The following is a 55,167-nucleotide window of genomic DNA, read 5'->3' as shown; positions in this document are numbered from 1 at the left end:
TTCCTCGACATGAGCCCCAGAAAAGGCGTTGCCCGGCTTAAGCGCCCCGCCGCTGGTGTTCGATGATTGCCCGCTTGTCGGGTTGGGTGTCTTTTCCGCCATCTGGGCCGTTTCCGGCGAAGCCTCGCCCTGTGTCGAAGGCTGTCTGCGCAACCCATCCGGAGCGATGGCGTTCCAGACGGAAAGGCCGATCACGGAAACAGTAAAGATGCCGACAACGGAATAGCTGAGCAGGCGGCGACGGTTGCGCTTTGGCGCGGTCTTTTCCCGGCGGTTCTGGCCAAGGGGGGCATTGAGATCTGTTCCCAAACGGAGCCTCGGTCGACCTGAAGGAGAGTTGCCGGTGAGGGATGCGCCGTCTTTATGAGAATCAGCGGTTTCCGGCAGCACCTGCTGCCCACATAGTATAAAGGCGCCGGGTTGACCAGCCCGGCGCCTTTAAAGGCTTACTTCTTGAGTTCGGCCTGTTCCGGGCTTGCCGGGAAGGCCGGATCGGTCTTCTTGCCGCGCAAGAGGTCAAGCGCGTAGTTGAGCTGCAGGTCGTCCTTCGGCTCCGGCGGCACATAGGCGACCGAGCCGGAACCTTCGTCGGTTTCGCTCTGTCCCTGGATGTGGCCGCGCAGATCGGATTCGCCCTGGGCCTCGACCCTGCCGAGCAGTTCCGGCGGCAGCGGCTGTTCGACCTTGATGTCGGGCGTAATGCCCGTCCCCTGGATCGATTTGCCCGACGGCGTGTAGTAGAGCGCCGTCGTCAGGCGCAGAGCGCCTGCTTCGCCGAGCGGAATGATCGTCTGGACCGAGCCCTTGCCGAAGGAACGCGTGCCGAGCACGGTCGCGCGTTTCAGGTCCTGCAGGGCGCCGGCAACGATTTCCGATGCGGAGGCCGAGCCGCCATTGACGAGAACGACCACCGGCTTGCCGTCGCTCAGGTCGCCCGGCGTCGCGTTGAAGCGACGGGTCTCGTCCGGATTGCGGCCACGGGTCGAAACGACCTCGCCGCGCTCCAGGAAGGCGTCCGAAACGTTGATCGCCTGGTCGAGCAGACCGCCCGGGTTGAGGCGCAGGTCGAGAACATAGCCCTTCAGCTTGTCGGCCGGCACTTCCGCCTTGATCTTCTCGATGCCCTTCTTCAGGTCGTCGTAAGTCTTCTCGGTGAAGGAGATCACACGGAGATAGCCGACGTCGCCCTCGGTGCGGAACTTGACGGCGCGAACGGCGATCACGTCACGCACGATCGACAGTTCGATCGGCTTGTCTGCGCCCTTGCGCAGGATCGTCAGCTTGATCGGGGTGCCGACGGCGCCACGCATCTTCTCGACCGCATCCTCGAGCTTCAGGCCACGAACATCCTGGCCATCGATCTTGGAAATGAAGTCACCGGCGAGAACGCCGGCGCGGGCCGCTGGCGTGTCGTCGATCGGGCTCGTCACCTTGACGAGGTCGTCTTCCATCGTCACTTCGATGCCGAGGCCGCCGAATTCGCCACGGGTCTGGGTGCGCATGTCCTCGGCATCGGTCGAGTTCATGTAGCTCGAATGCGGATCAAGCGAAGAGAGCATGCCGTTGATGGCATTCTCGATCAGCTTGTCATCCTGCGGAGGGGTGACGTACTGCGCGCGCACGCGCTCGAAAACGTCACCGAAAATCGCCAGCTCGCGATAGGTCGAGGTATTGGCCGCGACGGCTGGAACGACAGCCGAATAAATGACGCCCATAGCGGTCGCACCCATCAGCGCCCCGACCAGAACAAGTGAAGCCCTACGTATCATTTCGCGCCTTTCCAACCTCTGCTGCGGTCCACCACGGTCGGGAATCAACCGGTTTTCCGTCTTTTCGGAATTCAATGTAAAGCGTCGGCCGGTCGGTTTCCAGCGCCAAGGCCGCAGCGCTTGCGACTCTTTTTGCACCCATCGTCGCAAGCGGTTCACCCGCCACGACAAATTGTCCGGTCTGTACGCTCACCTTCTCCATGCCCGACAGCACCACATGGTAGCCGTCGCCCGGATTGAGAATGATCATCTGCCCATAACTGCGGAAATTGCCTGCATAGACGATCCAGCCATCTGACGGCGCAGTCACCAGCGCACCGGGATTGGTTTCCAACATGATCCCTTGCAGGGAGTGCCCCGTACCATCGGCATCGCCGAACTTTCGCAAAAGCGATCCCGCGGCCGGATAGGCAAGCTTACTCCTCAGCTCCGAAAACACGTATGCTGGCGCAATGCGGTTTTTGTCGGGCACGGCGCTGCGGGCAAGCTCCCGCGCGGCTTCGCGCTCGGCCTCGCTCATGCGCAAGCGCTCTTCCTCCTGGGCGCGGGCGGCGGCGGCGGCGTCGCGCACCGAGGCGATTTCGTTTTCCAGCGAACCGATGAGGCCTTCGAGATTGGTCGCCTGGGAGGCGAGTTCCTGCGCCTTGCGCTGCTCGGCGGCGAGCTCGGCCGCACTTTTCTGGCGCAGCTTTTCCTTCTCGGCCACGAGCATCGACATGCGGCGCTCTTCCTCGGCATTGGCCGTCATCGCCGCGGTCAGCTCCTCGCGCTGCTTGCCGATGCCGGCGCGGATATCGGCGAGCGCCTTGAGGTCGGCGACGAGGTTATCCGTTTCCTCGCGAATCCCGGGCACGACAGCACCGAGCAGAATGGCGCTGCGAACGGAGCCGAGCGCATCCTCGGGCGTCACCAGGATCGCCGGCGGCGGGTTGCGGCCCATGCGCTGCAGGGCTGCCAGTACCTCCGCCAGCACGCCGCGGCGGGCGCGCAGGGACCGGCGTACCGTATCCTCCTTGGTGCGCAACTCGCTCAGCTTCTTCTCGCCGTCGACGATCTGCTGCTCCAGATCCTGCCGTTTCTTGGCGGATTCGACAATGGCGACGCGCAGCGCCTCGTTGCTCTTGTCGATCTCGGCTATGGTCGCTGCCAGCTCGTCGGCGCGCTCCTGCGACAGCGTAATGGTTTTCGACAGCGCATCGAGTTCGCTGCGGGTGCTATCGCGACGAAGCGTCAGGTTTGCGGCCGGGTCGGGCGGCCCCTGTTGCTGATCCGCGCCCGATGCAGCAGGCGTTGCCGGGGCATCCTGGGCCGCAGCGGGAAGCGCGACGGCAAGCCCAAGCGCCAGCAGCGCCGCACTGCGGCTGGGCCGCCATGCATCGCCACCGATCTTTTCGAAAGCGCTCATCATGCTTCGGCGCGTCATTCGTCCTTAGGCGTCCAACTGGAAATACCGCCGCATATGTTCGCTAACCGGAAACGATTTCCGGAAAGCGTCATGCGCAGTTTCAACGTTTGTGAGTGTTCGCTGCGCTTCCTTGCCGGGCGCGCGACGCCCTCTTCAACAAAAAAGCCTAATCTGATTTGGGGGATGCGACCAACACATATTCTCGTTATCGCCGGTGCGTCGTGCGTCTCAGACACGGTGGTAGGGATGTCCGGAGAGGATGGTCACGGCGCGATAGAGCTGTTCGGCGATCAGAATCCGCACCAGCTGATGCGGCCAGGTCATCTTGCCGAGATTGAGCACGGCGTCGGCGCGGGCATGAAGGTTCGGGTCGAGCCCGTCGGCGCCGCCGATCGCGATCATCAGATCGCGTTTGCCGCCGTCGCGAAAGGTGCCGAGCAGCGATGCGAAGCCCTCGGAATCAAGCGCCTTGCCACGTTCGTCGAGCAGCACCAGCAGGCTGCCTTCGGCGAGCGCCTTTTCGAGCTGCGATGCCTCGTCGCGCTTGCGGGTGTCGGAATTGGACGCGCGGCTTTCGTTGACTTCGACCACGCGGGAAAGTTCAAGACCGATTGCCGGACCGGCCTTGGCAAAACGATCGAGATAGCGGGCCGCAAGGTCTTTTTCCGGCCCCGCCTTCAGGCGGCCGACTGCGAAAAGTCCGATACGCATGACACATCCGTCTCCGCCTGCGCTGGACCGCGCACCTGCATAACTCCTGAAACCGGGATCGATTCAAGGAGAAGATCCTGCAGCGCGCTAATGCCCAACAGCGACCTTTACGCGTCATACCAGACGCGACAGCGCTGCAAGCTACGGTCAGTCGCAACAATCATCTTCGCTGTGATACGCCGCTTCGGCGATGACAGCCACATTCCCAACATGCATGACCGCAACTCGGCTCGCGTGACGGCTCAGACGTCCGACGAACCCGGCGGTCTCAATGCAGCGTGCCGTCCTCGATTTCCGGTGTCGCCCACATCTTTTCGATGTTGTAGAACTCCCGGATTTCCGGCCTGAAGATGTGAATGATCACATCGCCGGTATCGATCAGCACCCAGTCACCTGTTTCCAGACCTTCGACGCGGGCGTTGCCGAAACCCTCGTCCTTCAGATCCGTGGTCAGATGGTCGGCAATTGCCGCCACATGCCTGCTCGATCGCCCGGAGACAACGACCATGAAGTCTCCCAGCGCCGACTTGCCGGCAATGTTGATGGTGACGATATCTTCTGCCTTCGAGTCCTCTAGGCTCTCGAGGACCAGTTGAAGCGCACGGACAGCGGCTTCGTCGCTAGATCCCGTGCTGCGTGGGAACGCGGAGGCCGCATATCCCTTGGCGTGTGCTGTTGTCAGGGTTTTTCCTTTCCAAGTGAACAGAACAGGCACTTCCGATTCGACCGTTTCGCCCGAACCGTCAGTAAATGTAGGCATCAAACCAGAACGGTTTCAAGACACGAGAAATGAATCATTCGATTTCACGCCGTCCTGGCGGACCGCAGCGCCGTCGAACTCATCGAGGAACGCGGCCCGTGGACGAAGGTCCAGGCGGGTGCCCGGTGAAAAGCAAGGCGCCGGGCATCGTCCTCGTCGATGCGGGCATAGTCGAAGGTCTTGGCCATGCGCGAAGAGAGATAGGCAAGCGTCGAGCCCGGCCGATCGATGACCGCGATCGGGAAGGTGCGGGCGATCTTCTGCCAGTTCTGCCAGCGGTGAAAGCTCTTCAGGTTGTCGGCGCCCATGATCCAGACGAAGCGGATATCGCGGTTGCGGGCCTTTACGATCTCCAGCGTGCGGGCGGTATAGCTCTGCCCCAGTGCCTTTTCGAAGGCGGTCACCTTGATGCGCGGATCCGGAGCGAGCTTTTCGCTGAGCGCGATGCGGTCGGCGAGCGGCGCCAGATTGTCGTGGTTCTTCAAGGGGTTTCCGGGGGTGACCATCCACCAGAGCTGGCTGAGGCCAAGGCGCTGGATCGCCGTTTCGGCGACCAGCACATGCCCCTCGTGCGGCGGGTTGAACGAGCCGCCGAACAGGCCGACCACCATGCCGCTTTCAACATGGGGCATGCGCAGATAGCGGCCGTTCACTTCGCAGGATGTCACGTCAGGGCCTGACCTGTCCGGCACCGCGCACGCGATACTTGAACGATGTCAGCTGCTCGACGCCGACAGGGCCGCGGGCGTGCATCTTGCCGGTGGCAATTCCGATCTCGCCACCCATGCCGAACTCGCCGCCATCGGCAAACTGGGTCGAGGCATTGTGCAGGAGGATGGCGGAATCGATCTCGGCGAAGAAACGCTCGACGACATCAGCATTTTCGGCGATCACGGCCTCGGTATGCGCCGACGACCAGGTGTTGATGTGCTCGATCGCGCCGGAGATGCCGTCCACCAGCCGGACCGAGATGATCGCGTCGAGATATTCCGTCGACCAATCCGCGTCGGTCGCCGGCTTCAGGCCATCGACGCTACCGGCAAGCTCCCCGGACACCCGCACTTCGCAGCCGGCCGCGAGCAGCGCCTGAAGCAGCGGCTTTGCCAGCGTGCCCGCGGCATTGCTGTCGATCAGCAGCGTTTCGGCGGCACCGCAGATGCCGGTGCGGCGCATCTTGGCGTTGACGACGATCTTTTCGGCCATGGCGAGATCGGCGGATGCGTCGACATAGATGTGGCAGAGGCCTTCGAGATGGGCGAACACCGGCACGCGCGCCTCGTTCTGGACCCGCGCGACGAGGCTTTTCCCTCCGCGCGGAACGATCACGTCGATCGTGCCGCCGAGGCCGGACAGCATGGCACCGACGGCGGCGCGGTCGGCGACCGGCACCATCTGGATCGCATGTTCGGGCAGGCCGGCGGCTTTCAGGCCCTCGACGAGGCAGGCATGGATGGCGCGCGAGGAATGGAAGCTGTCGGAGCCGCCGCGCAGGATAACGGCATTGCCGGCCTTCAGACACAGCGCGCCGGCGTCAGCCGTCACGTTCGGGCGGCTCTCGTAGATCACGCCGATGACGCCGAGCGGCGTGCGAACGCGCTCGATATGCAGGCCATTGGGGCGATCCCACTCGGCGATGACGTCGCCGACCGGATCCCTGAATTCGGCAATCGCGCGAATGCCGTTCGCCATGTCGCGGATACGGCTTTCCGTCAGCGTCAGGCGGTCGATGAAGGAGGCGGCGACGCCAGACTGGCGGGCGTTTTCAAGATCGATCGCATTGGCGGCAAGAATCTCGTCCCGGCGATTGACGACCGTCTCGGCCATGGCGACGAGGGCTGCGTGCTTGCGCTCGGCAGTGGCAACGGCAAGCGGGCGGCTTGCGGCCTTCGCCTGGCGGCCGATCTCCAGCATGACGCTCTCGACGTCTTCCTTCTTCACTTCGTCAAGCATGGACTTCATCCCTCCGGCCGTCCTTCTCGTCGGCGCGTTTGCCGGTCATCACCAGATCGTCGCGATGCACCATGGCGGCGCGGCCGGCGTAGCCGAGGATCGCCGCGATCTCGGCGGATTTCTTGCCGGCGATCTGGCGCGCCTCGTCGGCATCATAGCCGGCAAGCCCGCGGGCGATCTCGCGGCCCGATGCGCCGAGAATGGCAATGGTGTCGCCGCGGCTGAAGGTGCCCTTCACCTCGCGCACGCCGGCGGGCAGCAGGCTCTTGCCGGAACGCAGGGCATCCTCGGCGCCGGCATCGATTGCGAGCGTGCCGGCGGGCAGCAGCTGTCCGGCAATCCAGGTCTTGCGTGCGGTCACCGGCGATCCCGAAGGCGCGAACCAAGACGAGCGAGCGCCGTCCTCGATGGCCGCCAGAGGATGGTTGGGTTTGCCCGAGGCGATGATCATGGCGCAGCCGGCGGTGGTTGCGATCTTGCCGGCGTCGATCTTGGTGCGCATGCCGCCGCGCGACAACTCGGAGGCGGCACCCCCTGCCATCGCTTCGATTTCGGGCGTGATCTCCGCGATCGCGTCGAGGAAACGGGCGTTGGGGTCGAGATGCGGCGGCGCCGTGTAGAGACCGTCGATGTCGGAAAGCAGCACCAGCAGGTCTGCTCCGATCATGGTGGCGACGCGGGCGGCCAGGCGATCGTTGTCGCCGTAGCGGATCTCGGTGGTGGCGACCGTGTCGTTCTCGTTGATGATCGGCACGGCGCCGAGCTTCAGGAGCTGATTGATCGTGGCGCGGGCGTTCAAATAGCGGCGGCGCTCCTCGGTGTCGCCGAGCGTCAAAAGCACCTGGCCGGCGACGATCGCGTCGGCCGAAAGGCTTTCCGACCAGGCGCGCGCAAGCGCGATCTGGCCGACGGCCGCAGCCGCCTGGCTTTCTTCAAGCTTCAAGGCGCCCGCCGGCAGCTTCAATACGGTTCGGCCAAGCGCGATGGCGCCGGAGGAGACGACGAGAACGTCGGCACCCTTGGCTCTGAGGGCGGCGATGTCGGCGCACATGGCATCGAGCCAGGCCTTTTTCAGCCCGGTCGCGCGGTCGACCAACAGGGCCGACCCGATCTTGATGACGACCCGGCGATACTTTTGAAGCGGCTTGCGGGTCTTCGTCATGTCAGACGTTCTCTTCTCCGGACTTTGCCGCGACAATGACGGTGCGCAGCGCCCGCAGTGCTTCGGTCATGCCCTTGCTGGTGACGGCCGAAAGCAGAAGGGGCTGCTCGCCGCAGGCCTTTGCCAGGGCCTTGGATTTCACCTTCAGTTCGTCCTCGTCGAGCACGTCGATCTGCGCCAGCGCGACGATCTCGGGCTTGTCTTCGAGCCCGCCGCCATAGGCTTCGAGCTCGTGCTTCACGGTCTTGTAGGCCTTGGCGACGTCTTCTTCCTGGGCGGAGACGAGATGCAGCAGCACGCGCGTGCGCTCGACATGGCCGAGGAAACGGTCGCCGATGCCCACGCCTTCATGCGCGCCTTCGATCAGGCCAGGAATGTCGGCGATGATGAACTCGTTGCCGTCGATGGTGGCGACGCCGAGGTTCGGGTGCAGCGTGGTGAAGGGATAGTTGGCGATCTTCGGTCGCGCCCGGGTACAGGCGGCAAGGAAGGTCGATTTTCCGGCATTGGGCAGGCCGACGAGGCCGGCGTCGGCGATCAGCTTCAGCCGCAGCCAGATGGTCTTTTCTTCGCCTTCGAGGCCAGGATTGGCCCAGCTCGGCGCCTGGTTGGTGGCGGACTTGAAGTGGGCGTTGCCGAAGCCGCCATTGCCGCCGGCGGCAAGCCGGTAGCGCTGGCCCTCGGCGACCATGTCGACGATCAGCGTCTCGCTGTCTTCCTCGAAGATCTGGGTGCCGACCGGAACCTTCAGCGTCACATCGGCGCCGCCGGCGCCCGTGCGGTTGCGGCCCATGCCGTGCGTACCGGTCTTGGCCTTGAAGTGCTGCTGGTAGCGGAAATCGATCAGGGTGTTGAGGCCGTTGACCGCCTCGACCCAGACGTCGCCGCCGCGGCCGCCGTCACCGCCGTCCGGTCCACCGAATTCGATGAACTTTTCGCGACGGAACGACACGGCGCCTGCGCCGCCGTCGCCGGAGCGTATGTAGACTTTCGTTTCGTCGAGAAATTTCATTGGGCTGCCATATGTTCGGTGTATTCGCGCGGTCGTATTTTGCCGCCATCGATATAGGCGGTTCATCCGGAGGTCAAAGAATATCGTGCGGTTTGCCAGCTACAACATCCAATACGGCATCGGTCTTGACGGTCAGTTTGACCTCGAGCGCATCGCGGTAACGCTCGACGGCGCCGACGTCATCGCGCTGCAGGAAGTGACGCGCGGTTTTCACCGCAATGGCCACGTCGATCTGGTTGCCCGTTTCGAGGCGCATTTCCCCGGTCATTTCGTTGCCTTCCACGCGCCTTGCGACATCGATATCGGCTCGACGGTCGAAGACGGGCGCGCCGTCAGCCGGCGCTTCCAGTTCGGCAACATGATCCTGTCGCGCTGGCCGATCCTGTCGGCCCGGATGATTTCTCTTCCCCGCACCCGGACCATCAGCCCGATGAACCTGCAGCGCGGTGCGACGGAGGCACTGATCGCCACTCCGGACGGGCCGCTGCGCGTCTATTCCGTGCATCTCGACCATGTGCTTCCCGCCGAGCGCATCGCCCAGATCCGATTTCTCAAGGAGCGGCTGCTCGGCTATCCGCTCGAGGGCGGCGGCATCACCGGTGCTGCGGATTTCGGCTTTGCCGAGCCGCCGCATCCGGAGGATTTCGTCGTCATGGGCGATTTCAACATGGAGCCGGAAACGCCTGAATATTGCGAGATGACCGGCTCCCGCGACGCCTATTATGGACGCTCGCTGAGGCTTGAAAACCCGGTCGATGCGCTCGCCCATCTCGGTCGGCTGACGCCGGAAAGCTATAGCTGGGTTCATCCCGACGATCCTCAAAGGCGCATGCATCTCGACTATTGCTTCATCAGCGCCGGCCTGGTGCCGCGTCTGAAAGACGCCTGGACCGACTATGACGCCAAGGGGTCCGATCATCTTCCGATCGGCTTCGAACTCGAATGACAAAAGCCCCCCCCCCCGCGAAGGCATGCTTCGCGGGGGGAGTTTCTTTTTCAACCATGTCTTTATCGCAAAACCGCTTCACGCTTTTGCGAGACCTGCTTCAGTGCGGCCGACGCAAATCCGCCGCGGTCAACCGCGTTTCGATATGCGCGACCATGGCATTGCGGGCGAGCGCATAGATCTGGCTGCATCCGGTGATCTGGAAGCCGAGCTTTTCCTGGACCTTGAGCGATCCCGGATTGTCCGCGAAGACGCCGGAATGCAAGGTCGTTTCCGGCATCCGCCGGAAGAAGCGCTCGATCGCGGCATAGGCGGCTTCGCTTGCCAGGCCCTTGCTCCAGTAGAACCGGTTCAGCCAGTAACCGACATGCCATTGCCCGTGCCTGAGCTCGATGCCGATGCAGCCGATATGCACGTCGTCGCCGGTGGTGATCGCCAGCGTCCAGTCGGGGGTCAGCCCCGAGGTCTGGCTCGCCAGCCAATCGAGCGCGTCCTGCTGATCGTAGGGAGCGGGCACGCGCGAAAGCATGCGCGCCACCTGGAAATCGCCGAGCGACTGGGCGATCGCCTCGGCATCGCTGCGTCGATGGGGTCGCAGCACCAGACGCCTGGTCTCGATGACCGGGCAGGGCCCGGGGCCGGGTTGGACGACGGTGCGCAACCGTTCGGAAGCAAGCGCGTTCATCGCATGCCTCCCCAGCTTCTCAGCGAAACCCAGGTCTTGCGGTCGAGCCGGTACCATTCGACGGCGATCGATCCGCCGAGCGCCAGGCTGCCGACCATGCCGCTGCCCTGGAACTGGAAGCCGCACTTCTGGATGACCCGGCGTGATGCCAGGTTCATGACCCGGCAGCGCGCATCGATCTGGTCGATGTCGCGGGTGCGGAAGGCCATGTCGGTCAGGGCCTGGGCAGCCTCGGTGGCATAACCCTGGTTCCAATAGGGTTCGCCCAGCCAGTAGCCGAGTTCTGCCGTCTTGCCATCGGGATGCGGCTCGATACCGCAGCAACCGAGGAATGCGCCATTATCCGCTTTCGTAATCGCGTAGACGCACTTGCCAATCGTGCCGGCTTTGGCGCGTCGCACGAAATCGGCGGCATCGGCCGTCGTATACGGGTGCGGCATGCGCGAAACCATGGTGGCGACATTGGCATTGTTGGCAAGATGGGCAAGGGCGTCGATATCGTCTTCATGGGGGGCACGCAGGACGAGCCGGGGTGACAACAATATCGGGCAATCGGTCCTTGACCGTTGGGGCCTCAGCCTTTGTTCGGGAGACCGTGATTGGTCTTCCCTCAGTAGCTCGGTTTGCATGGTTCGTCCTCCAGAAACGAAAAAAAGGGGAGTTGGGTATTGCCCCATCTCCCCTTTTTAGGTCTGGCTTGGAACCGTTAGGTGCGTCAGCCGGGTCGATGAGACGCCGGCTGTTTTAGAGCGCTACCGGCTTATTCCGCTGCTTCCGCTTTCGGCATTACAGACACGTACACGCGGCCATTGGCCTTCGTACGGAAGTCCACGTTACCTGCCGTAAGCGCAAAAATCGTATGGTCCTTGCCGAGGCCGACATTGGCGCCCGGATGCCACTTGGTGCCGCGCTGACGCACGATGATGTTGCCGGCGATGACGTTCTCGCCGCCGAACTTCTTCACGCCAAGGCGCTTGGACTCAGAATCGCGACCGTTGCGCGACGAACCGCCAGCTTTTTTGTGTGCCATTGGTGTTCTCCTTTAAACCTTCGATCCCAAAACTCAGTTTGCAGCTTCAGCGGCGGCTTCAGACTTCTTGGAAGCCTTCTTTGCCTTGCCACCGGCAGCAGCGATGTCCAGGATGCGGACGGTCGTCTGGTGCTGGCGGTGACCGCGCGAGCGCTTGGAGTTCTGGCGGCGACGCTTCTTGAAGGCGATGACCTTCTTGGCGCGGCCCTGTTCAACGACTTCGGCGCTAACAACGGCACCTTCGACAAACGGAGCGCCGATGGTTGCATCGGCGCCGACGCCGACCATCAGGATCTCGGTGAATTCAATCTTGTCGCCTGCAACGCCTTCCAGCTTTTCGATGGTTACGACGTCGTTGGCTGCCACGCGGTACTGCTTACCGCCGGTCTTGATGACTGCGAACATTCTTTATCCTTTCATGTTCGGGCCGGCTCTTTGCCCGTGGGCAAGGCCGTCTTTTTGTCAGTCGACATTTTGAGCAGAATTCCGGGATCATTCCCGAGGCCCTGCCGGTGAATGGGCGCAAATCACACCCGCTGCGGTGAGGGCAAGCCACACCACTTCATTGCGCGAATTACGGGAAACGCTGCCGTCTGTCAAGAAGAAGGCATTCGCCACATTGGATATTCTTCAATGAGGCACTTGCCAGCACCCGAATCTGCCGCTATGAACCCGACCGCGCCGAACAAGCGCCGACCGACTATGCGGAGAGGTGGCAGAGTGGTCGAATGCACCGCACTCGAAATGCGGCATACCTGCAAGGGTATCGTGGGTTCAAATCCCACCCTCTCCGCCATTGGCTCTTTATTGCCTCGATAGTTGCAATCACATTGCAGTTCGTCAAACAGACCAAAGACAGCGTTGCGAATTTCGCAAGGACGGCAAAGGCCCGATTGACGGTGTGTCTTGTTCCAGCGGTGCGGCCGCTGCGCTAAGCGACTTTCAACGCCGCCGATATTTCCGACAGGGTTGCCTTCTCCGCCTCGCTCACCGCGACCCCGCCGAAACCCATGAAGCCACCTTCCTTGGCGGCTTCCGCGACACGCTGGCTGATCTGGTAAAGCCATGCGGTAAAGGCGCCGGCGTCGGTCGGCGCCTTGGTCTCGACGACCGTTCGGGCCTGCTGCAGTGTTTCGATGCATCTGGCCTTCATGTCCTCAGGCTTGGCGCCCTTGAGCTTTGCCTGCAGACCGTCGCGTGCGGCTGCGCGCCCTTCCGAGGTTTCGAAGTCGCCGACGAGCGCTTTGACAAGCGGATTTGCAGCGGCGTCGGTTTTTGCCTGCAGCAGCGCGCTGCTGTTGGCGAGGCCCTCCTTGAGCATGCCCCACAGGCCGCTCGGCTCCGCCGCGGTCACGGCAATGCCGGCCATCATCACGCTCTCCAGAAGCAACGTCCATTCTTCCGGGGTGAATGTTGATTTGTCAGCCATGGCCGACCCTCCTTCGTTCGATTTCTTGACCAAGACAGGTATTGCCGATCCCCCGAGGGGCGCGCCGGCTGCCAGCGATTGCTCGCAACGTCAGGCCGACAGGGCCGTCAGCTTCGTCTTCAACGCATCGATTGTGGGTTTCAGGATTTCGGAAACGCCGGGGATGGCCAAAGCCTTGTCGAACAACCCATTGAGCGTCGACATCATCGGCGTGATCAGGGCCGTGAGTGCTGCCTTTTGCCCGGCTGATAATTGCCCGGCGACACCGCTGACCTTGTCGAGTTGGCTCGAGACGTCTTCCAGCTTCGGCAGGGCTGCCGTGGCGGAGGCGGCATCGGTAATGCCGGTCAGTGTCGTCTGCAGGCTGGCCATGCTGTCCTTGATCTGCTGGCCGATATCAAGGCCGCCAGCCGTCAAGCTCTGTTCTGGCGTGCCGGCCTGCGGCGCGACCTGTTCGCTTTGTCTACCGAACAGGTAGAAAAGCACGCCTGCAAGCACGAGGGCGGCAATCACCCAATAGAGCCAATTGCGCGATGAGGTAGGAACTGTGGCTGCGGCTGCGCGTTGGCCGGCGCCGCCGACCGTGGAGGCCGTCGCCACAGCGCTGCGGGCGGCTTGACTGGCGGAGGCTGCAGCGGCTTGCGCCGAAGCGCCGAGCGAGCCGAGCAGGCCCGTGCCGCCAAGCAGGTCCCTGACGCCGGACGGCAATGCGGCGGCGATGTTGTCCTTCTGACTGGCGAGCAATCCGGCGATGCCGTTGGCGCTCAGGTCTCCACCGCTTTGCCGGGCAAGACCGCCCATGACAAGTGGAGTAAGCGTTGCAAGCAGCGAGCCGCTCGCCCTTTGATCCATGCCGGAAACCCCGCCTATGGCACTTGCCAGCGCACTGCCGTCCTTGGCGCCAAACAGCGATGAGATGATCTGTGACCCGTTCTGGGTAAGCGATGCCTGGTCGCCGCCCGCCAGCATTCCCATGAGATTGTCGAGCGATCCGCTCTGTTGCTTGGCAGTGTCGGCGATCCTTTGGGCGCCGCCCGGTTGCGCGGCGATGCCGGCCAGTCCCGCCAGGACTGCGGGGACTGCTGCGCCGACAGCGCTCTGCACCTTGCCGCTGTCGAGGCCCAGTGCCGAAGCGATTCGTGCGATCATGTCAGGGGTAAGCATCTGCGCGATGTAGGAAACAAGATTGCTGGCCATTGGCTTTTCCTCCACGTTGATGTCGTCGAAAAAACGACTCTGCTCATCGAGCGGGGCTCGACGGCGCGGCAATTGGCTGCAAGCAATTCGCGTTATCTGATTATCGACTGCGAGATTTGTTCGCCAGGAACCCTGGGCTCGAAAATATTAGCACTTGTGGATGTATTGCGCCAGTTCTCGACAACCTTTGGAAACAAGGGGGCTTCGTCATTGGTTGGTTGCGGCCGGGAGCGGAAAAGGCAATGCCGCGCCCAATTCGACGGCCGGGAATGAGCTGATGCGTATTACAGGGATCAGGCGAAGCTGCGATCCTTCAGTCAGTCTTCATGCGTGCGCAGCCACGCCTCCAGTCCGGCAATCACCGCAAGTCTCAGGCTTGCATTCTTGGCAAGCGCACGGGCGAGAGACTGCCCATCGGACGAGAAGCCCATTTCGAGCATGACATCGCCAGGTTTCAGCCGGCGCTTGACCATGATCGCCCTGATGCGGGTAATTGTGGAAGGAAGCAGGTAGCGGCCGCTGGCAATGGCAGTGCCTGCAGGCAAGGGCTCCGGAGAGAGGGCTGTGGTGGACGACGGTGCCGAGGCGATGGGCAGCGCGCCCGTTATCGTCAACCAGGTCAGAAAGCCGTCTCGCTCGCCGGGCGTTGCCTTCGCCCACGAATTCTTGAGTTTTTCGAGGCGGGTTCGCTGTGGCTTCAGGCCGGCGATGACCAGAGCCTTGCGCAGGGAGGAGATCCTGCCGGCGAGCACATCGCCGTAGACGTCCGGGAACTCCGCCTTCAATCGCTGCTCATAGTAGGCGTTATCGCGTTTCGGCTTCTTCGACATTTTCAGTTCCGACGTTCATCTCCCACGTCCTCTAACCTGCCGAGCGGGCAAGGGCGAGCAAAAAGGCGGTGACGCCGCGCTGTGCATATCGGGCCACCTGTTTCGAGAGGGCGAGGCCCGAACGAAGCGGAAAGTGGCCGGGATGCGGGAGACCACGCCGCGACAAGAGTGTCATGTGCGGTTTGTCCGTCAAGCTTTGCGCAAGTCGGCCTTTATACCATCGCGCCAAGAGCCGGGATGTGACGCGGCGAACAAAGGACGATGATATGTCAAACGATGTCGAGCACTATGCCGATCCGCAGGATAAGGCCGTTGCCCTCTTCCTCATGAACAACGACGGTGAAGAGCTGACCAATGTGCTGGTGGCAGCACTCGAGGATGCGTTCCGCATTCTTCGTGACGAAATTTCCGGCGAAACGATGCATTGAGGCGGGTCAGCGAAGCCCCCGTTCGCCACAAAGGCGTACTCATGTGCTTTGCCGGTGGAAACGGGCCGCAACGCCGTTCGATTCGCCAGCCACATTTCATGGCCATACGACATGGGCGCCCCGACGCGGAGCGCTCGAGACGGTTCAGATTTTGGGGCTGCACCGATCGAACTTGGGTGTGGTCTGCCGCCTCAGTTGTCCCGCAACAGCGCCTCCACCGATGCGGCAACCGCCAACAGCGTTTTGTCCATTCCGTTTCTCCCCACCAACATGAGGCCCGCGGGGCGCGTCTGTCCCGGCATCGGCAGGGTGATGGCGGTCAGGTCGAACTGATTGGCGACCTGGCAGTTGCGCAGCAGCAGACCCTCGACACGATCGTACTCCGCCTCATCCGCCTCCACGGAAACGATAGGGACTGCGGCGATCGGCGTCGTCGGCAAGACGATGAGGTCGTAGGCGGAGAGCCGTGCGTCCATGTCGCCGACCAAGCCTGCTCTCGTCTCCAGCAGCGCATCGAGCGCTGTCTGCGGCGTCAGCATGCGACGCCGGAGCGTCGATGAAACCCTGACGTCCACCGGCGCATCCTGGTCCGAAAGCCAGTCGGCATGCAGACGGCTTGCCTCGAGGCCGGCGATCGAACCGATCGCGGTCGCCTCCCTCAAGCGGTCGATCAGATCGTCGATGGTGCAATCGACAAGGACGGCGCCGGCAGCAGTGAGGCGGTCGAGACTGGCTGAAAAGGCCGCGGCAATCTCGGCAGAGCGCTCGGCTAGAAGCTGGCCGCGTGGCACCCCGATGCGCAGGCCGGCAACCGGGCGTGGCGCCAGTGCCGTTGCCGGCTCGCCAGCCAAAACCGCATCGGTAAGCGCGCAGTCGCTGACCGTGTGGGCGAGCGGGCCGATCGAATCGAGGCTCGGAGCAAGCGGGAAGGCGCCGTCGAGCGGCACGCGACGGGCGGTCGGCTTGAAGCCGACAAGGCCGTTCAGCGCCGCCGGGATGCGCACGGAACCGCCGGTGTCGGAGCCGATGGCGATGTCGCAGGTGCCTTCGGCCGCCGACACCGCCGCGCCCGAGGACGAGCCGCCGGGGATCAGGCTCTCATCCGTGGCATTGCCGGGCACCGGATAATGGGGATTGAGGCCGACCGCGGTGAAGGCGAATTCAGTCATATGGGTCTTGCCGACGATCACGGCGCCGGCGGCGCGCAATCTCTTGACGACGACGGCGTCCTGTTTCGGCACGGCCGCCGTGCGCTTGATGATCGAGCCGGCGAGCGTTGGTTCTCCGGCAACGTCGAAAAGATCCTTGATCGAAACGATCTTGCCGTCGAGCGGTCCCAGCGTGGCGCCGATCTGCCGGCGGCGATCGGCAGCATCGGCCTCGATGCGGGCACTCTCGGCGTAGAGCCTGACATAGGCCTTCTCGTTGTCCCGGCGGGCATCGAGCCGGCTCAGGATCTGTTCGAGGTGATCACGCGCGGGAGTGTTCGATTGGGACACGTTGAGGGACCTGCCGATATCTGACGTCGCCGGGCGGCGAGAGGAAGCGTTTCGTCCGTCGCCGGGCGCGAAGGTCGCTGTCGGCAAAGACGGCAATCTTCATAGCAGGGCTGTCGGCAAATGCCATCAGGTCGGATCCTGTGCGCACCTCGGTGCAACATGGCCATTCAGACGGGTTTATGTGCGCAGAGAATGAAGCGGCGATAGACGAAGGTGCGCAGGCAGTTTCGCAGGTTTGCGGTTTTTCGCTGTGCGGCGGCGATCGGTTGGTGGGGCGTCTGCTCGATGGTCTCGAAGCCGGCAGCCTTTAGCATCGGCAGCAATGCCTTCATGGTCAGGCCGTCACCGAAGGGCAGGTTTTGCATGATCGTTGCGTCGCGATCGCTGAGTGCGCCGTCGTAGTGATTGTCCGGCCCGATCACCCGATCGATCTGGCGGATCGTCCAGGTTGCGAGGCGTCCAAGGGTGGTCGGCCTGGCCCAGTCGCCATCAAAGACCAGCAGCTTGCCGCCGGGCTTCAACAACCGGAACCATTCCTCAAGTGTCGCCTGGGTCAAGGTCCAGACGAGATGGCGGCACACGATGGCGTCGTAGCTCTCGTCCGGTTCCATGGTGTTTTCCGCATCGGCAAGTCCGCCCGGCGTCAAGCCGACAGGTTGCGGAAACAGCACTGCTGCGGTCGCGCGGGGCGGCTGACCGTAAAGCGTGCGAAGGCGCTCTATTCACCGAACTGTCGCGAAACCGTTCAAATAGTTTCACGCCGCTGTTAAGTCGCTGACATGCGAATAACCAAAGGTCCGGCACGCGAAATCCCGCTTTCGCAGGGCTCGAACCGGAGGCTTGTTTGGCCGAAATCCTCACCACGCTGTCCCGCCGTTCCTTCCTTCTGTCTGCCGGCGCCGCCGGCCTTGTCGCGTCATCCGGTCTTGCAACGCCGTTTTATGCCCGCGGCTACGGTCGGCCGGAATTCATCCATGGCGTGCAGTCGGGCGATGTCGACGCAAGTTCCGGCATGGTGTGGACGCGGGTCGACAGGCCGTCGCGGGTGACGCTCGACTATTCGACGACCGAGAGCTTTTCCAATCCGGTTCGCCTTGCCGATCTTACCGCGACGCCGCAGACGGATTGTGCGGTGAAATGTCCGCTTGAGGATCTCCTGCCTGATCAGGACATCTTCTATCGCTTCACCGCGACCGATCTTTACGACGTCAATCGGGTGTCGGAACCGGTGATCGGCCGGTTTCGCACCGCGCCCTTGCGCAGGCGCTCGGTCCGCTTCGTCTGGTCCGGCGACACGGCCGGCCAGGGCTGGGGCATCGACGATGTCGGCATGAAGACCTATTCCACCATGCGCCTGCATGAGCCGGACTTCTTCATCCATTCCGGCGACACGATCTACGCCGACAATCCCATTCCCGACGAGATCACATTGCGCGACGGCGGCATCTGGAAGAACCGGGTGGTGACGCATGAGAAGCGCGACGTGGCGCGCACGCTCGAGGAGTATCGCGGCCAATGGAAGTACAATCTGCTCGATGAGCATGTCCGTGACCTCAATGCCGTCTGTCCGACCTTCTATCAATGGGATGACCACGAAGTTCTGAACAACTGGTCGGCCTCGACGGACCTGAGCGACGATCCGCGCTATCCGGAAAAAAATGTCGCGGTCTACGCCGCGCGCGCGGCGCGGGCGTTCAATGAGATGACGCCGATCCGCACGCCGCCGACGCAGCCCGGCCGCATCTTCCGCAAGATCGCTTACGGCCCGCTGCTTGATGTCTTCTTCGTCGATCTCAGATCCTATCGCGGTCCCAACCAGGGAGAGGGGGATAACGGCCTGTTCGGCTGGCGACAGGCGGACTGGCTGAAGCGGGAGCTGGCGTCTTCGCGCGCCGTCTGGAAGGTGATTGCCTGCGACATGCCGATCGGTCTCGTCGTCTGGGACGATTATGCCAACAGGCGCGGTTCCGATGCCATCGCCGATGGCGACAACGGCCCGCCGACCGGGCGCGAGACCGAATTCGCCGAACTGCTCCGCTTCATCAGGGACAATGCCATCGACAACCTCGTCTGGCTGACGGCGGACGTGCATTACACGGCGGCGCACCACTACGATCCGTCGCGGGCGGCTTTCAAGGATTTCCTGCCGTTCTGGGAGTTCGTTTCCGGTCCCTTGCATTCCGGCACCTATGGTCCGAAGGAGCTGGACATGACCTTCGGCCCGGACGTGCGCTTCATCAAGGCATCGGGCGGAGGCGTCGACAGCAACCTGCCGCCTTCTGCCGGCCTGCAGTTCTTCGGCATCGTCGATATCAACGGCCAGACGAAGCAGATGACCGTGCGGCTGATGGATCGGCAGGACCAGGAACTGTGGCGGGTGACGCTCGATCCGGCGGCGATTGCATGAGCATCTCGGCTGCGTCCGACGGCCTCTCAAACCCGGTTGGCGAGACCCTTCCCGGTTGCAAACCCATGGCCTGCCGGGGCTTTGGCATCGGGCTCTTGCGTGCGCCCCCCTTTCGCAATCGCAAAAAAACCTGTATGAGCGCGACCATTGAAAAAGCGGCGTGGCCCATTGGGGCGTGCCCTAAACCTTCCGAGACGAAAAATGAGCATTCGTAACATCGCGATTATCGCGCACGTCGACCATGGGAAAACGACCCTTGTCGACGAGCTTCTGAAGCAGTCGGGCTCGTTCCGCGAAAACCAGCGCGTTGCCGAACGCGTCATGGACTCCAACGACATCGAAAAAGAGCGCGGCATCACCATTCTTGCCAAGGCGACGTCGGTCGAGTGGAAGGGAACGCGCATCAACATCGTCGACACCCCCGGCCACGCCGACTTCGGCGGCGAAGTCGAGCGCATCCTGTCGATGGTGGACGGCGCCATTGTTCTCGTCGACGCCTCCGAAGGCCCGATGCCGCAGACGAAGTTTGTCGTCGGCAAGGCGCTGAAGGTCGGCCTGAAGCCGATCGTCGCGATCAACAAGATCGACCGTCCGGACGGCCGCCACGAAGAAGTCATCAACGAGGTCTTCGACCTCTTTGCAAACCTCGACGCCAGCGATGAGCAGCTCGACTTCCCGATTCTTTACGGTTCGGGCCGTGACGGCTGGATGAACGTTGCGCCTGAAGGTCCGAAGGACCAGGGCATGGCGCCGCTTCTCGACCTCGTGCTCAAGCATGTTCCCGAGCCGACGGTTGCCGAAGGCCCGTTCCGCATGATCGGCACGATTCTGGAAGCCAACCCCTTCCTCGGCCGCATCATCACCGGCCGGGTTCATTCCGGCTCGGTCAAGCCGAACCAGGCCGTCAAGGTCCTCGGCCAGGACGGCAAGCTGCTCGAAACCGGCCGTATCTCGAAGATCCTCGCCTTCCGCGGCATCGAGCGTCAGCCGATCGAAGAAGCGCAAGCAGGTGATATCGTCGCGATCGCCGGCCTGACCAAGGGCACCGTCGCCGACACCTTCTGCGACCCGTCGGTCTCCGAAGCGTTGACCGCACAGCCGATCGACCCGCCGACCGTCACCATGTCCTTCATCGTCAACGACAGCCCGCTTGCCGGCACCGAAGGCGATAAGGTGACGAGCCGCGTCATCCGCGACCGTCTGTTCAAGGAAGCCGAAGGCAACGTTGCGCTGAAGATCGAGGAATCCTCCGAGAAGGATTCGTTCTTCGTGTCGGGCCGTGGCGAATTGCAGCTCGCGGTTCTGATCGAAACCATGCGCCGCGAAGGCTTCGAACTGGCCGTCTCGCGTCCGCGCGTCGTCATGCACAAGGATGACAACGGCCAGCTGCTCGAGCCGATCGAAGAAGTGGTCATCGACGTTGACGAGGAGCATTCCGGCGTCGTCGTTCAGAAGATGTCCGAACGCAAGGCCGAGATGGTCGAGCTTCGTCCTTCCGGCGGCAATCGCGTCCGTCTGGTGTTCTTCGCTCCGACCCGCGGCCTGATCGGCTACCAGTCGGAACTGCTGACGGATACGCGCGGCACGGCGGTCATGAACCGTCTGTTCCACGCCTACCAGCCGTACAAGGGCGAGATCGGTGGCCGCGTCAACGGCGTGCTGCTTTCCAACGACGCCGGCGAGTCGGTCGCCTATGCCATGTTCAACCTGGAAGACCGCGGCCCGATGATCATCGATGCCGGCGAGAAGGTCTATGCCGGCATGATCATCGGCATCCACACGCGCGACAACGATCTCGAAGTCAACGTGTTGAAGGGCAAGAAGCTCACCAACATGCGCGCCTCGGGCAAGGACGAAGCCGTCAAGCTGACGCCGCCGATCCGCATGACGCTCGAGCGCGCACTGTCCTGGATCCAGGACGACGAGCTTGTCGAAGTGACGCCGAAGTCGATCCGGCTGCGCAAGCTTTACCTCGACTCGAACGACCGCAAGCGCTTCGAGAAGTCGCGTACGGCCGGCGCCGCTTAAACGTCAGCCGACAAAAGCAGGCAGTTTGCGAAACCCCGGAGCAATCCGGGGTTTTTTGCTGTGTGTGCCAGCAGGGGGCGGCTTGCGGATAAAGTTAAAAAGGCGTTAACCTTCCATAGGATGCCGTTAAAGTTGCCTGTGGGTTAACGCGACGCGGCTCCCGGGCGGGATTCCTGTTCGCCCTGTGTGTGTTTAGAGTCGTGAGTCATGAAGACTGTTTCGATCGAGGTCAGGCCTGGAGAACCGCAAGAGGCGGCGGCGATTGCCGACGTGCATCGCGTTTCATGGCTGCAGGCCTATGGCGGCATCATTCCGCACCGCCCGTTGATCCAGATGGTCAATCGTCGAGACGAGGTCTGGTGGCGCAAGGCGACGCGGGGTCCGGCGACGTTGCTGGTCGTCGACGTGGCGGGAACGATTGCCGGCTATGCGACGCTTGGCCTTAGCCGCGCCAAGGCGCTGCCGCAGGAAGGCGAAATCTACGAGATCTACCTGCGGCCGGAATATCAGGGCATCGGCCTGGGGCGGGTTCTCTTCGGCGAAGCCAAGAGCCTGCTGCGGTCGCTCGGCTGCAGGGGGTTGGTCGTCTGGTGCCTCGAAGACAGCGATCACGCCTATCATTTCTTCCAGGGCGCCGGCGGCAGCGATATCGCCGAAGGCATGGAAGATTTCGGCGACAAGCACCTCAAGAAGGTCGGCTTTGCCTGGAACTGACGCCTGCTGCCATCCAGGTCTTCTCTGGTTGTTGCGGTAGCCGCAGCCAGCCTTCCCGAAATCACTCCACTCGGCAACGACAAAAACGCCCGGTTGAATCTGTGCTGCGGACGAAAGTTATATTGCATCGCGGCATGTTTCCCTTTATCCGACGGGCAAACTTCCAAACTGACCCTGGAGTAGTCCATGCGCATTGACGCGATTTCCATCGGAAAGAATCCACCAGAAGATGTCAACGTGATCGTTGAGGTTCCCGTTGGCGGCCATCCCATCAAGTACGAGATGGACAAGGAAGCCGGCACGCTGGTCGTCGACCGTTTCCTCTACACGCCGATGACCTATCCGGGGAACTACGGCTTCGTGCCGCACACGCTTTCCGACGATGGCGATCCGATCGACGTTCTGATCTGCAACACCCGTCCGCTCGTTCCGGGCTGCGTCATCAATGTCCGCCCGATCGGCGTGATGATGATGGAGGACAACTCCGGCCAGGACGAAAAGATCATCGCGGTTCCGTCGGGTCACCTGACGCAGCGCTACGACAAGGTGCATGAGTACACCGACCTGCCGGAAATCACGCTCAAGCAGATCGAGCACTTCTTCGAGCACTACAAGGATCTGGAGCCCGGCAAGTGGGTGAAGATTTTCGGCTGGAAGGATGCCTCCGTCGCCAAGCAGCTGATCAAGGAAGCTGTCGAGCGCGCCAAGGGCGAAAAGAAGTAAGTACTGCATAATTCCTGAAATCGAGATCGATTTAAGGATAAAATTATGCAGCAACTTTAAGGTGTTACAGCGTCCTTTGCGCGTCATGTTTGACGCGCGGCGCTGTAGCTTAATCGCCGATCAGCTCGGCAAGCCGTTTCAAAACATCCTCCGGGTCGGCGTCGATCCGGAGGATTTTTTTGCGCTGCGTTTCGCCCGAGATAAAAGAAATGCGGTTCTTGGCGACGCCGATCTCTTTCGAGAGCACGGCAATCAGGGCCTGGTTGGCCTTGCCCTTTTCCGGAATGGCGCGCACGCGGACCTTGAGATGGTCCTGTCCGTCGGCGCCACTCTCCACCCCATCGATCCCGTCGCGTCCGCCGTTCGGTGTCAGTCGAACGGTGACGCGCACGTGATCGCCGTGGGCGGTGAACGCTTGGCTCGTCAATGGATCAGCGCAACAGCGCCGACGCGATCGTCGTGTTCAGGAACAGCTGGATGAAATAGAGGATCACCAGCACGACCAGCGGCGAAAGATCGACGCCACCCATGTTGGGCAGGACCCGGCGGATCGGACGATAGAGCGGCTCGGTCAGCTGGTAGAGCGAGCGGCCGATCATGTTGATCGCCTGGTTGTTCACGTTGATGACGTTGAACGCGTAGAGCCAGGAAAAGATGGCTGACGCGATGATCAGAAACCACGCGATGTTGATAATAAAGTTCAAGGTGCCGATGACAGCAATCATGCCGGTCTCCAAATCGTTATTGACAGACATGTAGACATTGAGACCTAAACGAGCAAGTACGCCGATTTGCCGTGCGCGATCATGTTTAACACGGATCGGACAAAGATCGGTACCATCGAGGAGCGTCTCCCCTATGTCCGCCGTTCATGTCACCCACCGTTTCGGCGCCTTTCGGCATGTCGGTTATCGTCGTTATTTCTTCTCGCGCTTCCTTGCCTACTTCGCCATCCAGATCATCTCCGTTGCGGTCGGTTGGCAGATCTACGACCTGACGCGCGATCCGTTCGATCTCGGGCTTATCGGGCTCTTCCAGTTCCTGCCGTCGCTCGTGCTGATCCTGGTCACCGGATCGGTTGCCGATCGCTACAACCGGCGCATGATCATGGGCATCTGCATGGTGATCAGCACACTTTGCGCCGTGGCGCTGCTCATGCTGACGGTCATGGGCCTTTTCTCGCCCTGGCCGGTCTATGCCATCCTGATCGTCTTCGGCATCGAGCGCGCGTTTCTGGCGCCCGCCTCGCAGTCGCTGGCACCCAATCTGGTAACGCCCGAAGATCTGCCCAATGCGATCGCCTGGAATTCGACATCGTGGCAGACGGCGATGATCGTCGGTCCGGTCGCAGGCGGCCTGATCTATGGCTTCGGCCCCGTCGCGCCCTATGCCGTCGGCGTCTGCTTCTTCGCCGCTGCGGCGCTGATGGTGTTTGCCATTCCGAAGCCGGCGGCGCGCTCCAAAGCGTCGGCGCAGAGCTGGGAGACAATCACCGCCGGTTTCCGCTATATCAAGGCGGAGAAGGTGGTGCTGGGTGCGATCTCGCTCGATCTCTTCGCGGTGCTGCTTGGTGGCGCCGTCGCGCTGATGCCGGTCTTTGCCCGCGATATCCTTGATCTTGGCCCATGGGGTCTCGGCTTACTGCGCGCCGCCCCCGGCGTTGGCGCCGTCGGCATGGCGGTGTGGCTGGCCGCCCACCCCATCCGTCACCGCGCCGGTTTCTACATGTTCACCGGCGTTGCTCTCTTCGGCCTCGGCACCGTCGTCTTCGGTCTGTCGGCAACGCCGTGGGTATCGATCGCAGCACTCGTCGTCATGGGCGCTGCCGACATGATCTCGGTCTATGTGCGCGAGATCCTGATCACGCTGTGGACGCCGGACGAGCTTCGCGGTCGCGTCAATGCGGTCAACATGGTGTTCGTCGGCGCCTCCAATGAGCTTGGCGAATTCCGGGCAGGCATGATGGCTTCCGGCTTCGGCGCGGTCTTTGCTGTTGCTTTCGGCGGTGCGGGCACGCTTCTGGTGTCGGCGCTCTGGGCGCTCGGCTTCCCGCAGTTGCGCAAGATCGACACGCTCGACGTGCCAAAGCACCACCGCTAAAACCCTTCCAGGAAAGCTGCGGTTTTCCGCCAGCAAATGCGCAGGTTCTCCCGGCCGAGGCTTGCCGTCAGGCCGTCTTCCTGTCGCCGGCGTGCAGAAAGATGAGATCGAGGAAATTCTCCATCCAGGTGCGCAACGGCGCATCGTGCTGCATGCGACCGTCGAGATGGGCCTTGCCCATCTGGGCGCCAGGCAGCTCGAAGCGGTGCGCGCCGTGCACGACCCAGCGATGCATCATGGCGCGCGTCAGTTCGCCGTGAAACTGGATGCCCCAGGCATTGTCGCCATAGCGGAAGGCCTGGTTCGGATAGGTTTCGCCGGTCGCCAGCAGTTCGGCTCCAGCCGGCAGATCGAAACCCTCGCGATGGAAATGGTAGACCATGGCCGGCCAGTCCATCAGCGCCCGGCCGGCTTCGGTGGCCACCAGCGGATACCAGCCGATTTCCGTCATACCTTCATGATGCGGCGCAACCTTGCCGCCGAGATTGCGCGCCAGCATCTGTGCGCCGAGGCAGATGCCGAGATAGGGCTTGTTTTCGCTCAGCGGCACCGACAGCCAGTCGATCTCGCGACGGACGAAATCCTCCTCGTCATTGGCGCTCATCGGGCCGCCGAAGATGATCGTGCCGCCGTGGTGTTCGAGCGTCGAAGGCAGCTCGTCGCCAAGCGCCGGACGACGGATGTCGAGGGGAAAACCCTTCTGCGTGAGGATCTGGCCGACACGGCCGGCGCTCGATCGCTCCTGGTGCAGGACGATGAGGATGGGTTTCCTGTCGATCTCGGCGGGTATCGGCATTTCAGCTTTCCTGTTGCGGTTCGCTTTCTTCCGCCGCATCGATCCTTGCCGCGACCTCCCGTCGCTTCAAGACCCGGTCCCGTCCGGACACGCCGAGAAGATCGGCGATCCGCCAGATCACATGGTCTTCCATCTCGCTGCGCTCGCCGTCGGCGTAGACGATTTCCCAGAGCATGCCGATCAATTCGATGCGCTGCTCCTCGGAAAGGTGCCGCTTCACTTCGGCGGTGAACTGATAGAAGTCGATCGCCTCGCTCTCGGCGGATTTACCGGCTTCGACCAGCGCGCCGAGTGCCGCATCGTCGAGTGCATAATGCTGCTTGATGATCGTGCGCATCTTGCGCTGCTCGGAGGCGAGGATCTTGCCGTCCGCCTCCATTACCTGAATGCAGAGTGCGATGACCGCCACGCGCGGGTCACCCCTCTCGATCCGCGTCGTCGGGCCGGTCAGGCCCTCGAGAAACGTCCGGAACCGTTCAAACATGTTTTCGCCCACAGCCCCTCAAAAACTCAGAACAATCGGAAACTGGTCTTTTCCGGCACTTTTTCGCCGGCAGCCGGTTCCCGCACGCCAGGATCGTCCGGAGGACGGCCGAAGAACGGGTCGGCGACCTGCTCGCCATTGGACGCACCTTCCTTCTCGCGTGTCTTCTCGACGATCGGGGCCGGCTTCCTGGCCTCCACCACCTTGATCGGCTCCGCGCGCTCCCGCGGCGTTTCGGGCGCTGCTTCGATGATCACCGGCGTATCGACAACCTGTTTCGTCGGTGCCGGACCGTGGGCTACGGGATGGTGCTCGGCCACCACTGGCGGCAGGCTGCGGATGGCTTCATCGGCGCTCAGATGGCCATCCTCGACCTGTGCGGCAAGCTGCAGGGCCGGTGCTTTCCATTCGAAGGCGTCGAGCCGCCCGCTGACGGGCGAGACCGGCAGCCAGGTGGGCGAGGTCACGCCGTCGGCGGTCCAGGCGGGATCGCGCGGGCTCTTCAGGGCCTGGGCCATCCAGTGGCGGATGCGGCCCTCGTCACCGGTGTCGGCCTCTTCGATGTCGGCGAGCAGCAGAAAGATGCTCTCAGTCGGCTCCAGCCGGGCTGCCGCCTCTGCCTTGGTGCGGGCAAGCAGAAGCTCGCGGGCCTCGAGTGCGGCCTCGGCGACGGCTGCCATGGCGACAGCATTGTTTGGACGCAGCGATTCGAGCTTTCTCGCGCGCTTCAGCCGGTCGACCGCCGTGTCGCCGCCGCGCGCCCGCACGTAGAGGCGGGCAACATCGGGATGCGGCTCGTGCTTCCACGCCTTTTCGAGGATCGACGCTCCCTTGCGCAGACTATCCTCGCGAAACAGCGCCTTTGCCGCGACGAGGGCGGCAGGCACCAGGTGTTCGTCAAGCTTGAGCGCGGCAAGCGCATCGTCGCGGGCAGCCTTGGCATCGCCGTCAAGGCGGCTCATGGCGCGGGCGGTCAGAAGCACGGCCTTCTTGCGGTCGGCCTCCTTGCGTTCAAGCACATGGGCTGTCCGGCTTTGGTCAAGCAGGCGCAGCGCGTCGTCCCATTGTCCGGCCTGGCTCTGGCTGTCGAGCGTCGCAAGCGTCGCCCAGGGCAGGTGCGGCGCCTTTTCGGCCGCCCGCTCGGCATATTGGCGCGCTGCCTCGTGCGCGCCGAGGCGCTTGGCTTCGAGATAGAGACCGCGCAGGCCGAGCTCGCGCGTCTCCGGATCGTCGGCCATCAGTTCGAACTTCTTGCGCGCGTCGTCGTACTTGCCCTCGATCAGGAACGTCTGGGCTTCGAGCAGGTGGATCAACGGTTCCTGGTCGGCGCTGATCAAACCGCGGGTGCGGGCCGTCATCTTGCGCGCCTGATTGGCGTCGCCGGCGCCGGCAGCGATCAGACCGGTCGATAGCGCCTGATAGCCCCTGTCGCGCTTTCGGGCGCGGAAATAGCGGGTGACGGTGTGCGGCGACAGCCAGATTGTGCGTACCAGCCAGATGGCGATCAGCATTGCGGCAATCAGCGAGATCAGCAGCGATGCCGCGCGCATCAGGCTCATTTCGATGAGCTGCCCCTGCCAGACGAGCGAGAGTTCGCCCGGCCGATCCGCGAGCCACGCAAAGCCGAGGCCAAGGCAAAGGACGATCAGGATGAAGATCAAAATGCGGATCATGTCTGTCTTCCTCAGCCCTGGGTGCCGGACTTGTCCATCGTCGCCGCGACGGCAGCATCGATGATGCCTTCGACCCGGAGACGCTGGTCGAGCTTGGCCTTGAACGCTTCGCCAGCGGTTTTGGCCGCTGCCGGAAGACCGTCCCATTCCAATGCGGCCCCCTTGAGGTCGCCGTTGTTCAGCTTGTCCTCGATGCGGGCGACGACGGCCTCCGGCGTGTCGCCTTCGACGCTGCCGACGGGGCGCACGCGGATGCCCGACATGGCGCTGGACACGAGGCGGTCGAAGATGCCCTCGTTCGGGTCCGGCTGATCAAGCGCGTCGAGCATTGTTCCCGATACCGTTGCAAAGTCCCGGCGAAGGTCCGTCCGCGTTGCCACGCCTGTCGTTGCATCCTGGGCGAGGCCGGTCACCGCGGCCTCATCAGGGGCAATGCTGCGGAGCGCATCGAGCTCAGCCAGGAACGGCCCGCCGCGATCGATCGCGGTCTTGAGCGCGGTGACGGCGACGGCCTTGGCGACCTGGATATCGTTGGCAGGCTCGTTGAGTTTCTGTTCGGCGGAATCGATGCGGCTTGTCAGTTCGGCCCTGGCCGCCGTTGCCGATTGCCGCGCTTCGGCAAGGCCTGATTTCAGCGCGGCGATCTCCTTGGTCAGGTTCGACACTTCGGCTTGGAGCGCTGTCACCTCGGCGGTTGCCGCTCCGCCGGCCCCCGGTTGTGCAGTTGTCTGCTCCAGTGCGGCGAGGCGGTTCTCAAGCGGTGCGATGTCGACGGTTGCTGTTGGCACCTGCATGCCGGCCACCTGATCGCGCAGGGCCTGGATTTCGCTCGAAAGCGTCATGTCCGTGGTCGATGCGCCGCGGTCGGGGCCGAGCGGGGGGATATAGCCGGCATATTGCAGCACGCCGAAGCCGAGCAGCGTGACCAGGCCGCCGAGGATGCCGGCCGCCAATGAGCCGGCATTGGACGGCGGCTTTTGCACGGCGGTTGCCTCAGGCTCGCGGCTGATATGCGGCGGCTCCTCGGTGAAGGCGGCTGCTGCCGCATCGGCGCGCTGCTCCTCGATTTCCTCTTCGAGCCGGGCTTCCGCTGCGCCATCGGTCTCGGAGACTTCGGTAGGTTCATCGGCGGTTGCCGCGCGGCCGGCCGTTGCTTCGGCGTCTTCCGTCACGGCTTTTTCCGCTTCAAGGTCGATCGTCAGCGGCTCTTTCTCGGCTTTCGAGCGGCGCGGCGGGTTTTCCGATACCATGGTGACCTCTTACCGTTGTTGCCTGTCGGTTCTGGCAACAAACCTAGTCAGGCTGGCCGGTGAGGGAAAGCCCCCTTGCTTCCGTTTTTGATCGAAATAGCATTAGAGAAGCCTGAAAAGGCTTTCTTCGTCGGGTCTTGAGGCGACCTCGACCGGTGTCCCGTCCGGCAGGGCTCCGGCAACGGCGGCGCTGAGGCAGAGGTAGCGCGGCGAGAAGGCGGCGGCCTTAAGGCCGGCTTCGACAAGAAGCGCGGCGAAGCGTCGCGCGGTGTCATGGGAATAGAGCAGCACAGCCTCCGGCTGGCCGGCGGACAGCAGGCGCGCCAAAGCCTCGGGCGGGTGCGCGATCGGCTGCATGCGGTAGCATTCAACAGTGACGTGCTCGACTTGAAGCCGCCGCAGCGTGGCTTCAAGTCCGTCGGAGCGGGGCGATCCGGCGAGATAGAGCAGGGGTGTTTCAGATGCAACAGGGGTTGCCGCGATCAGGTCCGCGAGGCTCTTGCCCGTTCCGGCTCCCGTGTGGACCGAGGTGAAGCCGAGGTCGCGTGCCGCACGGGCCGTCGCCTCGCCGACGCAGAAGCAGGGTTCCGTCTTATGCGCCTCCAGTTCAGCGCCAAGTTCGGCGAGCACCCGAACGGCTTCGGCGCTGGTGAGGGCGATCCCGGCATGCGGCTTTTCGAGCGCTCTTCGCGCCGCCTCAGGCAAATGTTCTGCTCGTGCCAACGGCAGCAGCAGCGGCCGATGACCCATGGCCTCCAGCCGGCTGACCGTCGCCTCGGCGGCGGGCTGCGGCCGGGTCACGAGCAGCCGCATGGTTCAGGTCCAGCTCGCGAAGAAGCCGGGTCCCGCCTGCGCGCGGATGTCTTCGCCGGCCTTTTGCCCAAGGGCTTCGGCATCGGCAGCCTTGCCTTCGACAGCGATGCGGTGATGGGTGCGACCATCAGGCGTCAGGATCATGCCGGAGAAACGCAGATGGGTGCCGTCGGAGATCGCCAGACCGGCGATCGGAGTGCGACAGGAGCCGTCGAGCGTCGCGAGGAAGCCACGTTCGCAGGCGACCGCCTCATGGGTTCGTGCATCGTCGATCGCGGCGAGCAGGTCGTTGACGCGTTTGTCGGCCATCCTGCTCTCGATACAGATCGCGCCCTGGGCCGGTGCCGGCGGAAACTCTTCCGGATCAAGCAGCTCGGTCGGCACGTCGGTCATGCCGAGCCGCTTCAGGCCGGCATAGGCAAGCAGCGTCGCATCGACCTGGCCCTCGGCGAGCTTGCGCAGCCGCGTCTCGACCTGGCCGCGATAGGTGATGACGTTGATGTCTGGCCGCAGCCGGCGGATCAGCGCCTGGCGGCGCAACGACGACGAGCCGACGGTCGCGCCTTGCGGCAATTCCATCAGCCTCGGTGCGGTGCGGCCGACGAAGGCGTCACGGATGTCTTCACGCGGCAGGAAGGCCGAAAGAAACAGGCCGTCGGGAAGTCTGGTCGGCATGTCTTTCGACGAATGCACGGCGAAATCGAGTTCGCCTGACAGCAACTGCTGTTCGATTTCCTCGGTGAACAGGCCCTTGCCGCCGATCTCGGCGAGCGACCGATCGGTGATGCGATCGCCCTTGGTGGAAAGGATGACGATCTCGAACATTTCCAGCGACAGACCATGCACTGCCGCGAGGCGATCACGCGTTTCATGGGCTTGGGCGAGCGCCAGCGGGCTGCCGCGCGTGCCGATCCGGAAAGGTTTTGTTTGCATCAAAGGCTATCCATTGTTACCGGAGTTCCGTGTACCCACCTTTCGGTGCCACCGCAATCTTTGAGTAGTTCCTGATGTCCCCGCCCTTGCGCATCCTCGGCATAGAAACAAGCTGCGATGAAACCGCCGCTTCCGTCGTGCTGCGCGACGAAAACGGCAGAGGAAGCATCCTCGGCGATGTCGTTCTCAGCCAGCTGGAAGAGCATAGCGCCTATGGCGGCGTCGTTCCAGAAATTGCCGCGCGCGCCCATGTTGAGGCGCTCGATGCCCTGATCGAGGAGGCGCTGCTGCGCGCCGGCGTGACGCTCCAGGACATCGACGCGATTGCTGCGACAAGTGGTCCCGGTCTGATCGGCGGCCTGATCGTCGGGCTGATGACCGGCAAGGCGATCGCCCGGGCGACCGGCAAGCCGCTCTACGCCGTCAACCATCTCGAAGGCCATGCGCTGACCGCGCGGCTGACCGACGGCCTTTCCTTTCCCTATCTGATGCTGCTCGTTTCCGGCGGCCACACGCAGCTGATCCTGGTCAAGGGCGTCGGCGACTACGAGCGCTGGGGCACGACGATCGACGACGCGCTCGGCGAGGCCTTCGACAAGACGGCGAAGTTGCTCGGCCTTCCCTATCCGGGCGGGCCGGCGGTCGAGCGGGCGGCGGTGAGCGGTAATCCCGGGCGTTTCGATTTTCCCCGCCCGCTGGTCGGCGACGCCAGGCTCGATTTCTCGTTCTCGGGGCTGAAGACCGCGGTCCGCCAGGCGGCGCAATCGCTGGAGCCGGTGACGGAGCAGGACATCGCCGACATCTGCGCCTCCTTCCAGCGTGCGATCTCGCGCACGCTGAAGGATCGGATCGGGCGCGGATTGAAGCGGTTCAAGGCGGATCACGCGTCGGTCGAAAAGCCGGCGTTGGTCGTTGCCGGCGGGGTTGCCGCCAATCAGGTGCTGCGCGCGACGCTCCAGGAACTCTGCGACAAGAACGGCTTCGATTTCATCGCACCGCCATTGCAACTGTGTACCGACAATGCCGCAATGATCGCCTGGGCGGGTGCCGAGCGTTTTGCCGCCGGTTTGCCGGCAGACGGTCTCGATGTCGCGCCGCGGTCGCGCTGGCCGCTCGACCAACAGGCGCAAACCTTGCTCGGTTCGGGCAAGCGTGGCGCCAAGGCATGATGGACAGGATATGAACGCCAACCCGAAGATCGTGGTGGTCGGTGCGGGTGCCTTCGGCACGGCACTTGCCGCCGTCGCCGCATCGGCCAACGGCAGCGATGTGACCCTTCTCGCCCGGCGCGAGGAGATTGCGGATGAATGTCGGCGAACCGGTCGCAACGAGCGGGCGCTTCCGGGCATCGACCTGCCGGCGGGGCTCAAGCACAGCGCGGATGCCGCGGTGCTCGGCGATGCCGAGATCGTGCTGTTCGTGATGCCCTCACAGGCCCACAGGGAGGCCGCGCGGCAATATGGCCCGTCGATCAATGCCGCGGCCACGATCGTTACCTGCGCCAAGGGCATGGAGCAGGCGACGGGCCGTCTGCTGACCGATGTGCTGGCGGAAGAACTGCCGGGCCACGGCATCGGCGTGCTCTCCGGCCCCGGCTTCGCGGCCGACATCGCCAAAGGGCTGCCGACGGCGATGGTGGTCGCTGCTGGCGACAATGACACGGCGACGCTGCTCGCCGAGGCGCTGTCCGGTCCGACCTTCCGTCTCTATCCTTCAGAAGATCGCATCGGCGTGCAGCTTGGCGGCGCGTTGAAGAACGTGCTCGCCATTGCCTGCGGCATTGTCGAGGGCGCGGGTCTGGGCGACAGCGCCCGGGCGGCGCTGATCTCGCGTGGTCTTGCGGAAATGTCTCGTTTTGTCGTCGCCGAAGGCGGCGATGCCGATACCGTTCGCGGCCTCTCGGGGCTCGGCGATCTCGTGCTGACGGCGACAAGCCATCAGTCGCGCAACCTCCGCTTCGGCATTGCGCTCGGCAAGGATGGCCGCGCCAGCGGACGCCAGGGCGAACTTGTCGAGGGTGCTTTTGCCGCCTCGGTCGCCGCCCGCGTCGCGTGCGATCTCGGCGTCGAGATGCCGATCACGGAAGCGGTTGCCGCCATCATCGACGGCAGGCTCGATGTGCGCACGGCCCTTGAACAATTGATGTCCCGTCCGATCACCCAGGAATGAACTGGTCGGCGGGATGAGGAAAAGTGCTAAGCGGTTTTCCGCCCGCATCCCGCGCCAAACGAAAACTCAGGAGGAAGCATGCTCTTCGCACTTCAATGCACCGACAAAACAGGCGCGCTGCAACTTCGGCTCGACACGCGCCCGGATCATGTCGCCTATCTCAACGACCTCAATGCCAAGGGCATTCTGAAAATGGCCGGCCCCTTCCTCGGCGACGACGGCAAGCCGACCGGCAGCCTGGTCATCGTCAAGGCGGAGACGATCGACGATGCGCGCGCCATCGCCGAAGCCGATCCCTATGCCAAGGCTGGCCTGTTCTCCAACGTCGAAATCAAGGCCTTCAACTGGGTCTTCAACAACCCGGAGGCTTGAAGCGCGATGGCGTTCTGGCTTTACAAATCCGAACCCTTCAAGTGGTCCTGGCAGATGCAGAAGGACGTTGGCGCGAAGGGCGCCGAATGGACCGGCGTTCGCAACTACCTCGCACGCAACAACATGCGGGCGATGCAGATCGGCGACAAGGGCTTCTTCTACCACTCGAACGAAGGGCTCGAAATCGTCGGCATCACCGAAGTGTGCGCGCTGTCGCATCCGGATTCGACCGCCGAGGGTGATGCCCGCTGGGACTGCGTTGATATTCGCGCCGTTTGCGACGTGCCGCGGCCGGTGACGCTGAAGGAGATCAAGGATAACCCGAAGCTCGCCAACATGGCCCTGGTCACCAGCATGCGCCTGTCTGTCCAGCCGGTCACCGAAGACGAGTGGATCGAGGTCTGCCGCATGGCCGGGTTCGACAATCCGCCACGGTAGCTTTGTTTTCCGCGTGATTTATCCGAAAATCGGTTCCCACTTTTCGGATCACGCTTGGAGCGTTTCTTGAAGACCGATCCCGAAAGCTTCATCCGCGCCAATACCGGCGTTCTGTCGCCGCCGCATGTGCCGGAAATCCGGCTGCATCTGGCGACGGAAGCGCACGAGCTCTGGCTGAAAACGGAGGAGGAACTGGAGGAAATCGGTCTGCCGCCGCCGTTCTGGGCCTTTGCCTGGGCCGGCGGCCAGGGGCTGGCGCGTTATATCATCGATCATCCGGAGGTGGTGCGCGGCCGGCGTGTCGTCGACTTCGCCTCGGGTTCCGGGCTGGTCGCCATCGCCGCGATGAAGGCCGGTGCGGCTTCGGTGCTTGCCGCCGATATCGATCCCTGGGCCGAGACGGCGGTGCGGCTCAATGCCGACCTCAACGGCGTCGAGATTGCCTATACTGCGGAGGATATCACCGGCCGCGACCTGGCCGCCGACATCTACCTTGCCGGCGACGTCTTCTACGACAAGTCCTTTGCCGAGCGCCTGCTGCCGTGGTTCACGGCGCTCGTTTCCGGCGGTGCGACGGTTATCGTCGGCGATCCCGGTCGCGCCTATTGTCCGCGCGACAGGATGACCGCGCTGGCGACCTACGAGGTGCCGGTCACAAGGGCGCTTGAAGACAGCGAGGTCAAGCGCACGACGGTCTGGCGGTTCGGCGCGCCCGCGCCTGCGGTGGTTCAGGATTGACGGGTGGTTCTTGCGATCGGCCTTCGATCGAAGGCGTGCACCGGTTGTTGGGCGTTGAACGCGATTCCGCCCGGCTGTCATCGATGAGTGGCGTTCAAGGCCTTCGCTCAGCTTGTCACAAAGCTACCGCCGGATCACGCAGACGCCATGTTCCCAGGCGCAGGAGCGGTTGAACGTTTTCGGCGACACGACGATGATCTTTGCGCGCTTCACCGGCTGCGGCGGCGCAAACTGACCGTCGTCATAGTAGCGGTAGTTGCCTTCCTGGCTGAAATAGATGCCGTTGCCCGGATCCCTATAGGCTGAAATGCCGCCGACATAGGTGCCGATGCTGCCGATCGTGTCGGGCAAGCCATAGCCGCCGTAGATATCCGGGCGATAATCGTAGCGGTCGCCTGATGTCCAGATGTTGCGCATTGCCTGGTCACGCCCCCAGCCGTCGCGGTAGTGCCGCCGCTCGGTATAGTGCCTATCATATGGGCGGTATCGGGGAAGGCGGATATGACGGCCGCGGGTCTCGACTTCCGGCGGTCCATTCTGGGCAGTCCAATCGTTGCGCGGTACCTGATTGCGGCCGTACGTTGTGCGATAACCCATGCGCTCGAACTGGTGGCGGGTAAAGGAGCGATGCGAATGCAGCCGGATATGCCGGCTGCGCGTCTGCACTTCCGGCGGCCCGCCCCAGTCTCCTGCCCTGACCGGCAGGCAGGCAGTGGCGACAAGGAGGCCGGCAAGTGCTAAAACTTTGGTCGCATGGATTGCTCGCAACAGAGTCATTCTGTCCGCCCTCCGCAAAACGCTTAACAAATCGTTAAGTCCACTCTGGGGCAATTTCGCCGGAAAGTCACGGATTTGGTTGTGTTTTTCGTGCGTATCGTTAATCGGGCGCGGTGTCTCGGTCGGACCTGAAAATGCCGCTTTTCGTCTAATCGATTAAATTGATTTTGCACTGCAAACACACTTGTCGTTAAGCAATATGGTGATTAAAGGTCCGAAGGACTGAATTGCGCACAATCAGGTGCGATACCGGACTAAAATCGTCCACTTTTTGGGCGTAAATCCGGGCATTTCCGTGAGGTTCCGATGACGGATGTCACAAGAAGCCGGCCGCTGTCGCCGCATCTTCAAATCTATAAACCAATCCCGACAATGGTGATGTCCATTGTGCACCGCATTACCGGCGGCGCGCTCTATTTCGGCACCATCCTCGTGGCCTGGTGGTTGATCGCCGCCGCGTCCGGCGAAGCATATTATGACTGGGTCAGCTGGCTGTTCGGCACGCTCCTCGGCAAGCTGGTGCTCTTCGGCTACACCTGGGCCCTGGTGCATCATATGCTCGGCGGCCTGCGCCACTTCATGTGGGACCTCGGCTATGGCTACGAGAAGCATTTTGCCACGAAGGTGGCCAAGGCGACGATCGTCGGGTCGGTGGCGCTCACCGTGCTGATCTGGGTGGTCGGCTATCTCGTGCGGTACTGAGGGGACAAGACCATGAACATGCGCACACCTCTCAGCAAGGTCCGCGGCTACGGCTCCGCCAAGGAAGGCACCGATCACTTCTGGCGCCAGCGCGTCACGGCGGTCGCCAACGTGCCGCTGCTGATCTTCTTCGTCATCTTCCTCGGTCGTTATGCCGGCGCTCCCTACGCGGACGTCGTCGCAGCGCTTTCGAACCCCTTCGTCGCCGTCGTCATGGGACTGGTCCTGCTTTCGGGCCTGATCCACATGAAGCTCGGCATGCAGGTGATCATCGAGGACTACGTGCACGGCGAGGGCGCGAAGATCGCCCTTCTCATGCTCAACACATTTTTCGCGATCGCGGTTGGCGGACTCTGTCTTTTCGCCATCCTGAAGATCGCTTTTGCAGGGTAATTTCGTCATGGCATCGATCAGTTCACCCGCTGCAAACGGCAAGGCCTATCAGTATGTCGATCACGCCTTCGACGTCGTCGTCGTCGGCGCCGGCGGTGCCGGTCTGCGCGCCACGCTCGGCATGGCGGAGCAGGGCCTGAAGACGGCCTGCATCACCAAGGTCTTCCCGACCCGTTCGCACACCGTCGCGGCCCAGGGCGGCATCGCCGCCTCGCTGCAGAACATGACGCCGGACAGCTGGCAGTGGCACCTCTACGACACAGTCAAGGGCTCCGACTGGCTCGGCGACGTCGACGCCATGCAGTATCTCGCCATGGAAGCGCCGAAGGCGGTCTATGAGCTCGAGCATTACGGCGTGCCGTTCTCGCGCAACGAGGAAGGCAAGATCTACCAGCGGCCGTTCGGCGGCCACATGCAGAACTATGGCGAAGGCCCGCCGGTGCAGCGCACCTGTGCTGCGGCCGACCGCACCGGTCACGCCATCCTGCACACGCTTTACGGCCAGGCGCTCCGCAACAACGCCGAGTTCTTCATCGAGTATTTCGCGCTCGACCTGATCATGTCGGATGATGGCCGCTGCACCGGCGTCGTCGCCTGGAACCTCGACGACGGCACCATCCATCGCTTCTCCGCCAAGATGGTGGTGCTTGCGACCGGTGGTTACGGCCGCTCCTATTTCTCGGCAACCTCGGCGCACACCTGCACCGGCGACGGCGGCGGCATGATCGCCCGCGCCGGCCTGCCGCTGCAGGACATGGAATTCGTCCAGTTCCACCCGACCGGCATCTATGGCGCAGGCTGCCTGATCACCGAAGGTGCGCGCGGCGAAGGCGGTTATCTCGTCAATTCCGAAGGCGAGCGTTTCATGGAGCGCTATGCGCCGTCGGCCAAGGACCTTGCGTCGCGCGACGTCGTTTCGCGCTGCATGACGATGGAAATCCGCGAAGGCCGCGGCGTCGGCAAGAACAAGGACCACATCTTCCTGCATCTCGACCATCTCGATCCGGCCGTGCTGCACGAGCGCCTGCCCGGCATCTCGGAATCGGCGAAGATCTTTGCCGGCGTCGACGTGACCCGCGAGCCGATCCCGGTCCTGCCGACCGTGCACTACAACATGGGCGGCGTGCCGACCAACTACTGGGGCGAAGTGCTCAACGCCGACAGCCAGAACCCCGAGCGCATCGCGCCCGGCCTGATGGCCGTGGGTGAAGCCGGCTGCGCTTCGGTGCACGGTGCCAACCGTCTCGGCTCCAACTCGCTGATCGACCTGGTGGTCTTCGGCCGCGCCGCTGCCATCCGCGCCGGCCAGGTCATCGACCGCAACGAGGCGGTGCCGGCGCTCAACGTTGCCGCCTGCGACAAGATCATGGCCCGCTTCGACGCCCAGCGTCATGCCAATGGCGGCACACCGACGGCGGTGCTGCGCGAAAAGATGCAGCGCGCCATGCAGGAAGACGCCGCCGTGTTCCGCACGCAGGAGTCGCTGGAATCGGGCTGCAAGCGTATCTCGGCGATCTGGCAGGAACTGCCCGACGTCAAGGTCACCGACCGCTCGATGATCTGGAACTCCGACCTCGTCGAGACGCTGGAGCTGCAGAACCTGATGGCCAACGCCATCACCACGATCTACGGCGCCGAAGCGCGCAAGGAGAGCCGTGGCTCGCACGCCCGCGAAGACTACACCGGCGGGGCGCTTGGCGGCCGCGACGACGTCAACTGGCGCAAGCACACGCTCGCCTGGGTCAACGAGGCTGGCGACGTCAAGCTCGACTATCGCCCGGTTCACACCGACCTGATCGCCGAAGGCATCGATCCGAAAAAGATCGAGCCCAAGGCCCGCGTCTACTGATCTTGAGGAATAAGGCACATGGTTGAACTCGCTCTCCCCAAGAACTCGCAGATGACCGAAGGCAAGGTCTGGCCGAAGCCGGAAGGCGCGACCAATGTTCGCGAATACCGCATCTACCGCTGGAACCCTGATGACGGCAACAATCCGCGCATCGATACCTTCTATATCGATATCGACGATTGTGGCCCGATGGTGCTCGACGGTCTGCTCTACATCAAGAACAAGATCGACCCGACGCTGACGCTGCGCCGCTCCTGCCGCGAAGGCATCTGCGGCTCCTGCGCGATGAACATCGACGGTACCAACACGCTGGCCTGCACCAAGGGCATGGACGAGGTGAAGGGTGCGGTAAAGGTCTATCCGCTGCCGCACATGCCCGTCGTCAAGGACCTGGTGCCGGACCTCACCCACTTCTATGCCCAGCACCGCTCGATCGAGCCGTGGCTGAAGACGGTGACGCCGACGCCGGCCAAGGAATGGAAGCAGAGCCACGAGGACCGCCTCAAGCTCGACGGCCTCTACGAATGCATTCTCTGCGCCTGCTGCTCGACCTCCTGTCCGAGCTATTGGTGGAACGGCGACCGTTACCTCGGTCCGGCGGTTCTGCTGCAGGCCTATCGCTGGCTGATCGACAGCCGCGACGAGGCGACGGGTGAACGTCTCGACAATCTCGAGGATCCGTTCCGCCTCTATCGCTGCCACACGATCATGAATTGCGCCCAGGCCTGTCCGAAGGGCCTCAACCCGGCCAAGGCGATTGGCGAGATCAAGAAGATGCTGGTCGAGCGTCGGGTCTGATCCGAGGCTCTTTAAGAGTTATCGCATATCGCGGCGGGCCCTGTGCCCGCCGCTTGCGTTTCCTCTCGCTGGAGCGAGGAAGCGTCCTCAAACGGCCCAGTCGGCCCATCCGACAATCGTTGATTGTGCCGGCGCAAGACGGTCATTTCGGTCACCCGAAGCAACACGCGGCCGGGCAAGAATTCGCGATTGTCCCGTTCGCGCGGACGTTTCAATCCTGCAACAGGTCTCCATGAATCGTCGTCCCTTGATTTGACAGGTGGATTTGCTGTATTTCGGCCTATATTATCGCGTTGCATCATGGTTCGCGGAACACATCGGGAGTAAAGATATGCGGGTTATTCATGCGGCGGCGGGGCTGGCGGTTGTGCTTGCGCTGACCGGATGCCAGCGGACATCGATGGGTGGCTTCAGCTCCCAGGATTCTTCACCTGCTCCCCTCCAGGCTCAGCCCGTGCCGTCGGTCTCGTCGAACCAGCTCCCCGATCCCACTGGCAACACGTCGCAATTCCCGGCTGCACCGACGGCTGGAACGGCGGTAGCGGGTGGCGCGCAGCAAGCCGGCACGCAGGTTGCCGCAGCCACCAACGCACTCGATGTGACCAAGGAATCGATGGTCGGCAACTGGCGCGTTTCCAGCGCCGGCAGCTCCTGCGACATGTTCCTGACGCTTACCAACCTCGGCAGCGGTTCGCGCGGCGGCACACGTGGCTGCGCCGGCGAGCTGACGGCGATGGGCTCCTGGGAAGTGGCCGGCAAGCAGGTTGTCCTGAAGGACCGTACCGGCAACGCCATCGCCCGCCTCTACAAGACGGCCGATGCGCGCTTCGACGGCTCGACCAACGGTGGCCAGCCCGTCAGCCTCAGCCGCTAATGGCATGGTCCAGCCCGGCTTACCGCCGGGCTTCTTGTTTTCCGGTCCACCTCGGGTGAGACGTGCTCAATCCTGACGACAGCATCTACCGCAAGCTCGAAACGCTCGTTCAGAGCGGCGAGCGCAAACGCGATCCCGCCCAGTTCGCGATCGCCCGGCGATTCGATCACCTTTCAGCCGAGTTGCTCGCGAGCAGACCGTCGCGCAAGACCAATGCGCTCGGTTGGCTTTTTGCCTCGCGCAAGAAGGATCATCCGCCGGTCAAGGGGCTCTACATCCACGGCGGCGTCGGCCGCGGCAAGACCATGCTGATGGACATGTTCTTCGAGGCCGTGCCGATCCAGCGCAAGCGCCGGGCGCATTTTCACGAGTTCATGGCCGATGTGCACGAGCGGATCTACAAACATCGCCAGAAGCTGAAGAACGGCGAGACGAAGCAGGCCGATCCGATTCCGCCGGTCGCCTCCGAGCTTTTCGGCGAGGCGCGGCTTCTCTGCTTCGATGAGTTTACGGTCACCGATATCGCCGATGCGATGATCCTTGGCCGCCTTTTTGGCGAGCTGTTCGCCAAGGGCTGCGTGCTGGTGGCGACGTCAAACGTGGCGCCTGACAATCTCTATCGCGACGGGCTGAACCGCGGCCTCTTCCTGCCCTTCATCGATCTCCTGAAGGCCAATGCCGAGATCATCTCGCTGGATACGGATACCGACTATCGCCTGACCAAGACGGACGGCAGCCCGGTCTGGCTGTCGCCGCTCGGAGCGGAAGCAGAAGCCGCCATGGATCGCGCCTGGTACTGCGTGACGGCCGGCGCACCGGTCGCTGCTGCGGAGGTGGCGCGCAAGGGCCGCAAGATCCCTGTGCCGGTCGCTGCCGGCAAGAGCGCCCGCTTCACCTTCGCCGACCTCTGCCAGCAGCCGCTGGGGGCCGCCGACTATCTGGCGATCCTCGCGCGCTACACGACGATCTTCGTCGATCACGTGCCGCATCTGGGGCCCCACATGCGCAACGAGACCAAACGCTTCATTCTTCTGGTCGACACGCTTTACGACAACGGCGCCCGTCTCTTCGCCTCGGCGGCCTCGGCGCCGCAGGATCTCTTGACCCAGAAGAAGGGTACCGAAGGCTTCGAATTCGACCGCACGGTTTCGCGGCTGATCGAGATGCAGAGTGAAGAATACGCCGCCGCGCACCCCGCCAACAGTGCTGTTTCGTGACGCAGGCATGACGGAAATTCTTACGTTTACGTAAGAATTTTATGATCTAACCGATTGAAATTGCTTCATCAAAAAGTATCGTTTGATATTTTACCTTTTGCCGTTTAATGGCTTTCGGCGAAGGTTTGGCGTTTGCCGCGTTTCAGGCCTCGATCATATTGGGATCACAAAGGAAGCACTTTCATGGCTCGCAACAAGATCGCACTTATCGGTTCAGGGATGATTGGTGGCACGCTGGCGCATCTCGCCGGCCTGAAGGAACTGGGCGACATCGTCCTCTTCGACATCGCCGACGGCATCCCCCAGGGTAAAGGCCTCGACATCGGCCAGTCCTCCCCGGTCGAAGGCTTCGACGCGAACCTGACGGGTGCCAGCGACTATTCCGCCATCGAAGGCGCTGACGTATGCATCGTCACCGCCGGTGTTGCCCGCAAGCCGGGCATGAGCCGCGACGACCTTCTCGGCATCAACCTCAAGGTCATGGAGCAGGTTGGCGCGGGCATCAAGAAGTATGCCCCGAACGCCTTCGTGATCTGCATCACCAACCCGCTCGACGCCATGGTCTGGGCGCTGCAGAAGTTCTCCGGCCTGCCGAAGAACAAGGTCGTCGGCATGGCCGGCGTTCTCGACAGCGCACGCTTCCGCCTGTTCCTCAGCCAGGAATTCAACGTTTCGGTCCAAGACGTCACCGCCTTCGTTCTCGGCGGTCATGGCGATACCATGGTGCCGCTCGCCCGCTACTCGACCGTTGCCGGCATTCCGCTGACCGACCTCATCCAGATGGGCTGGGTCACCAAGGAGCGCCTCGAAGAAATCATCCAGCGCACCCGTGACGGCGGCGCCGAAATCGTCGGCCTGCTCAAGACCGGCTCTGCCTACTACGCGCCGGCCGCTTCCGCCATCGAGATGGCCGAAGCCTACCTCAAGGACAAGAAGCGCGTTCTGCCCTGCGCCGCGCACCTGACCGGCCAGTACGGCGTCAAGGACATGTATGTCGGCGTTCCCACGGTTATCGGCGCCGGCGGCGTCGAGCGCATCATCGAGATCGACCTCAACAAGACCGAGAAGGAAGCTTTCGACAAGTCGGTCGCTTCGGTCGCCGGCCTTTGCGAAGCCTGCATCGGCATTGCGCCGAGCCTGAAGCAGTAATCGCGCCGGTGGAGCGGACGCTTACATCCGCTCTACCTCTTTGTTTTTGCCGCATTTGTGCGACGACAGGTGTCCCACCTGTCTGCAAAATGCTCCAGACAGGAAAAACACCATGAACATTCATGAATATCAGGCCAAGGCTCTGTTGAAGAGCTACGGCGCGCCGGTCGCGGAAGGTGTCGCGATCTTCTCCGCCGCCGAAGCCGAAGCTGCTGCAAAGAAGCTCCCGGGCCCGCTCTATGTCGTCAAGAGCCAGATCCATGCCGGTGGCCGCGGCAAGGGCAAGTTCAAGGAGCTCAACGCCGACGCCAAGGGCGGCGTGCGCCTGGCGAAGTCGGTCGAAGACGTCGTCGCCAACGTCAAGGAAATGCTCGGCAACACGCTGGTGACCAAGCAGACCGGCCCGGCCGGCAAGCAGGTCAACCGCCTGTACATCGAAGATGGCGCCGACATCGATCGCGAGCTTTACCTCTCGATCCTCGTCGACCGCGCCGTCGGCCAGGTCGCTTTCGTCGTTTCGACCGAAGGCGGCATGGACATCGAAGCCGTTGCCGAACACACGCCTGAAAAGATCGTCACCGTCGCGATCGACCCGGAGACGGGTGTGACCGCCGCCAACCTGAAGACGCTCGCCGACGCGCTGAAGCTCGAAGGCGAAGCCCGCGCCGATTCCGAGACGCTGTTCCCGATCCTCTACAAGGCCTTCGTCGAGAAGGACATGAGCCTTCTGGAAGTGAACCCGCTGATCGTCATGACCAACGGCCGCCTGCGCGTTCTCGACGCCAAGGTCTCGTTCGACGGCAATGCGCTGTTCCGCCACGACGACGTCGTTGCGCTCCGCGACACGACCGAGGAAGACGAGAAGGAAATCGAAGCGTCGAAGTACGACCTCGCCTATGTCGCGCTCGAAGGCAACATCGGCTGCATGGTCAACGGCGCCGGCCTTGCCATGGCGACCATGGACATCATCAAGCTCTACGGTGCTGAGCCGGCGAACTTCCTCGACGTCGGTGGCGGCGCCTCCAAGGAAAAGGTCACCGCGGCCTTCAAGATCATCACCGCCGATCCGGCTGTCGAAGGCATCCTGGTCAACATCTTCGGCGGCATCATGAAGTGCGACGTCATTGCCGAAGGCGTGATCGCCGCCGTCAAGGAAGTGGGCCTCAAGGTTCCGCTCGTCGTTCGCCTCGAGGGCACCAACGCCGAGCTCGGCAAGAAGATCATCAATGAAAGCGGCCTGAACACGGTTTCGGCCGATGATCTGGACGACGCCGCCCAGAAGATCGTCGCAGCGGTTAAGGGAGCCTGACATCGTGACCGATCAGGGCAAACCTATCGCGCGTCAACCGTTTGGCCCGAGCCAGACCGACCTCGATCTGTGCTATTTCGTTTGCTGGGACAGGTCTCCTGAACCTGAAGACGGGGTTGCCGAGCGTTGGGCGCACTTCACCGACAACGAAGACGCCGTGGCCTACTTCAAGGAAAAGTCGAAAGACGAAACCTTGTTTGTCTGGAAGGGCGAACTCGGGATCTCCAAGGTGGATAGCCAGTTCGACTGGTTCCATACGAACTGGTCCAAAAATCTACGAAGCCATCTCGTTGAGCCGGAAACGTCTGGCAAAGGCTACCGCTGGTCGCGCGATGCTTTTGAGGAATTCGATTCCCTCGATATCGAGGAAGAGGAAAGCTGATCCATGTCCATTCTGATCAACAAAGACACAAAGGTTCTCGTACAGGGCCTGACCGGCAAGACCGGCACCTTCCACACCGAGCAGGCGCTTGCCTATCACGGCACCCAGATGGTCGGCGGTATCCACCCGAAGAAGGGCGGCGAGACCTGGACCGGCTCCAAGGGCGAAAGCCTGCCGATCTTCGCTTCGGTTGCCGAAGGCCGTGACGTCACCGGCGCCAATGCCTCGGTAATCTATGTTCCGCCGGCCGGTGCCGCGGCTGCGATCATCGAAGCCATCGACGCCGAGATCCCGTTGATCGTCTGCATCACCGAAGGCATCCCGGTTGCCGACATGGTCAAGGTCAAGGCTCGCCTCGACAAGTCGTCGTCGCGCCTGATCGGCCCGAACTGCCCGGGCGTGCTCACCCCGAACGAGTGCAAGATCGGCATCATGCCGGGCAACATCTTCCGCAAGGGTTCGGTCGGCGTTCTCTCGCGCTCCGGCACGCTCACCTATGAAGCGGTGTTCCAGACCTCCAACGAAGGCCTCGGCCAGACCACGGCTGTCGGCATCGGCGGCGACCCGGTCAAGGGCACCGAGTTCATCGACATGCTGGAAATGTTCCTCGCCGACGACGAGACGAAGTCGATCATCATGATCGGTGAAATCGGCGGCTCGGCCGAAGAAGAAGCGGCTCAGTTCCTGAAAGACGAAGCCAAGCGTGGCCGCAAGAAGCCGATGGTCGGCTTCATCGCCGGCCGCACGGCTCCTCCCGGCCGCACCATGGGCCATGCCGGCGCTGTCATTTCCGGCGGCAAGGGTGGCGCGGAAGACAAGATCGCCGCCATGGAATCGGCCGGCATCCGCGTCTCGCCGTCGCCGGCACGCCTCGGCAAGACGCTGGTCGAAGTCCTCAAGGGCTGACCTCACGTTCGCGTCGTCGGGGCCGGCCGTCCGGGCCGCTCCCGACGAACGCACTGCTCGCATGATTCCTTCGGTCGGCATCGATTTAAGGACAAAATTATGCAGCAAGTAGAAGGTGTTACGGTGGCCCTTGCGCGTCATGTTCGATGCGTGCCGCCGTAAAGACGCAAGCAGGGCGCACAGGATGTGCCCGGTAATGATGAACGACCGGGAAAACCCGGCATCCCAACTTAAGTCAGGAGGCGGACCAAAACGTCCGCGAGAACCCATGGCAAGGCAAGAGGCCAACGAGCAATTCCAGCTCACATCGTTTCTGGACGGCGCGAACGCCGCCTATATCGAGCAGCTCTATGCACGCTACGAAACGGATCCGTCGTCCGTCTCGGCTGAATGGCAGGCCTTCTTCAAGGCGCTCGCCGACAAGCCGGAAGATGTGGTGAAGGCTGCCAAGGGCGCCTCCTGGAAGAAGCCCAACTGGCCGATCGTCGCCAATGGCGAACTCGTCTCTGCGCTCGATGGCGACTGGGGCACGGTCGAAAAGGTCATCGAAAAGAAGGTCAAGGCGAAGGCGGAAGAAGCCGCTGCCGTCACCGGCACCGCCGTGAGCGCCGCAGATATCCTTCAGGCGACGCGCGATTCCGTTCGCGCCATCATGATGATTCGCGCCTATCGTGCTCGTGGCCACCTGCATGCCAAGCTCGATCCGCTCGGCCTTGCTGCCCCGGTCGATGACTACAACGAGCTTTCGCCCTCGAACTACGGGTTTGAGGAGAAGGATCTTGACCGCAAGATCTTCATCGACAACGTGCTCGGCCTCGAATACGCGAGCATTCGCGAAATGGTCGAAATCCTCGAGCGGACCTACTGCTCGACGATCGGCGTCGAATTCATGCACATGTCCAACCCGGAAGAGAAGGCCTGGATTCAGGAACGCATCGAAGGTCCGGACAAGGGTGTCGAGTTCACGCCCGAGGGCAAGAAGGCGATCCTGCAGAAGCTGATCGAGTCGGAAGGCTTCGAACAGTTCATCGACGTCAAGTACAAGGGCACCAAGCGCTTCGGTCTCGACGGCGGCGAATCGTTGATCCCGGCGCTCGAGCAGATCATCAAGCGCGGCGGCCAGGAAGGCCTCAAGGAAATCGTTCTCGGCATGGCTCACCGCGGCCGCCTGAACGTGCTCTCGCAGGTCATGGCCAAGCCGCACCGCGCCATCTTCCACGAATTCAAGGGCGGTTCCTACGCCCCTGACGACGTCGAAGGTTCGGGCGACGTGAAGTACCACCTCGGCGCTTCCTCCGACCGCGAATTCGACGGCAACAAGGTTCACCTGTCGCTGACGGCAAACCCGTCGCACCTGGAAATCGTCAACCCTGTGGTCATGGGCAAGGCCCGGGCCAAGCAGGACCAGATGGCGACCGTGTTCGAAGGCGACATCATTCCGTTGCGCGAACGCTCCAAGGTCATGCCGCTGCTGCTGCATGGCGACGCAGCCTTTGCCGGTCAGGGCGTCATTGCCGAAATCCTCGGCCTTTCCGGTCTGCGCGGTCACCGCGTTGCCGGCACGGTCCACTTCATCATCAACAACCAGATCGGCTTCACCACGAACCCGGCCTTCTCGCGCTCGTCGCCCTATCCGTCGGATGTGGCCAAGATGATCGAGGCGCCGATCTTCCACGTGAACGGCGACGATCCGGAAGCGGTCGTCTACGGCGCCAAGATCGCCACCGAGTTCCGGATGAAGTTCCACAAGCCTGTTGTGGTCGACATGTTCTGCTACCGCCGCTTCGGCCACAACGAAGGCGATGAGCCTGCGTTCACGCAGCCGAAGATGTACAAGGTCATCCGCGCCCACAAGACCGTCGTCCAGCTCTACTCGGACCGCCTGATCGCCGAAGGCCTGATCACCGAAGGCGAAGTCGAGAAGATGAAGGCCGATTGGCGCGCCCATCTCGAGCAGGAGTTCGAGGCTGGCCAGTCCTACAAGCCCAACAAGGCCGACTGGCTGGATGGTGTCTGGTCGGGCCTGCGCTCGGCCGACAACCAGGACGAACAGCGTCGCGGCAAGACCTCCGTGCCGATGAAGCAGCTCAAGGAAATCGGCCGCAAGATCGCCGAGATCCCGGCCGGCTTCAACGCCCACCGCACGATCCAGCGCTTCATGGAAAACCGCGCCAACATGGTTTCGACCGGCGAGGGCATCGACTGGGCGATGGCCGAAGCGCTCGCGTTCGGCACGCTCGTCACGGAAGGCACGAAGATCCGCCTGTCCGGCCAGGACTGCGAACGCGGCACGTTCTCGCAGCGTCACTCGGTTCTCTACGATCAGCAGACCGAAGACCGTTACATCCCGCTTGCCAACCTCGCTCCGACCCAGGCGCGCTACGAAGTCATCAACTCGATGCTTTCGGAAGAAGCGGTGCTCGGCTTCGAATACGGCTACTCGCTGGCCCGCCCGAACGCGCTGACGCTCTGGGAAGCCCAGTTCGGCGACTTCGCCAACGGCGCGCAGGTCGTCTTCGACCAGTTCGTCTCGTCGGGTGAACGCAAGTGGCTGCGCATGTCGGGCCTCGTCTGCCTGCTGCCGCACGGTTACGAAGGTCAGGGTCCGGAGCACTCGTCTGCCCGCCTCGAACGCTTCCTGCAGCTCTGCGCGGAAGACAACATGCAGGTCGCCAACGTCACGACGCCGGCGAACTATTTCCATATCCTGCGCCGCCAGGTGAAGCGCGACTTCCGCAAGCCGCTGATCCTGATGACGCCGAAGTCGCTGCTGCGTCACAAGCGTGCGGTTTCGAGCCTGTCGGAGATGGCCGGCGAAAGCTCGTTCCACCGGCTGCTGTGGGATGACGCCGAGGTCATCAAGGATGGCCCGATCAAGCTGCAGAAGGATTCGAAGATCCGTCGCGTCGTACTGTGCTCGGGCAAGGTCTACTACGATCTGCTCGAAGAGCGCGAAAAGCGTGGCATCGACGACGTCTATCTGCTGCGCGTCGAACAGCTCTATCCGTTCCCGGCGAAGGCGCTGATCAACGAACTCAGCCGCTTCCGCAACGCGGAGATGGTCTGGTGCCAGGAAGAGCCGAAGAACATGGGCGCCTGGTCGTTCATCGACCCGTACCTGGAATGGGTGCTCGCCCATATCGACGCAAAGTATCAGCGCGTGCGCTACACCGGCCGTCCGGCTGCCGCTTCGCCGGCAACGGGCCTGATGTCGAAGCACATGGCGCAGCTGGCCGCCTTCCTCGAGGACGCGCTGGGGGGCTGATCCTGCCCCCTTGGCGCCGAGCCAATCGATAGAAACAGATATCTGATCAACGGAACAAAAATCATGGCAACAGAAATCCGCGTTCCCACCCTTGGCGAGTCCGTCAGTGAAGCGACCGTCGGCACCTGGTTCAAGAAGGTCGGCGATGCCATCAAGGCAGACGAACCGCTGCTCGAACTCGAAACCGACAAGGTGACGATCGAAGTTCCGGCTCCCTCGGCCGGCGTTCTCTCCGAAATCGTCGTCCAGGCCGGCGAAACCGTTGGCCTCGGCGCCCTGCTCGGCCAGATTGCTGCCGGTTCGGGTGCTGCTGCGGCTCCCGCCGCTGCTGCCGAGAAGAAGGCAGAGCCGGTTGCCGCCGCTCCGGCCGTTGCTACAGCGCCGCAGGCTGCCTCGTCGATGCCACCGGCTCCGTCCGCCGGCAAACTGCTTGCCGAAAGCAACCTCTCGGCCGATCAGGTCGATGGGTCGGGCAAGCGTGGCCAGGTCTTGAAGGGCGACGTGCTTGCCGCTGTCGCCAAGGGCGTTTCGGCACCGGCCGCTTCCGAGCCGGTCAAGGTCCAGGCCCGCGCGCCGTCGACGGCCGAGGACGTCGTTCGCGAAGAGCGCGTCAAGATGACCCGCCTGCGCCAGACGATCGCCCGTCGCCTCAAGGACGCGCAGAACACTGCGGCCATGCTCACCACCTACAACGAGGTGGACATGAGCGCGGTCATGAGCCTGCGCAACAAGTACAAGGACATCTTCGAGAAGAAGCATGGCGTGAAGCTCGGCTTCATGGGCTTCTTCACCAAGGCCGTTACCCACGCGCTGAAGGAAATCCCTGCTGTCAACGCCGAGATCGACGGCACCGACGTCATCTACAAGAACTTCTGCCACATCGGCGTCGCCGTCGGCACCGACAAGGGTCTTGTCGTGCCGGTCGTTCGCGATGCCGACCAGATGTCGATCGCCGAGATCGAGAAGGATATCGGCCGCCTGGGCAAGCTTGCCCGTGACGGTCAGCTCTCCATGGCCGACATGCAGGGCGGTACCTTCACCATCTCCAACGGCGGCGTCTACGGTTCGCTGATGTCCTCGCCGATCCTGAACGCACCGCAGTCGGGCATCCTCGGCATGCACAAGATCCAGGACCGTCCGGTCGTGGTCGGCGGTCAGATCGTCATCCGTCCGATGATGTACCTGGCGTTGTCCTATGACCACCGCATGGTCGACGGCAAGGAAGCGGTTACCTTCCTCGTGCGCGTCAAGGACAGCCTCGAGGATCCGGAGCGTCTGGTTCTCGATCTCTAGGGGTTCGATCTCCAAGGCAATGGCGGGGGCGCGATCGCAGCCCCCGTTTCCTTCTCCGGCCCGTTCATTCCGGATCGTACGATGTCGCTGGAACTGACCTACCTGCTCTGGAGCGCCATTCTCGCCTTCGTCTATGTGATGGCGCAGGCGGGGACCTATCGGCTGCAGAACGGGATCATCGAAGCCGACACCAACCGCGATGTCGCGCCCGAGCCGAACATTTTCACAGGCCGGGCCACCCGGGCCTTGCGCAATTTCCATGAGACCTATCCGGTCTTCATTGCGCTCGCCATTGTGATCGAGTTTTCGGGCCGGAGCGACGCGCTCACCCAATGGGGCGCGATGATCTGGTTCTGGGCAAGGGCGGCCTATCTGCCGATCTATATCGGCGGTCTGGGGCTGGTCCGCTCGGCTGTGTGGACGGTTTCCGCCGCCGGGCTCATACTGATGCTGGCAGGTATTCTCGTCTAGAGCGTTTCCGTTTTTACACGGAGTCTTGGAAGCGCTCTATCTATTTGTTTTTACGCATTTCCTGACGGAAAACCGCTTCGCACTTTTCCTGGAAATGCTCTAGACGGAGGCGCACGACATGGCATTCGGGTCCGACGTACCACCTATCCAGGCACACATCTGCGTCAGCGACGGGTTGGCGGCAATCGCCTTCTACGAGAAGGCATTCGGTGCGGTGAACACGTTCCACCAGATGGCGGAAGACGGCAAACGCGTGATGCACGCCAACCTCGCGCTCTTCGGCGGCGAGATCATGATGCATGACGAGTTTCCCGAGTTTGGCGGCAGCGTGCTGTCGCCGCTGACTGTCGGCGGCACCGGCGTAGCGATCAACATAAATCTGCCAGCGGCGGCCGATGTCGATGCGGCCTATGCAAGGGCCATGGCGGCCGGGGCATCGACAGTGCTGGAGCCGCAGGATACGTTCTGGCAGGCGCGTTATGCGCGCATCAAGGATCCCTTCGGCCACGTCTGGGCCTTCAACGCACCGGTCGCACAATCATGAGTCAATATCTTCTCGAACTCGCATCACTGATGGCGATCTTCGCCTTCGCCATCGTTTCGCCCGGCGCCGATCTGGCGATGGTGATGCGCCAATCGATCGTCCATGGCCGCCGTCCGGCGATCATCACGTCCTTCGGCATCGGCACCTCGCTGATGTTCCACGTCACCTATACGATCCTTGGCCTCGGCCTGATCATTTCGCAGTCGATCTATCTGTTCAACATCGTCAAATGGTGCGGTGTGGCTTACCTGATCTACATCGGGATCAAGGCGCTGCGGGCGGGCCAGACGGAGATTTCGGTCGACGCGGCACCTTCCGGCGAGCCGACAAAAAGCCAGTCCGCGGTCAAGGCATTCGGCCTTGGCTTTGCGGCCAATGCGCTCAATCCGAAGCCGGTGTTCTTCTTCCTGTCGATCTTCTCGACGGTCGTCGGCGCCCATACGCCGATCATGATCAAGTTCGGCTATGGGGTCGTGATGGCGACCTGCCTCATCCTGTGGTTCGTCGGCGTCAGCTTGTTCATGACCACGCCGCGCATGCGCGCCGCCTTCACCCGTGCCAGCAAGTGGATCGACCGCGCCAGCGGCCTGGTGTTCATCGCGCTCGGACTGAAGCTTGCGACCGAGAAGGCCGCCTGATCATGGTGTTTGCCCGCTCCTTGCTTGTTGCTGCAATCGGTGCCGTGGCTGCCACGCCGGCGTTTGGCCAGGAGTGCAGCCAGGCCCGCGCCATCTACGGCGACCGTGATGGGGGGTACGAGCTGCGCTTCGAGCCGGTGGGATCGGAAAGCGCGGTGACGAGCAATCATTTCAAGATCGCGGTTTTGAAGCCGGGCCTGCTGCTCGACGGCGTCGTCATGCCCTCGGGCGAGCCGGAACGCGCGACCGGCATCGTCATGCACAATTGCCCCACCGGCGACGTGACCGGCGAAGAGCTTCGCGCCTGCACCGTCTGGCAGGGCCCCGTCTATTCGGTCGACAAGGCGGGCGCGATCGCCGAGATCCCTGAAGAAACGGCGCCGGCCGCGCACCAGATCCTGCTGCCCGACTTCGGGCCCGCCCTTCGCGCTTCGAGCGCCTGGGGCAAGGGCAAGGCCGAAACGGACAGCTGGGACGCCTTCACCCTGAAGGGGTGCGGCGCATGAGCGAAGCGCCTGTTGTTCTTGTCACCGGCGGCAGCCGTGGCATCGGGGCAGCCGTCTGCCTTGGCGCCGCCAGGGCTGGCTGGTCCGTCGTCGTGAACTACGCATCGAACGCCGAGGCGGCCGATGCCGTCGTTGCCGCGATCCGGCAAGGCGGCGGTTCGGCGATCGCGGTCAAGGGCGACGTCGGGTCCGATGCGGATATCAAGGCGATCTTTGCGGCAGTCGACAAGGCCTTCGGCCGGCTCGACGGGCTGGTCAACAATGCCGGTATCGTCGGCCCGACCCAACGCGTCGACGAAATGTCGGTCGAGCGGCTCGAGCGCATGTTCCGCATCAACGTCACGGGTTCGATCCTGTGCGCCGGCGAAGCGGTTCGCCGCATGTCGACGCGCCATGGCGGCAGGGGCGGCGTCATCGTCAATATTTCTTCGGTTGCGGCCGAACTCGGCTCGCCGGCGCAATATGTCGACTATGCCGCCTCGAAGGGCGCGATCGACACGTTCACCATCGGTCTTGCGCGGGAAGTCGCGACCGAGGGCGTGCGTGTCAACGCGGTTCGCCCCGGCATCATCGACACCGAAATCCACGCGTCCGGCGGCCTGCCGGACCGGGCACGCGACCTCGCGTCAACCATCCCCGTCCAGCGACCCGGCACGGCCGAGGAAGTGGCGGATGCGGTTCTTTATCTCCTGTCCGATAAGGCGACTTACGTGACGGGAGCCATTCTCAATGTCAGCGGCGGACGGTAACCGTCCTGAAGGAAGGATAATCCAATGGCTTATGATCTCATCGTTATCGGCAGCGGCCCCGGCGGCTATGTCTGCGCTATCAAGGCGGCACAGCTCGGCCTGAAGGTTGGCGTCGTTGAAAAGCGCGCCACCTATGGCGGCACCTGCCTCAACATCGGCTGCATTCCGTCGAAGGCATTGCTGCATGCTTCGGAAATGTTCCACCAGGCCGGCCACGGCCTGGACGCGCTCGGCGTCGAAGTCGGCGCGCCGAAGCTCAACCTCGAAAAGATGATGGCGCACAAGGATGCGACCGTTAAGTCCAACGTCGAGGGTGTTTCCTTCCTGTTCAAGAAGAACAAGATCGACGGCATCCAGGGCACCGGCAAGGTGCTCGGCCAAGGCAAGGTTTCCGTCACCAACGACAAGGGCGAAGAGCAGGTTCTGGAGGCGAAGAACATCGTCATCGCCACCGGCTCCGACGTTGCCGGCATTCCCGGCGTGTCGGTCGAGATCGACGAGAAGGTGATCATCTCCTCGACCGGCGGCATCGCGCTCGAAAAGGTGCCGGCGAACATGATCGTTGTCGGCGGCGGCGTCATCGGCCTCGAGCTCGGCTCGGTCTGGGCTCGTCTCGGCGCCAAGGTGACCGTGGTCGAATACTTGGATTCGATCCTCGGCGGCATGGACGGCGAAGTCTCCAAGCAGTTCCAACGCATGCTGGCCAAGCAGGGCATCGAGTTCAAGCTCGGCGCCAAGGTGACCGGCGTCGTCAAGGACGGCAAGGGCGCCAAGGTGACGTTCGAACCGGTCAAGGGCGGTGATGCCGTCACGCTCGATACCGATGTCGTTCTGATCGCTACCGGCCGCAAGCCCTACACGGACGACCTTGGCCTTGCCGAAGCCGGCGTCGTCATGGACCAGCAGGGCCGCGTCGAGATCGACAATCACTTCCAGACGAGCGTTGTCGGCGTCTACGCCATCGGCGATGTCGTGCGCGGCCCGATGCTGGCGCACAAGGCCGAAGACGAAGGCGTTGCGGTTGCGGAAATCCTCGCGGGCCAGGCCGGTCACGTGAACTACGACGTCATCCCGAGCGTCGTCTACACCCAGCCGGAAGTCGCCTCCGTCGGCAAGACCGAGGAGGAGCTGAAGGCTGCGGGCGTCGCCTACAAGGTCGGCAAGTTCCCGTTCACGGCAAACGGCCGTGCGCGCGCGATGCTGGTGACCGATGGTTTCGTCAAGATCCTGGCGGACAAGGAAACCGACCGCGTTCTCGGCGGCCACATCGTCGGCTTCGGCGCCGGTGAGATGATCCACGAGATTGCCGTTCTGATGGAATTCGGCGGCTCGTCGGAAGATCTCGGCCGTACCTGCCACGCGCACCCGACCATGTCGGAAGCCGTCAAGGAAGCGGCGCTGTCGACCTTCTTCAAGCCGATCCATATGTGACGATTTGCGCAGGGGGCTGCGACAAGCGGCCCCCTGTCTTGCGCCGGGTTTCGGCGCGATCATCGACCCCATGCGCTTGCGACGGAGAGCCCGTCGCTTCTAGCAATTGCGCAATTCCGGACGGAAAACCGTTTCACACCTTTCCTGGAATTGTTCTAGCTGCCGCCACGAGGGATCATGAAACCCAGAGCCGCCACCGTTGTCCTGCCGAGCCCGCATCTGCCCGACGCCGATTGGGCAGATCGCTTCGAACTCGCCCTGAACGGAAAGGGGCTGACGGCGGTCGAGGCGGCCGAGCGCTCGCTCGGAAATTCCCCCGCCTGGGTTCGCACCTTGTTGCAGCTTCGAAACCGGCTGGTATCGGTGGTCGGCCTCAAGTCCGAGGCGCCCTCAGCGGGCAAGTATGGCCTGATCGGCCCGTTTCCAGTGTTGTCTCGGAGTGACGACGAGGTCGTACTCGGCTTCAACGACGCCCATCTCGATTTCCGCATTGTTGTCGACGTCAGGGCGGGGTCGGCCGTCAACCAGATCATCGGCATGACGACGCTCGTCCGACGCCACAACGCGCTCGGACGCGTCTACCTGGCGGCGGTCATTCCGTTTCACAAGGTCATCGTGCCCACGCTTCTGGCCGGCGCTACCCGTTCGGGCGATTGAGCGAGGCTCCGCAACCAGCCGATCAATTGACCGGTGTGACGGAAAGCCCCTGACGCTTGAGCAGTTCGACCAGGCCTTCGTCGCCGGCAAGATGCAGGGCACCGACCGCCATGAAGGCGTTGCCACCGCCAAGGATCGGCCCGGCGCGGGTCGCCATCGTCTTGTTGCGGTCGATGATGATGCGCTGTTCGAAGTCGGCGTAGCTGGCGTCCTCGCTTGCCACATCTTCGGACACGGCCTTCATCATCGGCATGATCATGCCGGTGTCGCCGGAGAGGTAGAGATCGGTGGTGGTGGCGAGCACGTCGTCGATCGTCTTGCCAAGGGCGAGCGTCTCGATGAGGGCGCGCAGGTGCAGTTCCGTCGGCAGCGAATCCATCGCGGACAGTTGTTCAACGAGGGTCTCGAGCCCCCTCAGCGTCTTGCCTTGGCTGACGGCATCTTCGGCGAGCTTCTTGTCGAGGAAGGACGCGCCGGCGGCCTTGCGCGTCATCTCGCAGGCGGGCAGCGCGACGAAACTTGCGATCATCCACGGCTTCATCTTCGCGACCAGCGTCAGCGGTATGCCGCGCTCCTTCAGCCCGCGCTCGAGCCGCTCGCGGTCTTCGGCACTCAGAAAATCGTTGATGGTCTTGTTGTCGGCAAACATGGTGAGGTCGGGCCGCATCAGGATGGCGGCGGCCGACTTCTTCTCGTCGATGATCTCGTCGGATTCGACGATGACAGTCGATGCCTTGGCGAAGGCATCGGACGCCCCCGTCGGCATGGCGAGCACACGCGGGTCGGTGACATGCATGGTGCCGAGA

At 62.9% G+C, this 55,167-nt stretch carries 58 protein-coding genes, 1 tRNA gene and 1 pseudogene (2 of these 60 running past the window's edge); 32 read left to right on the top strand and 28 right to left on the bottom strand.

Annotated features, from left to right (window positions below):
* The 9 genes from BC360_RS05055 to obgE all read right to left on the bottom strand — a co-directional run.
* A protein-coding gene (locus tag BC360_RS05055) for a divergent polysaccharide deacetylase family protein (RefSeq protein ID WP_065794492.1) crosses the window boundary here: on the bottom strand, positions 1-309 show its 5' portion. The gene continues 909 nt to the left of window position 1, outside the view; only the first 309 of its 1,218 coding nucleotides appear in the window; it begins with the start codon at positions 307-309; its stop codon lies off the left edge, out of view.
* 137 nt (positions 310-446) lie between these two features.
* Positions 447-1,769, bottom strand: coding sequence for a S41 family peptidase (locus BC360_RS05050; protein ID WP_065780593.1), 1,323 nt, complete (start codon positions 1,767-1,769; stop codon positions 447-449).
* Positions 1,759-3,174, bottom strand: a complete 1,416-nt coding sequence (locus tag BC360_RS05045; RefSeq protein ID WP_139109915.1) for a murein hydrolase activator EnvC family protein — start codon at positions 3,172-3,174, stop codon at positions 1,759-1,761. Before BC360_RS05045 ends, BC360_RS05050 begins: the two co-directional genes overlap by 11 nt.
* 228 nt (positions 3,175-3,402) lie before the next feature.
* Complete coding sequence (gene rlmH / locus BC360_RS05040; RefSeq protein ID WP_065780595.1) at positions 3,403-3,885, bottom strand: 23S rRNA (pseudouridine(1915)-N(3))-methyltransferase RlmH; 483 nt, start codon at positions 3,883-3,885, stop codon at positions 3,403-3,405.
* 268 nt (positions 3,886-4,153) lie between these two features.
* Positions 4,154-4,645: a ribosome silencing factor gene (gene rsfS, locus BC360_RS05035; RefSeq protein ID WP_083222446.1), complete on the bottom strand. Its 492-nt coding sequence runs from the start codon at positions 4,643-4,645 to the stop codon at positions 4,154-4,156.
* A gap of 44 nt (positions 4,646-4,689) precedes the next feature.
* The gene (locus BC360_RS05030; protein ID WP_139109920.1) at positions 4,690-5,298 is read right to left on the bottom strand and encodes a nicotinate-nucleotide adenylyltransferase; all 609 of its coding nucleotides are present in this window, start codon (positions 5,296-5,298) and stop codon (positions 4,690-4,692) included.
* A 16-nt stretch (positions 5,299-5,314) separates the two neighbouring features.
* Positions 5,315-6,595 (bottom strand): glutamate-5-semialdehyde dehydrogenase, encoded by a 1,281-nt coding sequence (locus BC360_RS05025; protein ID WP_065780597.1) that lies wholly within the window; start codon positions 6,593-6,595, stop codon positions 5,315-5,317.
* The gene (proB, locus tag BC360_RS05020; protein ID WP_065780605.1) at positions 6,588-7,757 is read right to left on the bottom strand and encodes a glutamate 5-kinase; all 1,170 of its coding nucleotides are present in this window, start codon (positions 7,755-7,757) and stop codon (positions 6,588-6,590) included. Before proB ends, BC360_RS05025 begins: the two co-directional genes overlap by 8 nt.
* A gap of 1 nt (position 7,758) precedes the next feature.
* Positions 7,759-8,769: a GTPase ObgE gene (gene obgE, locus BC360_RS05015; protein ID WP_065794491.1), complete on the bottom strand. Its 1,011-nt coding sequence runs from the start codon at positions 8,767-8,769 to the stop codon at positions 7,759-7,761.
* Positions 8,770-8,854: 85 nt separating this feature from the next.
* Between obgE and BC360_RS05010 the strand changes: the two genes are divergently transcribed.
* Positions 8,855-9,715 (top strand): endonuclease/exonuclease/phosphatase family protein, encoded by an 861-nt coding sequence (locus tag BC360_RS05010; protein ID WP_065794490.1) that lies wholly within the window; start codon positions 8,855-8,857, stop codon positions 9,713-9,715.
* A gap of 100 nt (positions 9,716-9,815) precedes the next feature.
* Here the strand turns inward: BC360_RS05010 and BC360_RS05005 are convergent, their stop codons facing one another.
* The 4 genes from BC360_RS05005 to rplU form a co-directional block, all read right to left on the bottom strand.
* Positions 9,816-10,400: a GNAT family N-acetyltransferase gene (locus BC360_RS05005; RefSeq protein ID WP_065780612.1), complete on the bottom strand. Its 585-nt coding sequence runs from the start codon at positions 10,398-10,400 to the stop codon at positions 9,816-9,818.
* Entirely contained in the window at positions 10,397-11,029 is a 633-nt protein-coding gene (locus BC360_RS05000; RefSeq protein ID WP_065780613.1) for a GNAT family N-acetyltransferase, read from the bottom strand. Before BC360_RS05000 ends, BC360_RS05005 begins: the two co-directional genes overlap by 4 nt.
* Positions 11,030-11,160: 131 nt before the next feature.
* A complete protein-coding gene (gene rpmA, locus BC360_RS04995; RefSeq protein ID WP_034802646.1) occupies positions 11,161-11,430 on the bottom strand; it encodes a 50S ribosomal protein L27 in 270 nt (89 codons plus the stop codon).
* A 33-nt stretch (positions 11,431-11,463) separates the two neighbouring features.
* Complete coding sequence (rplU, locus tag BC360_RS04990; RefSeq protein WP_025425118.1) at positions 11,464-11,835, bottom strand: 50S ribosomal protein L21; 372 nt, start codon at positions 11,833-11,835, stop codon at positions 11,464-11,466.
* 301 nt (positions 11,836-12,136) lie between these two features.
* On the opposite strand from rplU, the gene BC360_RS04985 reads away from it, so the two are divergent.
* Positions 12,137-12,226, top strand: a tRNA-Ser gene (locus BC360_RS04985).
* 135 nt (positions 12,227-12,361) lie between these two features.
* Here BC360_RS04985 and BC360_RS04980 read toward each other — a convergent pair.
* The 3 genes from BC360_RS04980 to BC360_RS04970 all read right to left on the bottom strand — a co-directional run bounded on the left by BC360_RS04980 (position 12,362) and on the right by BC360_RS04970 (position 14,886).
* Positions 12,362-12,859, bottom strand: coding sequence for a hypothetical protein (locus tag BC360_RS04980; RefSeq protein WP_065794489.1), 498 nt, complete (start codon positions 12,857-12,859; stop codon positions 12,362-12,364).
* Between the two features lie 90 nt (positions 12,860-12,949).
* Positions 12,950-14,056, bottom strand: coding sequence for a DUF937 domain-containing protein (locus BC360_RS04975; RefSeq protein WP_065794488.1), 1,107 nt, complete (start codon positions 14,054-14,056; stop codon positions 12,950-12,952).
* A 317-nt stretch (positions 14,057-14,373) separates the two neighbouring features.
* Positions 14,374-14,886 carry a hypothetical protein gene (locus BC360_RS04970; protein ID WP_065794487.1) on the bottom strand — a complete coding sequence of 171 codons (513 nt, stop codon included), beginning with the start codon at positions 14,884-14,886 and terminating at the stop codon, positions 14,374-14,376.
* 266 nt (positions 14,887-15,152) lie between these two features.
* On the opposite strand from BC360_RS04970, the gene BC360_RS32295 reads away from it, so the two are divergent.
* Entirely contained in the window at positions 15,153-15,314 is a 162-nt protein-coding gene (locus tag BC360_RS32295; RefSeq protein ID WP_167590803.1) for a hypothetical protein, read from the top strand.
* A 191-nt stretch (positions 15,315-15,505) separates the two neighbouring features.
* Here the strand turns inward: BC360_RS32295 and BC360_RS04965 are convergent, their stop codons facing one another.
* Both BC360_RS04965 and BC360_RS04960 read right to left on the bottom strand, forming a co-directional pair.
* Positions 15,506-16,813 (bottom strand): amidase, encoded by a 1,308-nt coding sequence (locus BC360_RS04965; RefSeq protein WP_065794502.1) that lies wholly within the window; start codon positions 16,811-16,813, stop codon positions 15,506-15,508.
* Positions 16,814-16,980: 167 nt separating this feature from the next.
* Positions 16,981-17,445, bottom strand: a pseudogene (locus BC360_RS04960) (class I SAM-dependent methyltransferase); the annotation flags it as partial.
* A 212-nt stretch (positions 17,446-17,657) separates the two neighbouring features.
* Here BC360_RS04960 and BC360_RS04955 point away from each other — a divergent pair.
* From BC360_RS04955 to ppa, 4 genes are all read left to right on the top strand, one after another.
* Positions 17,658-19,220: an alkaline phosphatase D family protein gene (locus tag BC360_RS04955; RefSeq protein ID WP_065794485.1), complete on the top strand. Its 1,563-nt coding sequence runs from the start codon at positions 17,658-17,660 to the stop codon at positions 19,218-19,220.
* 201 nt (positions 19,221-19,421) lie between these two features.
* The gene (typA, locus tag BC360_RS04950) at positions 19,422-21,248 is read left to right on the top strand and encodes a translational GTPase TypA (RefSeq protein WP_065780623.1); all 1,827 of its coding nucleotides are present in this window, start codon (positions 19,422-19,424) and stop codon (positions 21,246-21,248) included.
* 207 nt (positions 21,249-21,455) lie between these two features.
* A complete protein-coding gene (locus BC360_RS04945; RefSeq protein ID WP_065794484.1) occupies positions 21,456-21,962 on the top strand; it encodes a GNAT family N-acetyltransferase in 507 nt (168 codons plus the stop codon).
* Between the two features lie 186 nt (positions 21,963-22,148).
* On the top strand, positions 22,149-22,685 hold the full coding sequence (gene ppa, locus BC360_RS04940) for an inorganic diphosphatase (protein ID WP_025425109.1): 537 nt from the start codon (positions 22,149-22,151) through the stop codon (positions 22,683-22,685).
* A gap of 109 nt (positions 22,686-22,794) precedes the next feature.
* Here the strand turns inward: ppa and BC360_RS04935 are convergent, their stop codons facing one another.
* Both BC360_RS04935 and BC360_RS04930 read right to left on the bottom strand, forming a co-directional pair.
* Positions 22,795-23,112, bottom strand: coding sequence for a DUF167 domain-containing protein (locus BC360_RS04935; RefSeq protein ID WP_065780627.1), 318 nt, complete (start codon positions 23,110-23,112; stop codon positions 22,795-22,797).
* 4 nt (positions 23,113-23,116) lie between these two features.
* Complete coding sequence (locus tag BC360_RS04930; RefSeq protein ID WP_139109914.1) at positions 23,117-23,410, bottom strand: YggT family protein; 294 nt, start codon at positions 23,408-23,410, stop codon at positions 23,117-23,119.
* A gap of 133 nt (positions 23,411-23,543) precedes the next feature.
* On the opposite strand from BC360_RS04930, the gene BC360_RS04925 reads away from it, so the two are divergent.
* A complete protein-coding gene (locus BC360_RS04925; RefSeq protein WP_065794483.1) occupies positions 23,544-24,785 on the top strand; it encodes an MFS transporter in 1,242 nt (413 codons plus the stop codon).
* A 67-nt stretch (positions 24,786-24,852) separates the two neighbouring features.
* Here the strand turns inward: BC360_RS04925 and BC360_RS04920 are convergent, their stop codons facing one another.
* The 6 genes from BC360_RS04920 to hemC form a co-directional block, all read right to left on the bottom strand.
* Positions 24,853-25,581, bottom strand: coding sequence for a glutamine amidotransferase (locus tag BC360_RS04920; RefSeq protein ID WP_065780634.1), 729 nt, complete (start codon positions 25,579-25,581; stop codon positions 24,853-24,855).
* Between the two features lies 1 nt (position 25,582).
* Positions 25,583-26,065, bottom strand: coding sequence for a TerB family tellurite resistance protein (locus BC360_RS04915; protein WP_065780643.1), 483 nt, complete (start codon positions 26,063-26,065; stop codon positions 25,583-25,585).
* 26 nt (positions 26,066-26,091) lie between these two features.
* Positions 26,092-27,738: a heme biosynthesis protein HemY gene (locus BC360_RS04910; RefSeq protein ID WP_065794482.1), complete on the bottom strand. Its 1,647-nt coding sequence runs from the start codon at positions 27,736-27,738 to the stop codon at positions 26,092-26,094.
* Between the two features lie 11 nt (positions 27,739-27,749).
* Positions 27,750-28,988 (bottom strand): COG4223 family protein, encoded by a 1,239-nt coding sequence (locus BC360_RS04905; protein WP_065780649.1) that lies wholly within the window; start codon positions 28,986-28,988, stop codon positions 27,750-27,752.
* Between the two features lie 102 nt (positions 28,989-29,090).
* A complete protein-coding gene (locus BC360_RS04900) occupies positions 29,091-29,801 on the bottom strand; it encodes a uroporphyrinogen-III synthase (RefSeq protein ID WP_065794481.1) in 711 nt (236 codons plus the stop codon).
* Positions 29,802-29,804: 3 nt separating this feature from the next.
* On the bottom strand, positions 29,805-30,734 hold the full coding sequence (gene hemC / locus BC360_RS04895; protein WP_065794480.1) for a hydroxymethylbilane synthase: 930 nt from the start codon (positions 30,732-30,734) through the stop codon (positions 29,805-29,807).
* 74 nt (positions 30,735-30,808) lie between these two features.
* Between hemC and tsaD the strand changes: the two genes are divergently transcribed.
* The 5 genes from tsaD (at position 30,809) to BC360_RS04870 (ending at position 34,451) form a co-directional block, all read left to right on the top strand.
* Positions 30,809-31,903 carry a tRNA (adenosine(37)-N6)-threonylcarbamoyltransferase complex transferase subunit TsaD gene (gene tsaD, locus BC360_RS04890; protein WP_065780658.1) on the top strand — a complete coding sequence of 365 codons (1,095 nt, stop codon included), beginning with the start codon at positions 30,809-30,811 and terminating at the stop codon, positions 31,901-31,903.
* Positions 31,904-31,913: 10 nt separating this feature from the next.
* A complete protein-coding gene (locus BC360_RS04885) occupies positions 31,914-32,903 on the top strand; it encodes an NAD(P)H-dependent glycerol-3-phosphate dehydrogenase (protein WP_065794479.1) in 990 nt (329 codons plus the stop codon).
* A gap of 78 nt (positions 32,904-32,981) precedes the next feature.
* Entirely contained in the window at positions 32,982-33,275 is a 294-nt protein-coding gene (locus tag BC360_RS04880) for a YciI-like protein (protein WP_065780666.1), read from the top strand.
* A 6-nt stretch (positions 33,276-33,281) separates the two neighbouring features.
* Complete coding sequence (locus tag BC360_RS04875; protein WP_065794478.1) at positions 33,282-33,713, top strand: EVE domain-containing protein; 432 nt, start codon at positions 33,282-33,284, stop codon at positions 33,711-33,713.
* A gap of 66 nt (positions 33,714-33,779) precedes the next feature.
* The gene (locus tag BC360_RS04870; protein WP_065794501.1) at positions 33,780-34,451 is read left to right on the top strand and encodes a class I SAM-dependent methyltransferase; all 672 of its coding nucleotides are present in this window, start codon (positions 33,780-33,782) and stop codon (positions 34,449-34,451) included.
* A 123-nt stretch (positions 34,452-34,574) separates the two neighbouring features.
* Here the strand turns inward: BC360_RS04870 and BC360_RS31310 are convergent, their stop codons facing one another.
* Entirely contained in the window at positions 34,575-35,228 is a 654-nt protein-coding gene (locus BC360_RS31310) for a hypothetical protein (RefSeq protein ID WP_065794477.1), read from the bottom strand.
* A gap of 306 nt (positions 35,229-35,534) precedes the next feature.
* On the opposite strand from BC360_RS31310, the gene sdhC reads away from it, so the two are divergent.
* From sdhC to BC360_RS04770, 19 genes are all read left to right on the top strand, one after another.
* A complete protein-coding gene (sdhC, locus tag BC360_RS04860; protein ID WP_053249235.1) occupies positions 35,535-35,930 on the top strand; it encodes a succinate dehydrogenase, cytochrome b556 subunit in 396 nt (131 codons plus the stop codon).
* 12 nt (positions 35,931-35,942) lie between these two features.
* On the top strand, positions 35,943-36,323 hold the full coding sequence (sdhD, locus tag BC360_RS04855) for a succinate dehydrogenase, hydrophobic membrane anchor protein (protein ID WP_065794476.1): 381 nt from the start codon (positions 35,943-35,945) through the stop codon (positions 36,321-36,323).
* Positions 36,324-36,330: 7 nt separating this feature from the next.
* Positions 36,331-38,172 carry a succinate dehydrogenase flavoprotein subunit gene (gene sdhA, locus BC360_RS04850; RefSeq protein ID WP_065794475.1) on the top strand — a complete coding sequence of 614 codons (1,842 nt, stop codon included), beginning with the start codon at positions 36,331-36,333 and terminating at the stop codon, positions 38,170-38,172.
* A gap of 18 nt (positions 38,173-38,190) precedes the next feature.
* The gene (locus BC360_RS04845; RefSeq protein ID WP_065780680.1) at positions 38,191-38,970 is read left to right on the top strand and encodes a succinate dehydrogenase iron-sulfur subunit; all 780 of its coding nucleotides are present in this window, start codon (positions 38,191-38,193) and stop codon (positions 38,968-38,970) included.
* Between the two features lie 331 nt (positions 38,971-39,301).
* Positions 39,302-39,844: a protease inhibitor Inh/omp19 family protein gene (locus BC360_RS04840; RefSeq protein ID WP_065780682.1), complete on the top strand. Its 543-nt coding sequence runs from the start codon at positions 39,302-39,304 to the stop codon at positions 39,842-39,844.
* A gap of 62 nt (positions 39,845-39,906) precedes the next feature.
* Complete coding sequence (gene zapE, locus BC360_RS04835) at positions 39,907-41,061, top strand: cell division protein ZapE (protein WP_065780684.1); 1,155 nt, start codon at positions 39,907-39,909, stop codon at positions 41,059-41,061.
* A gap of 183 nt (positions 41,062-41,244) precedes the next feature.
* On the top strand, positions 41,245-42,210 hold the full coding sequence (mdh, locus tag BC360_RS04830) for a malate dehydrogenase (protein WP_065794474.1): 966 nt from the start codon (positions 41,245-41,247) through the stop codon (positions 42,208-42,210).
* Positions 42,211-42,322: 112 nt separating this feature from the next.
* Positions 42,323-43,519 (top strand): ADP-forming succinate--CoA ligase subunit beta, encoded by a 1,197-nt coding sequence (gene sucC / locus BC360_RS04825; protein WP_065780690.1) that lies wholly within the window; start codon positions 42,323-42,325, stop codon positions 43,517-43,519.
* 4 nt (positions 43,520-43,523) lie between these two features.
* Positions 43,524-43,901: a hypothetical protein gene (locus BC360_RS04820; protein WP_065780692.1), complete on the top strand. Its 378-nt coding sequence runs from the start codon at positions 43,524-43,526 to the stop codon at positions 43,899-43,901.
* Between the two features lie 3 nt (positions 43,902-43,904).
* A complete protein-coding gene (sucD, locus tag BC360_RS04815) occupies positions 43,905-44,807 on the top strand; it encodes a succinate--CoA ligase subunit alpha (RefSeq protein WP_065780694.1) in 903 nt (300 codons plus the stop codon).
* 268 nt (positions 44,808-45,075) lie between these two features.
* Positions 45,076-48,072: a 2-oxoglutarate dehydrogenase E1 component gene (locus BC360_RS04810; protein WP_065780696.1), complete on the top strand. Its 2,997-nt coding sequence runs from the start codon at positions 45,076-45,078 to the stop codon at positions 48,070-48,072.
* A 63-nt stretch (positions 48,073-48,135) separates the two neighbouring features.
* Entirely contained in the window at positions 48,136-49,365 is a 1,230-nt protein-coding gene (gene odhB, locus BC360_RS04805) for a 2-oxoglutarate dehydrogenase complex dihydrolipoyllysine-residue succinyltransferase (RefSeq protein ID WP_065794473.1), read from the top strand.
* A gap of 81 nt (positions 49,366-49,446) precedes the next feature.
* Entirely contained in the window at positions 49,447-49,836 is a 390-nt protein-coding gene (locus BC360_RS04800) for an MAPEG family protein (RefSeq protein ID WP_065794472.1), read from the top strand.
* A 118-nt stretch (positions 49,837-49,954) separates the two neighbouring features.
* Positions 49,955-50,380 carry a VOC family protein gene (locus BC360_RS04795; protein ID WP_065780703.1) on the top strand — a complete coding sequence of 142 codons (426 nt, stop codon included), beginning with the start codon at positions 49,955-49,957 and terminating at the stop codon, positions 50,378-50,380.
* Complete coding sequence (locus tag BC360_RS04790; RefSeq protein ID WP_065794471.1) at positions 50,377-51,018, top strand: LysE family translocator; 642 nt, start codon at positions 50,377-50,379, stop codon at positions 51,016-51,018. The genes BC360_RS04795 and BC360_RS04790 overlap by 4 nt, the downstream gene beginning before the upstream one ends.
* A gap of 2 nt (positions 51,019-51,020) precedes the next feature.
* Positions 51,021-51,524 carry a hypothetical protein gene (locus BC360_RS04785; RefSeq protein WP_065794470.1) on the top strand — a complete coding sequence of 168 codons (504 nt, stop codon included), beginning with the start codon at positions 51,021-51,023 and terminating at the stop codon, positions 51,522-51,524.
* A complete protein-coding gene (locus BC360_RS04780; RefSeq protein WP_065794469.1) occupies positions 51,521-52,273 on the top strand; it encodes an SDR family oxidoreductase in 753 nt (250 codons plus the stop codon). Before BC360_RS04785 ends, BC360_RS04780 begins: the two co-directional genes overlap by 4 nt.
* Positions 52,274-52,297: 24 nt before the next feature.
* Positions 52,298-53,704 carry a dihydrolipoyl dehydrogenase gene (lpdA, locus tag BC360_RS04775; protein ID WP_065794468.1) on the top strand — a complete coding sequence of 469 codons (1,407 nt, stop codon included), beginning with the start codon at positions 52,298-52,300 and terminating at the stop codon, positions 53,702-53,704.
* Between the two features lie 177 nt (positions 53,705-53,881).
* Complete coding sequence (locus tag BC360_RS04770) at positions 53,882-54,361, top strand: DUF2867 domain-containing protein (RefSeq protein WP_065780713.1); 480 nt, start codon at positions 53,882-53,884, stop codon at positions 54,359-54,361.
* A gap of 22 nt (positions 54,362-54,383) precedes the next feature.
* On the opposite strand, the gene BC360_RS04765 is transcribed toward BC360_RS04770, so the two are convergent.
* Positions 54,384-55,167: the 3' portion of a TraB/GumN family protein gene (locus BC360_RS04765; protein WP_065794467.1), read on the bottom strand. It continues 296 nt past the right edge of the window; only the last 784 of its 1,080 coding nucleotides appear in the window; its start codon lies off the right edge, out of view — the gene reads right to left on this strand; it ends in the stop codon at positions 54,384-54,386.

This window comes from Ensifer sp. LC163 (assembly GCF_001695855.1).
Classification (GTDB): Bacteria; Pseudomonadota; Alphaproteobacteria; order Rhizobiales; family Rhizobiaceae; genus Ensifer.
This window is presented reverse-complemented; position numbering and strand designations above follow the sequence as displayed.

Excerpts from the sequence above, each read along its gene's own strand:
- BC360_RS04810 (WP_065780696.1), top strand. The coding sequence starts at position 45,076 with ATGGCAAGGCAAGAGGCCAACGAGCAATTCCAGCTCACATCGTTTCTG.
- odhB (WP_065794473.1), top strand. The coding sequence starts at position 48,136 with ATGGCAACAGAAATCCGCGTTCCCACCCTTGGCGAGTCCGTCAGTGAA.
- BC360_RS04900 (WP_065794481.1), bottom strand. The coding sequence starts at position 29,801 with ATGCGGCTGCTCGTGACCCGGCCGCAGCCCGCCGCCGAGGCGACGGTC.
- BC360_RS04880 (WP_065780666.1), top strand. The coding sequence starts at position 32,982 with ATGCTCTTCGCACTTCAATGCACCGACAAAACAGGCGCGCTGCAACTT.
- BC360_RS04770 (WP_065780713.1), top strand. The coding sequence starts at position 53,882 with ATGAAACCCAGAGCCGCCACCGTTGTCCTGCCGAGCCCGCATCTGCCC.
- BC360_RS04970 (WP_065794487.1), bottom strand. The coding sequence starts at position 14,886 with ATGTCGAAGAAGCCGAAACGCGATAACGCCTACTATGAGCAGCGATTG.
- BC360_RS32295 (WP_167590803.1), top strand. The coding sequence starts at position 15,153 with ATGTCAAACGATGTCGAGCACTATGCCGATCCGCAGGATAAGGCCGTT.
- rsfS (WP_083222446.1), bottom strand. The coding sequence starts at position 4,645 with ATGCCTACATTTACTGACGGTTCGGGCGAAACGGTCGAATCGGAAGTG.
- tsaD (WP_065780658.1), top strand. The coding sequence starts at position 30,809 with ATGTCCCCGCCCTTGCGCATCCTCGGCATAGAAACAAGCTGCGATGAA.
- BC360_RS04840 (WP_065780682.1), top strand. The coding sequence starts at position 39,302 with ATGCGGGTTATTCATGCGGCGGCGGGGCTGGCGGTTGTGCTTGCGCTG.
- hemC (WP_065794480.1), bottom strand. The coding sequence starts at position 30,734 with ATGCAAACAAAACCTTTCCGGATCGGCACGCGCGGCAGCCCGCTGGCG.
- BC360_RS04780 (WP_065794469.1), top strand. The coding sequence starts at position 51,521 with ATGAGCGAAGCGCCTGTTGTTCTTGTCACCGGCGGCAGCCGTGGCATC.
- BC360_RS04800 (WP_065794472.1), top strand. The coding sequence starts at position 49,447 with ATGTCGCTGGAACTGACCTACCTGCTCTGGAGCGCCATTCTCGCCTTC.
- proB (WP_065780605.1), bottom strand. The coding sequence starts at position 7,757 with ATGACGAAGACCCGCAAGCCGCTTCAAAAGTATCGCCGGGTCGTCATC.
- sucC (WP_065780690.1), top strand. The coding sequence starts at position 42,323 with ATGAACATTCATGAATATCAGGCCAAGGCTCTGTTGAAGAGCTACGGC.
- BC360_RS04790 (WP_065794471.1), top strand. The coding sequence starts at position 50,377 with ATGAGTCAATATCTTCTCGAACTCGCATCACTGATGGCGATCTTCGCC.
- BC360_RS04785 (WP_065794470.1), top strand. The coding sequence starts at position 51,021 with ATGGTGTTTGCCCGCTCCTTGCTTGTTGCTGCAATCGGTGCCGTGGCT.
- BC360_RS05045 (WP_139109915.1), bottom strand. The coding sequence starts at position 3,174 with ATGAGCGCTTTCGAAAAGATCGGTGGCGATGCATGGCGGCCCAGCCGC.
- rlmH (WP_065780595.1), bottom strand. The coding sequence starts at position 3,885 with ATGCGTATCGGACTTTTCGCAGTCGGCCGCCTGAAGGCGGGGCCGGAA.
- mdh (WP_065794474.1), top strand. The coding sequence starts at position 41,245 with ATGGCTCGCAACAAGATCGCACTTATCGGTTCAGGGATGATTGGTGGC.
- sdhD (WP_065794476.1), top strand. The coding sequence starts at position 35,943 with ATGAACATGCGCACACCTCTCAGCAAGGTCCGCGGCTACGGCTCCGCC.
- BC360_RS05000 (WP_065780613.1), bottom strand. The coding sequence starts at position 11,029 with ATGCAAACCGAGCTACTGAGGGAAGACCAATCACGGTCTCCCGAACAA.
- BC360_RS05025 (WP_065780597.1), bottom strand. The coding sequence starts at position 6,595 with ATGCTTGACGAAGTGAAGAAGGAAGACGTCGAGAGCGTCATGCTGGAG.
- sdhC (WP_053249235.1), top strand. The coding sequence starts at position 35,535 with ATGACGGATGTCACAAGAAGCCGGCCGCTGTCGCCGCATCTTCAAATC.
- BC360_RS04795 (WP_065780703.1), top strand. The coding sequence starts at position 49,955 with ATGGCATTCGGGTCCGACGTACCACCTATCCAGGCACACATCTGCGTC.
- BC360_RS05050 (WP_065780593.1), bottom strand. The coding sequence starts at position 1,769 with ATGATACGTAGGGCTTCACTTGTTCTGGTCGGGGCGCTGATGGGTGCG.
- BC360_RS04945 (WP_065794484.1), top strand. The coding sequence starts at position 21,456 with ATGAAGACTGTTTCGATCGAGGTCAGGCCTGGAGAACCGCAAGAGGCG.
- lpdA (WP_065794468.1), top strand. The coding sequence starts at position 52,298 with ATGGCTTATGATCTCATCGTTATCGGCAGCGGCCCCGGCGGCTATGTC.
- BC360_RS04915 (WP_065780643.1), bottom strand. The coding sequence starts at position 26,065 with ATGTTTGAACGGTTCCGGACGTTTCTCGAGGGCCTGACCGGCCCGACG.
- BC360_RS04980 (WP_065794489.1), bottom strand. The coding sequence starts at position 12,859 with ATGGCTGACAAATCAACATTCACCCCGGAAGAATGGACGTTGCTTCTG.
- rpmA (WP_034802646.1), bottom strand. The coding sequence starts at position 11,430 with ATGGCACACAAAAAAGCTGGCGGTTCGTCGCGCAACGGTCGCGATTCT.
- typA (WP_065780623.1), top strand. The coding sequence starts at position 19,422 with ATGAGCATTCGTAACATCGCGATTATCGCGCACGTCGACCATGGGAAA.
- sdhA (WP_065794475.1), top strand. The coding sequence starts at position 36,331 with ATGGCATCGATCAGTTCACCCGCTGCAAACGGCAAGGCCTATCAGTAT.
- BC360_RS04875 (WP_065794478.1), top strand. The coding sequence starts at position 33,282 with ATGGCGTTCTGGCTTTACAAATCCGAACCCTTCAAGTGGTCCTGGCAG.
- BC360_RS04975 (WP_065794488.1), bottom strand. The coding sequence starts at position 14,056 with ATGGCCAGCAATCTTGTTTCCTACATCGCGCAGATGCTTACCCCTGAC.
- BC360_RS04845 (WP_065780680.1), top strand. The coding sequence starts at position 38,191 with ATGGTTGAACTCGCTCTCCCCAAGAACTCGCAGATGACCGAAGGCAAG.
- BC360_RS05005 (WP_065780612.1), bottom strand. The coding sequence starts at position 10,400 with ATGAACGCGCTTGCTTCCGAACGGTTGCGCACCGTCGTCCAACCCGGC.
- BC360_RS04925 (WP_065794483.1), top strand. The coding sequence starts at position 23,544 with ATGTCCGCCGTTCATGTCACCCACCGTTTCGGCGCCTTTCGGCATGTC.
- BC360_RS31310 (WP_065794477.1), bottom strand. The coding sequence starts at position 35,228 with ATGACTCTGTTGCGAGCAATCCATGCGACCAAAGTTTTAGCACTTGCC.
- BC360_RS04920 (WP_065780634.1), bottom strand. The coding sequence starts at position 25,581 with ATGCCGATACCCGCCGAGATCGACAGGAAACCCATCCTCATCGTCCTG.
- BC360_RS04885 (WP_065794479.1), top strand. The coding sequence starts at position 31,914 with ATGAACGCCAACCCGAAGATCGTGGTGGTCGGTGCGGGTGCCTTCGGC.
- obgE (WP_065794491.1), bottom strand. The coding sequence starts at position 8,769 with ATGAAATTTCTCGACGAAACGAAAGTCTACATACGCTCCGGCGACGGC.
- rplU (WP_025425118.1), bottom strand. The coding sequence starts at position 11,835 with ATGTTCGCAGTCATCAAGACCGGCGGTAAGCAGTACCGCGTGGCAGCC.
- BC360_RS04930 (WP_139109914.1), bottom strand. The coding sequence starts at position 23,410 with ATGATTGCTGTCATCGGCACCTTGAACTTTATTATCAACATCGCGTGG.
- BC360_RS04905 (WP_065780649.1), bottom strand. The coding sequence starts at position 28,988 with ATGGTATCGGAAAACCCGCCGCGCCGCTCGAAAGCCGAGAAAGAGCCG.
- ppa (WP_025425109.1), top strand. The coding sequence starts at position 22,149 with ATGCGCATTGACGCGATTTCCATCGGAAAGAATCCACCAGAAGATGTC.
- sucD (WP_065780694.1), top strand. The coding sequence starts at position 43,905 with ATGTCCATTCTGATCAACAAAGACACAAAGGTTCTCGTACAGGGCCTG.
- BC360_RS04910 (WP_065794482.1), bottom strand. The coding sequence starts at position 27,738 with ATGATCCGCATTTTGATCTTCATCCTGATCGTCCTTTGCCTTGGCCTC.